Origin of the sequence: Pseudomonas sp. Fl4BN1 (genome assembly GCF_009908285.1) — a bacterium.
Classification (GTDB): domain Bacteria; phylum Pseudomonadota; class Gammaproteobacteria; order Pseudomonadales; family Pseudomonadaceae; genus Aquipseudomonas.
This window is the reverse complement of sequence record NZ_JAAARM010000021.1, coordinates 57,531-114,810: the sequence shown is the minus strand read 5'-3', so window position 1 is coordinate 114,810 and position 57,280 is coordinate 57,531. Positions and strand designations below refer to the sequence as shown.

Sequence of the window (57,280 nt, the reverse complement as noted above, 5' to 3'; positions counted from 1 at the left end):
TGTGGCCGCCGACCCGGGTGTAGACCGGGCAGTGGTTCATGCAGGCACCGCAGCGGATGCAGTTCAGGGTCTGGCGCAGCTCGCTGTCGGCAAAGGCCTGGCTGCGGCCGTTGTCCAGCAGCACCAGGTGCACCTCCCGAGGGCCGTCCAACTCATGTTCCTTGCGCGGGCCGGAGATCATGTTGACGTAGGTGGTGATGGGCTGGCCCAGGGCTGAGCGGGTCAGCAGCGACAGCAAGGGGACCACGTCCCGCAGGTTCTCGACGACTTTCTCGATCCCGGTGACGGCGATGTGCACCGGCGGCACGGTGGTGGACATGCGCCCGTTGCCTTCGTTTTCCACCAGCAGCAGGGTGCCGGTCTCGGCCACGGCGAAGTTGACGCCGGAGACGCCGATGTCGGCTTCGAAGAATTTCTGCCGCAAGACCTTGCGACCGATCTGAATGAGTTGGTCAACGTCCTTGGTGTACTCCACGCCGAGTTTGTCGTGGAACAAGGACGCGACCTGACCGGCATTCTTGTGGATCGCCGGCATAATGATGTGTGAAGGCTTCTCGTGGTCGAGCTGGACGATGAACTCGCCCATGTCCGACTCAAGGCATTCAATGCCTTGTTCAGCGAGGACATGGTTCATTTCCATCTCTTCGCTGACCATCGATTTGCCCTTGATCACTTGCCGCGCCTCGTGAGCGCGGATGATCGAGAGGACGATGCCATTGGCCTCGTCCACCGTTTCCGCCCAGTGCACTGTCACACCGTTGCGGGTCAGGTTCTGTTCCAGGCGCTCGAGCAAGTCGGGCAGCTTGGACAACGCCCGGGCGCGAATCGCGTTGCCCATGGCGCGCAGGTGTTCTCTTTCGTGGGCATCGCTGAACGAAGCCGCACGCTTGGCCATGAGTGAATCCATGGCGCTGCGAAAGTTGTTTCGCAGCTGTTGGTCACCTAGGGCCTGGTGGGCTCGGGTGCGAAAATCGTCCGCCACCGTGGTGGTCGGAATCAGCTCTGGGGTGCTCATTGCGCACCTCCAGTACGTTGCCAGAGGAAGCTCGCCAAGTGCTGGCCGCGCAACGCCTCTTGCTGTTTCTCCAGGGCGCCGTTGATGTTCATCAGGCAGCCGCAGTCGGCACTCAGTACCTGGTGGGCGCCGGATTCCTTCAGCGCACGGGTCTTGTCCGCGACCATGGCGCCGGAGATGTCCGGCATTCGGACGCTGAAAGTCCCGCCAAAGCCACAGCATTCGCTTTCGTGGCTGTGTTCTACCCGTTCCACGTTGCTCAGCTGTGACAGCAGCTCACGGCCGTGCAGGTGGGTGTTCATTTCCCGACGTGCCGAGCAGGAGGTGTGCAGCGCCACCTTGACCGGCGCGCCGCTGTCCTTGAGCTGCACCTTGCACACGTGCAGCAGGAACTCGGCTAGCTCAAAGGTGCGGGCGGCCAGGGCCTGCACCTGTTGCAGCGTTTCGGGCTCGTCCTTGAACAAGTCCGCGTAGTGCTCGCGCAGCATGCCTGCGCAGGAACCCGACGGCACCACCACCGGATAGTCACCGGCAAACAGCGCCAGTTGCGAGCGGGCCACGGTGCGCGCCTGCTCGGTGTAACCCGAGGTGTAGGCCGGTTGTCCGCAGCAGCTTTGCCCTTGCGGGTAGTCCACGCGAATGCCTTCGCGTTCCAGCAGGTGAATCGCATCCATCCCGGCTTCGGGATAGAACAGGTCGACCACGCAGGTGCCGAACAGGTAGACCCGCGACGGCTTCGCGCTGGGGTACTGCCGGGGTTCGGCCAGCGGCGGCGCGACACGGGTCGCATTGGGCACGGCGTTGTAGAAAAGCTCGCTCATCAGGCGTGTCTCCGGGTGGTCCCGGTTATTCGTCCGTTGCGGCGGCTGAAAGATAAACCAGCAAGCTTTCAGCAGCCTTGCAGACCGGGTGGTGAATGACTGACGCCGCGGGTGAGGGCGGCGTCGGTTCCATCGGTGTCGCAGGTGTTGCTTAGTGCACCAGCATGCCGGTGAACCAGTAGGCCTGGGCCAGGGTGATCAGACCGACAATAGTGGCAAAGAACAGACTGTGCTTGAGGGTGAAGCGGAACAGGTCCGATTCCTTGCCCACCAGGCCGGTGGCGGCGCAGGCCACGGCGATCGATTGCGGCGAGATCATCTTGCCGGTCACGCCGCCGCTGGTGTTGGCCGCGACCAGCAAGGTGTCATTGACCCCGATCTGGTGCGCGGTGGTGGCCTGCAGCGAGCTGAACAGGGCGTTGGACGAGGTATCGGAACCGGTGAGGAACACTCCGAGCCAGCCCAGGAACGGCGAGAAGAACGGGAACGCCGCGCCGGTGGCGGCCAGTACCAGGGCCATGGTCGAAGACATGCCCGAGTAGTTGGTGACGAAGGCGAACGCCAGCACCATGCCGATGGACAGGATCGGCCAGCGCAGCTCGTAGAAGGTCTCTTTCAAAGTGGTCAGACCAGTTTTGAAATTGATCTTCAGCACCAGCATGGAGATCAGCGCCGAGAAGAAGATCGCCGTGCCGGTGGCCGAGATCGGGTCGAGCTTGAACACCGCCGGGATCGCGGTCGGGGTGGTGACGATCGGCGCCATCTTGATCACCATCTGGTCCAGGTGCGGGATGGCGAAGTTGAATACCCAGGCGTACATCGAACCGCCGGCGGCGAACATTGCCTTGAAGGGTTTGAGGGTCCAGATGGTCACCAGCACGGTGAGGATCAGGAACGGCGACCAGGCCTTGAAGATCTGGCCCAGGCTGTAGGGCGAGGCCTGGGTCTGGCGTGGCTGGCCGAAGCCCCCGGCGCTGGCGGTGATGGCTACGCCGGAGGTGGCGCCGGCAATCTGCGCACCGGCGGTGCGCTTGGGCTGCCAGATCTTCAGGAACAGAGTCAGGGAGATCAGGCTGGCCAGGGCCGAGGTGATGTCCGGCAGTTCCGGGCCGATGAAGTTCGAGGTGAAGTACTGGGTGACGGCGAAGCTCAGGCCGGCTACCAGCGCGGCTGGCCAGGTTTCTTTGACACCGCGCATGCCGTCCATCATGAACACCAGCCAGAACGGCACGAACAGCGACAGCAGCGGTAGCTGGCGGCCGGTCATGGCGCCGATCTTGAAGGCGTCGATGCCGGTTACCTGGCCGGCGACGATGATCGGAATCCCCAGGGCGCCGAAGGCCACGGGCGCGGTGTTGGCGATCAGGCACAGGCCGGCGGCGTACAGCGGGTTGAAGCCCAGGCCCACCAGCAGGGCGGCGGTGATCGCCACCGGTGCGCCAAAGCCTGCCGCACCTTCGAGGAAGGCGCCGAAGCAGAAGCCGATCAGCAGCACCTGCAGGCGTTGGTCGTCGGTGATCGACAGCACCGAGCTGCGGATGATTTCGAACTGGCCGCTCTTCACGGTCAGCTTGTAAAGGAAAACGGCGGCGACAATGATCCAGGCGATGGGCCACAGACCGTAGGCAAATCCATAGCCAGCGGCAGCGAAGGCCATGTCGACGGGCATCTGGAAGGCGAAGATCGCCACCAGGATCGATAAGGCCAGGGTGATACTCCCGGCGACGTGTCCTTTGAGGCGGAACACGGCCAGAGCCAGGAAGAAGAACACGATCGGAATGACGGCGGCGAGGGCGGACAAGCCGAGGCTGCCAAGCGGGCTATAGAGCTGTTGCCAGGTTTGCATAATGGGGTGGCCCCTAATTGTTGTTGGTCAGGCACTGCTAGCGTATTGGTTAATTGGTAAGACCAATTTACAATCACTGTTGGCTAGGGTAAAAGCCTTGTGCTCGGTGTGTCAATTTGCCGCCCTAAAACTTTTGTCGAATGCGCTATGGCGCGGGCATCTGATCGGTGCAAATGGCCGCGTTCTGCTAGGTGTTGGCGCACGGTGAATAGGCCAGAATAGAGCCCCCCGGCGAAGGGTCGGGAGGGTGGAGAGTGAGTTATGGGGTTTGATCAGATACGCCAGCGCCGTTTGTCCGACGATATCGTCGAGCGTCTGGAAGGGATGATTCTCGAAGGCACTTTGACGGCCGGCGAACGGCTGCCCGCTGAGCGCGCCTTGGCCGAGCAATTTGGTGTCTCCCGGCCCTCATTGCGCGAGGCGATCCAGAAACTCACGGCCAAGGGGCTGCTGATCAGCCGCCAGGGCGGTGGCAACTATGTGGTGGAGTCCCTGGGCTCGACTTTCAGTGATCCGTTGCTGCACCTGTTGGAAAACAACACCGATGCCCAGCGCGATCTGCTGGAGTTCCGCCATACCCTGGAGGCGTCTTGCGCTTATTACGCGGCGTTGCGGGCGACGGCGGTGGACCGTGAGCGGTTGACTCAAGCCTTCGAGGAACTGCAGGACTGCTACTCCCGCTCGGACGATGCCAGCCGCAGTGAAGAGGGTGCAGCGGATGCCAAGTTTCACCTGGCGATTGCCGAGGCCAGCCACAACGCTGTGCTGCTGCACACCATTCGCGGGCTGTTCGACCTGCTCAAGCGCAACGTGGTGACCAACATCGGCGGCATGTACAAGCAGCGCACGGAAACCCGCGACATGCTGATCAGCCAGCACCGCGACCTGTACCAGGCGATCATCGAAGGACGAGCCGAAGAGGCGCGGGAAATCTCCAGCCGCCACATTCTCTATGTGCAGGAAGTGCTCGAAGAAGTGCGTCAGGAAGTGCAGCGAGTGGCCCGGGCTGAACGGCGCAAGGGCATGTAATGCAAATCGCCGGCAAGCCGGCTCCTACTTGGGTGTTGTAGGAGCCGGTTTGCCGGCGAAAGCGACCTCAAGGCAGGAAGATCAGTCTTCCTTGCCCTTGGTTCGCACCGCACGCTGCAGTTCGCGATCGGAATCGCGCTCGCGTTCGGTATGGCGCTTGTCGTATTCCTTCTTGCCCTTGCCCAGTGCGATTTCACACTTGATCAGGTGCTTGCTCCAGTAGAGCGAAAGGCACACGCAGGCGTAACCCTTCTGCTGCACGGCGGCAAACAGCTTCTCCAGCTCACGCTGGTTGAGCAGCAGCTTGCGCGAGCGCGTCGGGTCGGCGATGACGTGGGTGCTGGCGGTGGTCAATGGCGTGAAGTGGCTGCCGAGCAACCAGGCTTCGCCGTCCTTGAGCAGCACATAACTGTCGACCAGTTGTGCCTTGCCTGCACGCAGACTCTTTACTTCCCAGCCGGCCAGGACCATGCCAGCCTCGAACCGATGTTCGATGAAGTAATCGTGCCGCGCCTTTTTATTTTGCGCGATGGTCCCTGTTGGGTGTTTCTTCTGTTTAGCCATAGGGGCGGCATTATAGGGAGTTGCGAGCGCGTCGGCTACGGTGAAGCAGCGTGCTTGAGCAGGTTGATTGAATCCCGGACAATGCGCGCTCTTTTTTTCGGTTGGGCGTGTTAACGATGTCGACAGACAGGGTCTCTGTCCACGGCGGCTGGGCAAGCCGCTGGGTCTTTATACTCGCTGCAACTGGTTCGGCCGTGGGCCTGGGGAGCATCTGGAAATTCCCCTACATGGTCGGCGTCTATGGTGGTGGTGCCTTTGTCCTGGTGTTTCTGGCGTGCATTGCGCTGATCGGGTTGCCGGTGATGCTGGCAGAAACCCTGATCGGACGGCGTGCGCGGCAAAGTCCGGCGAATGCCTTGAAGGTGCTGGCACTGGAGGCTGGGCATTCGGCCAAGTGGTCCTGGGGTGCCTTTGCCGGAATGATCACGGCGCTGCTGATTCTCTCCTTCTATAGCGTGGTGGGTGGCTGGTCCCTGGACTACATCATCGATATGGGGCGGGGCGACTTTCAGGGTGTCTCGGCGGATCAGGTAGGGGCTTACTTTTCTGCGGTGACTTCAGATCCCTGGCGCCTGACTCTATGGCACACGCTATTCATGCTGTTGTCGGCACTGGTAATTGCCAAGGGTGTGGTCGCCGGGCTTGAGCGCAGCCTGCGGATCATGATGCCACTGCTGTTCGTGATGTTGCTGGTGCTGCTGGGATACAGCATGACCACCGGCCACTTCGTGCAGGGGCTGCACTTCATGTTCGATTTCAGCCAGGAGCAATTGCTGGATGGGTTGTTGCCGGCCATGGGGCATGCGTTCTTTTCCCTTAGCGTGGGTGTCGGCTCGATCATGATCTACGGCGCTTATATGCCCAAGCACGCATCTCTGTCCGGTACGGTGGTGGCGGTAGCACTGCTGGATACCTTCGTGTCCCTGGTGGCGGGGATGGCGTTGTTTCCTATTGTGTTTGCGGCAGGCTTGAGTCCCAGCGAAGGGCCGGGGCTGATGTTTATCAGCTTGCCATTTGCCTTCGGGAATATGGCGTTCGGCCAGCTTATGGGCGTAGTGTTCTTTATCCTGGTGGCGATTGCTGCATGGAGCTCGGCTATCTCGCTGTTGGAACCGATGGTGGCTTATCTCGTCGAGAGGACTAAAATCCGCCGCGGCTGGGTAACTTTCTGGCTGGCATTCAGTTGCTGGTTCGTGGGGTTGGGAACGGTTTTTTCCTTCAATATCTGGCAGCAGGCCAAGTTTTTCGTGAACGATGGCGGCGTTTTCCACCTCTACCAGTGGGGCGCGGCGGGCGGTCTGGATTTCTTTGGTGTGATCGACTTTTTCACCTCGCGGATCATGTTGCCTCTTGGCGGTTTGTGCTTCGTGGTATTTGCAGGTTGGGTGATGGGCCGTGAGGCGGTTCGTGATGAGCTGTCGTTGCGTCGTCCGCTGATATTCGCCCTGACCATGTTTTTGATGCGCTATGTGGCGCCCGTCGGCATTCTTGTGGTGTTTGCCGCCCAGTTGTGGAAATAAAGCTCACATGACGACCCATATTCAACGCTCGGCCCTTCTGCCCTATCCGGCGCAGTTCCTCTATGACCTGGTCAACGATGTGGCCCGGTATCCGGAGTTTCTTCCTTGGTGTTCTTCTGCGCAGGTGCTGGAAAGCAGCGAAGAGCAGATGCGCGCGAGCCTGGCAGTGGCCAAGGGTGGAATGAGCCAGCGTTTTGTTACCCGCAATATCCTGGTGCCAGGGCATTCGATCGAGATGAATCTGGAAGAGGGGCCGTTCAATCAATTGCACGGTGTGTGGGTGTTCAAGCCATTGGGGGAGAAGGCCTGCAAGATCAGTCTTGATCTGTCCTTCGATTACGCTGGGCCTTTGGTGCGTGCCACATTGGGGCCGCTGTTCAATCAGGCGGCGAATACCCTGATGGACGCATTCTGCCAGAGGGCCAAGCAACTGCATGGCTGAGTCCCTGATAACGATCGAAGTGGTTTACGCTGCGGTTGATCGTCAGTTGCTGCTCAAGGTGGATGTGCCTGATGGTGTAACTCTGCGCACGGCGTTGCTGGCTTCTTCTATAGAGGAGCAGTTCCCGGAGTTGGATCTGGCGAGTTGTCCGGTAGGGATCTTCGGCAAGCAGATCATTGATCCTGAGCGGCATGTGATTCAGGCGGGGGATCGGATCGAAATCTATCGTCCGCTGTTGGCTGATCCAAAAGAGGTACGACGTTTGCGGGCACTTAAGGCTGCTGAGGCGCGTAAGCGAGAACAGTGATTTTTTGTGACAAACAATAAAAAACCCGGGCATGCCCGGGCTTTTTTATGTCGGCAGAAATTATTCTGGCGAAGTGTCCAGTGGTTCAGGTGTTGGTACCGGAACGGTTTTGACGCCGTCCACATCCTTCTGAATCTGGTCGAGCAGAGAGCCTGGTTTGGCTGGCTTCTCGGCTTTTGGTTTTTCGACGTTCTGGGCAGGCGCGGTGACGGTGTTGGCGCTGTCCTTGCCTAGCAAGGCTTCGTCGCGACTTACACCCGGCATGAAGTCGCCGGCCAGGCTGACCAATTGGTCGTTGCCGTTGAAGATCACGCTGACGCGTTCCTGTTGGCGTTCACCGCCACCAGGTTGCAGGCTGTACAGATAATCCCAGCGATCGGCGTGGAACGTGTCGGTCAACAGGGGGTTGCCCATGATAAACCTTACTTGTCGTCGGGTCATTCCCGGACGCAACTGGTCTATCATGTCCTGCGTGACGACATTGCCCTGCTGGATGTCGATTTTGTAAACCCCGGGGAATGAACAACCGGCGAGTGCGAGCAGTCCCACGAAGGTGAAACTGGTTAGCAAGAGCTTGGTGTTTTGCATCGGTGGGCGACTTCCACTATCTTGGCTGGGACAACGTAAACCCCGATCATACCCGCATTAAGAGAAGCTGCGAAGCAGCATCGGCGAGAAAGCTGACCATGGTTGAAAATAGCGAACTACGTAAAGCCGGCCTTAAAGTGACTCTGCCACGGGTCAAAATTCTACAAATGCTCGATTCCACTGAGCAGCGGCACATGAGCGCTGAAGATGTTTACAAGGCGCTGATGGAAGCTGGCGAGGATGTGGGTCTGGCCACGGTTTACCGTGTACTGACTCAATTCGAGGCTGCCGGTTTAGTGGTGCGCCATAACTTTGATGGCGGTCACGCGGTATTCGAGCTGGCGGATGGCGGTCACCACGACCATATGGTCAACGTGGAGTCTGGTGAAGTGATCGAGTTCTTCGACGAAGAAATCGAAAAGCTTCAGAAGGCGATTGTCGAAAAGCACGGTTTCGAGTTGGTGGATCACAATCTTGTACTGTATGTGCGCAAGAAGAAGTAAGCCTCTCAAGCGACTTTCCTGGTCGTGAAACGATCGAAGGCGACCTCAGGGTCGCCTTCGTGTTTTCTATATAAAAGAAGCGCTCAAGATTCAGGCCTTGGTGGTCACCACCATTTTTTTGGCGTGGGCCAGCGACTCCTTGGTCAAGTCGATACCGCCGAGCATTCGGGCAACTTCCTCGACTCTTTCGTTCTTGCCCAGCTTGGAAACCGCGGTATGTGTCGCATTGCTGCCGCGCACCTTGTGTACGAACAGGTGCTGGTGTCCCTGGGCGGCGACTTGGGGCAGGTGAGTGACGGTCAGTACTTGGCCGCGCTCTCCCAGGCGGCGCAACAGTTGGCCGACGATCTCCGCGGTAGGGCCGCCAATCCCTACATCGACTTCGTCGAATACCAGGGTTGGAACCCTAGAGGTCTGTGCGGTGATGACCTGGATCGCCAGGCTGATACGTGACAGTTCGCCACCCGAGGCAACTTTGGCCAGGGCCTTGAGGGGTTGGCCAGGGTTGGCGCTGACCAGTAATTCGACTTGCTCCAGGCCGTTGGGCAGCAACTCATCGCTGGTGTTGGCATGTAACTCGATGGTGAAACGGCCACCAGGCATGCCCAGGCGCTGAATTTCCAGCTCGACCAGGTTGGCCAGGCTAGTTGCCGCCTGTTGGCGCAGTAGGCTCAGGTCCTTGGCTTTCTCGTGGTAATGCCGGGCGAACGACTGCAGTTCCTCGCCGAGACGCTCGATGGATTCGTCGTTGGCGTCCAGGCTCTCGATCTCGTCCAGCAGGGTTTGCTGCATTGCAGCCAGTTCGAAGGGTTGGATGCGATGTTTGCGCGCCAGTGTGTAGATGGAGTCCAGGCGCTCTTCGAGTTGCTGCAGGCGTGCCGGGTCGGCGTCAAAGTGATCAAGGAAGCGGTTCAATTCGCCGACTGCTTCCTCCACCTGGATTTGCGCGCTGGCCAGTAGGTTGGTGGCTTCGCCCAGCGAGCCCGATGAGTTGCCGATACTGGATAAACGGTTGAGGCTGACGGTCAGGGCGTTGAGGACATTGCCTGAATCACTTTCACTGCATTGCTCCACCACTTGGCGGCAGATGCCCAGCAAGGCCTCGGCATTGGTCAGGTTCTTGTGTTCCTGCTCCAGCTCCTCAAGTTCGTTTTCCCCCAGTCCGAGGTTTTCCAGTTCCTCCAGCTGATAGCTGAGCAACTGATGCCTGGCCCTCTGCTCATCGCCGGAATTGGACAAGCGCTCGAGTTCCAGGCGGGTCTGGCGCCAGCGTTGGGCGGCTAGCTGTACCTGGCGGGCAAGATCGGTGGCGCCGGCATACTCATCCAGCAGGCGCCGATGGGTATCGGTCTTCAGCAGTGACTGGTGCTCGTGCTGGCTGTGGATATCGATCAGTAGTTCGCCCAGCGCTTTGAGGTCTCCAAGCGGGCAGGGCGTACCGTTGATATAACCGCGCGAGCGACCTTCGGTAGTGATGAGCCGGCGCAGGATGCAGGGGCCGTCGTTGTCCAGGTCGCGCTCGGCTAGCCAGGCACGAGCTTCCGGAATATCCGCCAGATCGAATGTGGCGAGGATGTCGGCCTTGTCCGCTCCTGGCCGTACCACGCCGCTGTCGGCGCGATCGCCCAGGGTCAGGCCGAGCGCGTCGAGCATGATCGACTTGCCGGCGCCGGTCTCACCGGTAATAACGCTCATCCCTCGATCCAGTTCCAGATCCAGGTGTTCGACGATGGCGTAATTGTGTACGGACAGGTGCACCAGCATTAAGGCCGCTCCCAAACTGAATGTCTGGTTATTTATACAGTGTTTTGTTTCGGGCTGACAATGCTTTCCCTTAGCTCGATTGGCTTGGTCATTTTGATTGTTTAGTGCGTTCGGGAATGGCCGTGGGCGGGTTTTCTTGGGTCGGAATGACTTTTGCGGCGGCTTCGGACTTGAACCGTGAAAATGCGACCCCATATAGCTGGACAGAAGAGTGAGCCTGGCTCACAGACGTTATTGAAAGGAGAATTTCATGGCTGACGAACAGACGCTGGATACGCAAAATCTAGACGCCAATCAGGCTCCCGACGCTTCGGGTGAAGACCTGGTGGCTCGTGTACAAGTGCTCGAAGAGCAACTGGCTGGTGCGCAGGATCAGGCTTTGCGTGTTGCGGCTGATCTGCAGAACGTCCGCCGTCGCGCCGAGCAGGATGTAGAAAAGGCTCACAAGTTTGCTCTCGAGAAGTTTGCCGGTGACCTGTTGCCGGTGATCGATAGCCTGGAGCGTGGTCTGGAGTTGTCCAATCCGGATGACGAGAGCATCCGTCCGATGCGTGAAGGTATCGAGCTGACCTTGAAGATGTTCCACGACACGCTCAAGCGTTATCAATTGGAAAGCATTGATCCTCACGGTGAACCCTTCAACGCTGAACAGCATCAGGCCATGGCCATGCAGGAAAGCGCGGATGTGGAGCCGAATAGTGTTCTTAAGGTGTTCCAGAAGGGCTACCAGCTCAATGGTCGCCTGCTGCGCCCGGCCATGGTCGTGGTCAGCAAGGTTCCTGCACCGGTTTCGCCTTCGATTGACGAAAAGGCTTGAAAACGGCTGTAGAGCCCCCATTTATCAGTCAAGCGTTTAAGTGCTACCGCAGTTTGCCACCACAACTGCGGCATCCAAATCCAAAGTTTCGGGAGAGCTAACATGGGCAAGATTATCGGTATTGACTTGGGGACCACCAACTCGTGCGTCTCCATTCTTGAAAACGGCAACGTAAAAGTCATCGAAAACGCCGAAGGCACTCGTACCACCCCGTCGATCATTGCGTACGCCAACGATGGCGAGATTCTGGTAGGTCAGTCGGCCAAGCGTCAGGCTGTCACCAACCCGCACAACACCCTGTACGCGGTAAAGCGTCTGATCGGTCGTCGTTTTGACGAAGAAGTTGTGCAGAAAGATATCCAGATGGTCCCTTACAAGATCGTCAAGGCTGACAACAGCGACGCCTGGGTAGAAGTGAACGGCCAGAAAATGTCGCCGCCACAAATCTCGGCTGAAATTCTGAAGAAGATGAAGAAGACCGCCGAAGACTACCTCGGCGAGCCAGTGACTGAAGCGGTGATCACCGTTCCGGCCTACTTCAACGACAGCCAGCGCCAAGCGACCAAGGACGCCGGCCGCATTGCTGGTCTGGACGTGAAACGTATCATCAACGAGCCAACCGCGGCTGCTCTGGCTTACGGCATGGACAAGGCCAAGGGCGATCACACCGTGATCGTTTATGACCTGGGCGGCGGTACTTTCGACGTTTCCGTGATCGAGATTGCTGAAGTGGACGGCGAGCACCAGTTCGAAGTGCTGGCTACCAACGGTGACACCTTCCTGGGTGGTGAAGACTTCGATATTCGTCTGATCGACTACCTCGTGGAAGAGTTCAAGAAAGAAAGCGGCATGAACCTCAAGGGTGACCCGCTGGCGATGCAGCGCCTGAAAGAAGCTGCTGAGAAAGCCAAGATCGAGCTGTCCTCCAGCTTGCAGACCGACGTGAACCTGCCGTACATCACTGCAGACGCCACTGGTCCTAAGCACTTGAACGTGAAAATTTCTCGCGCCAAGTTGGAAGCTCTGGTTGAAGATCTGGTTCAGCGCACCATCGAGCCTTGCCGCATCGCTCTGAAAGACTCCGGTATCGACGTTGGCGCGATCAACGATGTGATCCTGGTCGGCGGTCAGACCCGTATGCCACTGGTTCAGAAGTTGGTGACCGAGTTCTTCGGTAAAGAAGCACGCAAAGACGTTAACCCGGATGAGGCAGTTGCCATGGGCGCTGCTATCCAAGGCGCGGTTCTGGCAGGTGACGTGAAAGACGTTCTGCTGCTGGACGTTAGCCCGCTGACCCTCGGTATCGAAACCATGGGTGGCGTGATGACCGCGCTGATCGAGAAAAACACCACGATTCCTACCAAGAAATCGCAAGTGTTCTCGACTGCCGATGACAATCAGGGCGCTGTAACCATTCACGTGCTGCAAGGTGAGCGTAAGCAAGCCGGTCAGAACAAGTCCTTGGGCAAGTTCGACCTGGCTGAGATCCCACCAGCTCCACGTGGCGTGCCACAAATCGAAGTGACCTTTGATATCGACGCCAACGGCATTCTGCACGTAGGTGCCAAAGACAAGGCCACCGGCAAGACTCAGTCCATTGTGATCAAGGCCAACTCCGGTCTGTCCGAGGAAGAGATTCAGCAGATGATTCGTGATGCTGAAACCAACGCTGACGAAGACCGCAAGTTCGAAGAGCTGGCCACTGCCCGTAACCAGGGTGATGCGCTGGTGCACTCGACTCGCAAGATGGTGGCTGACGCCGGTGACAAAGTGACCGCCGAAGAGAAGACCGCTATCGAGGCTGCTGTAGTTGCCCTGGAAGCTGCCATCAAAGGCGACGACAAGGCTGCCATCGAAGCCAAGGTCGAAGAGCTGTCGAAAGTTTCGGCTCCGGTTGCCCAGAAGATGTACGCCGAACAGGCTCAGCCTGCAGAAGGCGCGGCGCCTCACGCCGAGTCTGCTGAAAAAGCCGACGACGTTGTCGACGCCGAGTTCGAAGAAGTAAAAGACCACAAGTAATGGCTTGTTGGTCGGCCGGTTGACTGCCTTAAGGCGGTGACTGGTAGGATGTCGCCGCGCGGGAGCTTGCTCCCGCGTTGGCGTGTCTGGCGTCAGCGAATTTATGACGGCGTACAAGCTTCGTTTGTGCGCAGGCGGTCGGGTCGGAGAAGCTCCTGCTTTTCGACTGTGATGATCGCAATTGTCGGCCTGTAACCGGGTTGGCTATCCAAGACCAGGATCGTTGAATTGACGTGAGTTGGGTCCGGGCCTGTATTGGGGCTCAGCGAGTTTGGCAGAGCTCAGGAGGGTTTGCCGGACGTCCTTAAGAGTGCAAAGACTTATGGCAAAGCGTGACTATTACGAAATATTGGGTGTGGAGCGTGGTACCAGCGAGGCGGAGCTGAAAAAGGCTTATCGTCGCCTGGCGATGAAGCACCACCCGGATCGTAATCCCGGCGACAAAGCGTCGGAAGATATGTTTAAAGAGGCCAACGAGGCCTACGAAGTGCTGTCCGATTCCAGTAAGCGTGCAGCTTATGACCAGTACGGTCATGCCGGTGTCGATCCGAGCATGGGTGGTGGCGGTGCCGGTTTTGGTGGTCAGAATTTCTCCGATATCTTCGGCGATGTATTCAGTGATTTCTTTGGTGGTGGTCGCGGTGGTTCCCGTGGCGGCGCGCAGCGCGGCAGCGATCTGCGTTACACCCTGGAGCTGAATCTGGAAGAGGCGGTACGTGGCACCACGGTGAATATCCGTGTGCCGACACTGGTCAATTGCAAGCCGTGCGATGGTTCGGGTGCCAAGAAGGGCTCGTCGCCTGTCACTTGCCCGACCTGTGGCGGTATTGGTCAGGTTCGTATGCAGCAAGGCTTCTTCTCGGTGCAGCAGACCTGTCCGCGTTGCCATGGCCAGGGCAAGATCATTTCCGATCCGTGCGAGTCGTGCAACGGCGAAGGTCGGGTCGAAGAGTACAAGACACTATCGGTAAAAGTGCCGGCGGGTGTTGATACCGGTGACCGCATTCGTCTGTCCGGTGAAGGTGAGGCAGGGGCCCAGGGCGGTCCGACTGGCGACCTGTATGTAGTGATCAACGTACGTGAACACTCGATCTTCCAGCGTGATGGCAAGCATCTGTTCTGTGAAGTGCCTATCAGCTTCGTCGATGCTGCCTTGGGTGGTGAGTTGGAGATTCCGACCCTGGATGGTCGGGTCAAGCTGAAGATTCCCGAGGGGACGCAGACTGGCAAGCAGTTCCGGGTCCGTGGCAAGGGTGTTGCGCCGGTGCGTGGCGGTGGTGCCGGCGACCTGATGTGCCGTGTAGCGGTGGAGACGCCAGTGAATCTGAGTCGTCGTCAGCGCGAGCTGCTGGAAGAGTTGCGTGGTTCGCTGGAAGGTGACAATTCGCACTCGCCGAAAACCACTGGCTGGTTCGAGGGCGTCAAGCGCTTCTTTGGCGACCTGTAAGGAGTAGTGCATGCGACGTATAGCTGTGATGGGTGCCGCAGGGCGCATGGGCAAGACCTTGGTCGAGGCCGTGCAGCTGCGTTCGCCGCTCTCCGGGTTGACGGCGGCAATCGTACGGCCCGGCAGTTCGCTGGTGGGTGCGGATGCAGGCGAGCTGGCATCCCTGGGTCGTCTTGGCGTGTCGATGTCCGATAGCCTGGAAAAGGTCGTCGATGAATTCGATGTGCTGATCGACTTTACCTTGCCGGAAGTGATGCTCAAGAACTTGACGTTCTGCCGCAAGGCGGGCAAGGCCATGGTGATTGGCACTACGGGGCTGGGCACCAAGGAAAAGCAGTTGCTGGAAGAGGCGGGCAAGGAGATTCCAATCGTCTTCGCTGCCAATTTCAGTGTTGGGGTCAACCTGTCGCTGAAGCTGCTGGATATGGCTGCACGGGTGTTGGGTGATGATGCGGATATTGAAATCATCGAGGCCCATCACCGGCACAAGATCGATGCGCCGTCGGGTACCGCTCTGCGCATGGGCGAGGTGATTGCCAGTGCTCTGGGGCGTGACCTGCAGCAGGTTGCAGTCTACGGTCGTGAAGGTCATACCGGGGCGCGCGAGCGTGAAACCATTGGTTTCGCCACTGTGCGTGGTGGCGATGTGGTGGGCGATCACACGGTGCTGTTCGCCACTGAGGGTGAGCGTCTGGAGATTACCCACAAGGCCTCCAGTCGCATGACCTTTGCCAAGGGGGCGGTACGTGCCGCCCTGTGGCTGGACGGTCGTGAGGCAGGTCTTTACGACATGCAGGATGTGCTTGACCTGCGTTGAGATGCATCTGAAGTGGGGTTGAGGTTGTACTTCGGCCCTGCTTCAAGCCGCTAAGCGATGTTCTGTCGCATTCCTCTGCCTTTAAGGCTCATTAGCGGTGGACCGAAAAAGCCTTTTTCTGTAAGCTACAGCTTTAGTGTGTCCACTAAAAGCGCGCAGATAATTCGATGAAGAAGCGGGGTGACGTGTCTATACGTCATTCCGCTTTTTTGCAACCTGCGATCGCCCTTTCAGGCTCTATTTACGGGAGGTCTTCTTGACTAAGCCAGCCATACTCGCCCTTGCTGATGGCAGCATCTTTCGCGGCGAAGCCATTGGAGCCGACGGTCAAACCGTTGGTGAGGTGGTGTTTAACACCGCAATGACCGGCTATCAGGAAATCCTTACTGATCCTTCCTACGCCCAGCAGATCGTTACCCTGACTTATCCACACATCGGCAACACCGGCACCACGCCGGAAGATGCCGAGTCCGACCGCGTCTGGTCGGCTGGCCTGGTCATTCGTGATCTGCCCCTGGTGGCCAGTAACTGGCGTAACACGATGTCCCTGTCCGATTACCTGAAAGCCAACAATGTGGTGGCGATCGCCGGTATCGATACTCGCCGCCTGACCCGCATTCTGCGAGAGAAAGGTGCTCAGAACGGCTGCATCATGGCCGGTGACAACATTTCCGAAGAAGCAGCGATTGCCGCGGCACGCGCCTTCCCGGGCTTGAAAGGCATGGACCTGGCGAAAGTCGTCAGCACCCAGAAAAGCTACGAATGGCGTTCGACGGTTTGGGACTTGAAGACCGATAGCCATGCGACGATCGAGGCTTCGGAGCTGCCGTACCACGTTGTCGCTTATGACTACGGGGTCAAACTGAACATCCTGCGAATGCTGGTAGAGCGTGGCTGCCGTGTCACTGTGGTGCCTGCCCAGACGCCGGCGAGCGATGTCCTGGCGCTCAATCCTGATGGTGTGTTCCTGTCCAACGGTCCTGGTGATCCGGAGCCTTGCGACTACGCGATCAAGGCGATCAAGGAAGTCCTGGAAACCGAGATTCCGGTATTCGGCATCTGCCTGGGTCACCAACTGCTGGCCCTCGCTTCGGGCGCCAAGACCCTGAAAATGGGGCACGGCCACCACGGTGCCAACCACCCGGTCCAGGATCTGGATACCGGCGTGGTCATGATCACCAGTCAGAACCACGGTTTTGCGGTGGATGAAGCCACGCTGCCAGGCAATGTCCGGGCGATCCACAAGTCGCTGTTCGACGGCACCTTGCAAGGTATCGAGCGTACCGACAAGAGCGCGTTCAGCTTCCAGGGCCACCCTGAAGCCAGCCCGGGCCCGAACGATGTGGCGCCGCTGTTCGACCGCTTCATCAACGAGATGGCCAAGCGACGCTAAGCGTTCGCCTTGAAAGTGTAGCGAGCAGCGCTTGAGGGCGACCCCGGAAATCCGGTGGAGTCCCCTCAGGCGCCTCAGAGAATGTTCAAGACGGCTTGCCGACTGACCTGCGGATTTGAGTGACAACCCATGCCAAAACGTACAGACATTAAAAGCATCCTGATTCTTGGCGCTGGCCCGATCGTGATCGGCCAGGCCTGTGAATTCGACTACTCCGGCGCCCAGGCCTGCAAGGCTCTGCGCGAAGAGGGTTACCGGGTCATCCTGGTGAACTCCAACCCAGCTACCATCATGACCGACCCGGCCATGGCTGACGCCACCTACATCGAGCCGATCAAGTGGCAGACTGTTGCCAAGATCATCGAGAAAGAGCGTCCGGATGCGCTGCTGCCAACCATGGGTGGCCAGACTGCACTGAACTGCGCCCTGGACCTGGAGCGTGAAGGCGTTCTAGAGAAGTTTGGCGTAGAGATGATCGGTGCCAACGCCGACACCATCGACAAGGCTGAAGACCGTTCGCGTTTCGACAAGGCCATGAAGTCCATCGGCCTGGCGTGCCCGCGCTCCGGTATCGCCCACAGCATGGAAGAGGCCAATGCGGTCCTCGACAAGCTCGGCTTCCCTTGCATCATTCGTCCATCCTTCACCATGGGCGGCACCGGTGGCGGTATCGCTTACAACCGTGAAGAATTCGAGGAAATCTGCGCCCGTGGTCTGGACCTATCGCCGACCAAGGAACTGCTGATCGACGAATCCTTGATCGGCTGGAAAGAGTACGAGATGGAGGTTGTCCGCGATAAGAAGGACAACTGCATCATCGTTTGCTCGATCGAAAACTTTGACCCGATGGGTGTGCACACCGGTGACTCAATCACCGTTGCTCCGGCACAGACCCTGACCGACAAGGAATATCAGATCCTGCGTAACGCCTCTCTGGCGGTGCTGCGTGAGATCGGTGTGGAAACCGGCGGTTCCAACGTTCAGTTCGGCATCTGCCCGACCACTGGCCGTATGGTCGTGATCGAGATGAACCCGCGGGTCTCCCGCTCCTCGGCATTGGCCTCGAAAGCCACAGGCTTCCCGATCGCCAAGGTCGCCGCCAAGCTGGCCGTCGGTTACACCCTGGACGAGCTGTCGAACGACATCACCGGCGGCAAGACTCCGGCGTCCTTCGAACCCTCCATCGACTACGTCGTCACCAAGCTGCCACGCTTTGCTTTCGAGAAGTTCCCGAAAGCCGATGCCCGTCTGACGACTCAGATGAAGTCGGTTGGTGAGGTCATGGCCATCGGCCGTACCTTCCAGGAGTCCCTGCAGAAAGCTCTGCGCGGCCTGGAAGTGGGCGTGTGTGGCCTGGATGAGAAGCTCGATCTGAGCAACCCGGAAAGCATGGGCGTGCTCAAGCGCGAACTGACTGTGCCGGGTGCCGAGCGTATCTGGTACGTGGCGGACGCCTTCCGTGCCGGCCTGACGGTCGAAGACATCTTCGGCATGAACATGATCGACCCTTGGTTCCTGGTGCAGATCGAAGACCTGATCAAGGAAGAAGAGAAGGTCAAGACCCTGGGTCTGGCCAGCATCGACCGTGACATGATGTTCCGCCTCAAGCGCAAGGGTTTCTCCGATCAGCGTCTGGCCAAGCTGCTGGGCGTCACCGAGAAAAACCTGCGTCGTCACCGTCACAAGCTGGAAGTGTTTCCGGTCTACAAGCGCGTTGATACCTGCGCTGCCGAGTTTGCTACCGATACCGCCTACCTGTACTCGACTTATGAAGAAGAGTGCGAGGCTGCACCGTCCGGTCGCGACAAGATCATGATCCTGGGCGGCGGTCCTAACCGTATCGGCCAGGGCATCGAGTTCGACTACTGCTGCGTACACGCGGCATTGGCACTGCGTGACGACGGTTACGAGACCATCATGGTCAACTGCAACCCGGAAACCGTTTCCACCGACTACGACACTTCGGATCGTCTGTACTTCGAGCCAGTGACTCTGGAAGACGTGCTGGAAATCGTGCGTGTCGAGAAGCCCAAGGGCGTGATCGTCCAGTACGGCGGGCAAACCCCGTTGAAGCTGGCTCGTGCCCTGGAAGAGGCTGGCGTGCCGATCATCGGTACCAGCCCGGACGCGATCGACCGTGCCGAAGACCGTGAGCGCTTCCAGCAGATGGTTGAACGCCTGAATCTGCGTCAGCCGCCTAACGCCACCGTGCGTAGTGAAGATGAGGCCATTCGCGCTGCCAGCAAGATCGGTTATCCGCTGGTGGTGCGCCCGTCCTATGTGCTGGGCGGCCGGGCGATGGAAATCGTCTACGAAGAAGAAGAGCTCAAGCGCTATCTGCGTGATGCAGTGAAAGTGTCCAACGACAGCCCCGTGCTGCTGGACCACTTCCTCAACTGCGCGATTGAAATGGACGTGGATGCGGTCTGCGACGGCACCGACGTGGTGATTGGCGCGATCATGCAGCACATCGAACAGGCCGGTGTTCACTCCGGTGACTCTGCGTGCTCGCTGCCGCCGTACTCGCTGCCGGCGCACATCCAGGACGAAATGCGTGACCAGGTCAAGAAAATGGCCCTGGAACTGGGTGTTGTTGGCCTGATGAACGTTCAGTTGGCGCTTCAAGGCGAAGACATCTACGTGATTGAAGTCAATCCGCGTGCTTCGCGTACCGTGCCGTTCGTGTCCAAGTGCATCGGTGTCTCCCTGGCGATGATCGCGGCTCGTGTCATGGCCGGCAAGACTCTGAAAGAGCTGGGCTTCACCAAGGAAATCATTCCGAACTTCTACAGCGTCAAGGAAGCGGTATTCCCGTTTGCCAAGTTCCCGGGTGTTGACCCGATCCTTGGCCCAGAGATGAAGTCCACCGGTGAGGTCATGGGGGTTGGCGACACCTTCGGTGAAGCCTTCGCCAAGGCCCAGATGGGCGCTAGCGAAGTGCTGCCGACTGGCGGTACCGCATTCATCAGTGTGCGTGATGATGACAAGCCTCTGGTTGCAGGCGTGGCTCGTGATCTGATCAACTTGGGTTTCGAAGTGGTCGCTACTGCGGGCACCGCCAAGCTGATCGAGGCGGCAGGCCTGAAAGTACGTCGTGTGAACAAAGTGACCGAAGGTCGTCCGCACGTGGTCGACATGATCAAGAACGACGAAGTCACCTTGATCATCAACACTACTGAGGGTCGTCAGTCGATTGCTGACTCTTATTCCATTCGTCGTAACGCTTTGCAGCACAAGATCTACTGCACCACTACCATTGCTGCTGGCGAAGCTATCTGCGAAGCGCTGAAGTTCGGTCCTGAAAAAACCGTGCGTCGCTTGCAGGATCTACATGCAGGATTGAAGGCATGAATAAATACCCGATGACTGTCCAGGGCGCTCGCGCCCTGGAAGAAGAACATGCTCACCTGACCAAGGTCGTGCGTCCGAAGCTCAGCCAGGACATTGGCACGGCCCGCGAACTGGGTGACCTGAAGGAAAACGCCGAATACCATGCTGCCCGTGAGCAGCAAGGGATGGTTGAGGCGCGGGTTCGTGATATCGAAGGACGATTGCAGAATTCGGTAGTCATCGATGTCACGACCATTCCTCATACCGGTAAAGTGATCTTTGGTACCACGGTTGAGATCGCCAACGTCGAAACTGACGAAAGCGTTACTTACCAGATCGTTGGTGAGGACGAGGCTGATATCAAGCTCGGTAAAATCTCTGTCGGTTCGCCTATCGCTCGTGCCTTGATTGCCAAGGAAGAGGGTGATGTGGTGGCGGTCAAAACGCCTGGTGGCGTTATCGAGTACGAGATTGTCGAAGTCCGTCACATATGAAAGAAGGCGCCCGCTCAATGCGGGCGCCATGCTTTGGCAGCTGACCCAGATGTTTTGGGTCGGCGGCTTATGGTTATTGCATCTTGGCTTGCTACCCGCTCTGGGGCAGATCGGCCTCGCGCCTTTGCTGATCGAAGAAATTTCGCTATGGCTTAGTGCGCTGTTGGTGGGTTTGTCGGCGGCGTGTGTTGTCCTGCAGGCGCTGGTATTGATCCGGTCCGAGGGGCTGAGAAGTTTGTGGCGGGATGTTCGGGGGCAACTGCTGTTGATGGCGATGTATGCGTGTGGAATGTATTTCACTGTACGCATGCTGTTGCCGGAAGCTCAGCGCTGGCAGTTGTTCAGCTATCTGATACTGGGCTTTTCGGGCCTGGTACTGGTGTTGCAGCCGGCACCTGGATGGGATCGCAGGGTGCGCCAGGCACACCCTTGACCCGAGTCGACGTCAGTGGAAACGATGGACGTTCGACAATTGCTTGTTTACCTTGGCGTTCTTGCGGTAGATCAACGCCATCTTGCCGATGACTTGCACCAGATCCGCTTTACCGGCCTTGCACAGTTCGGCAATGGCTTCCAGGCGCGATTCGCGCTCGAGGATGTTGAGCTTGATCTTGATCAGCTCGTGATCGCTCAAGGCGCGTTCAAGTTCGGCTAGCACACCTTCGGTCAAACCATTGTCAGCCACAGTCAATACTGGTTTCAGATGGTGGCCAATGGATTTGTACTGTTTCTTCTGCTCTTGAGTGAGCGGCATAATCTGACCCCTGCGTCTGATCTTGTAAAAAGCGGCGGCCAGTTTACCCGAGCGAGTCCGGGACCGCCCAGTTAATCACGACCCGTTTTATTTTTGAGGTGGCCCGTGGCCCGTTCCAAGACAAGCCTTAACTGGCTGAAAGAGCACTTCAACGACCCATTCGTCAAAATGGCGCAAAAAGATGGGTACCGTTCCCGTGCCAGCTACAAACTGCTGGAGATCCAGGAGAAGGACCGCCTTATCCGTCCTGGAATGAGTGTTGTCGACCTGGGTGCTGCACCGGGTGGCTGGTCGCAGGTGACCAGTCGTCTGATTGGTGGTCAGGGCCGACTGATTGCCTCCGATATTCTGGAAATGGACAGCATCCCCGATGTGACCTTTATTCAAGGGGACTTCACCGAGGATGCGGTGTTGGCGAAAATTCTCGAAGCTGTCGGAAATTCTGAGGTCGACCTTGTGATTTCCGATATGGCCCCCAATATGAGTGGGTTACCAGCGGTGGATATGCCGCGGGCGATGTTTCTGTGCGAGTTAGCGCTGGATCTTGCCGGCCGAGTACTGCGTCCAGGTGGTGATTTCTTGATCAAGATTTTCCAAGGGGAAGGTTTTGATGAATACCACAAGAGCGTTCGGCAGATGTTCGACAAGGTGCAGATGCGCAAACCGACATCTTCCCGTGACCGTTCTCGGGAGCAATACCTGCTGGGGCGCGGCTTCCGTGGTCGTAGTGAGTAAGTAAGAATTTTGACTGGTGCGATAGGATTTTCGTATTTCGCCCCGTCGGATTAAGCGCATATTGTGTAGTCTAAGTTTCACATAGGGTTACAGACAGCGCCTGCCAGAGCTGTAGGTAATGTAGTAAGTTAGGCCGGTGAATATCATGCGAAGCGCGCGCCAGTAGCGGAGCTTGCTTCAGAGGGTAGTTAATTGAACGACATGGCAAAGAATCTGATCCTTTGGTTGATCATCGCGGCCGTCCTCGTGACGGTGATGAACAACTTCTCCAGCCCTAACGAGCCGCAGACCCTCAACTATTCCGACTTCATCCAGCAAGTTAAGGATGGCAAGGTCGAGCGCGTAGCCGTCGACGGTTATGTGATTACCGGCAAGCGTAACGATGGCGACAGCTTCAAGACTATCCGTCCGGCGATTCAGGACAATGGCCTGATTGGCGACCTCGTGGATAACCACGTTGTGGTCGAAGGCAAGCAGCCTGAGCAGCAAAGCATCTGGACTCAACTGTTGGTTGCCAGCTTCCCGATTCTGGTGATTATTGCGGTCTTCATGTTCTTCATGCGGCAGATGCAAGGCGGCGCTGGTGGTAAAGGCGGGCCAATGAGCTTTGGCAAGAGCAAGGCGCGACTGTTGTCTGAAGATCAGGTGAAAACCACCTTGGCTGACGTTGCCGGTTGCGATGAGGCCAAGGAAGAAGTCGGTGAGCTGGTTGAGTTCCTCCGTGATCCGGGCAAGTTTCAACGCCTGGGCGGTCGTATTCCTCGCGGTGTACTGATGGTGGGGCCACCAGGTACCGGTAAAACCCTGCTGGCCAAGGCCATTGCTGGCGAAGCCAAGGTGCCGTTCTTCACTATTTCCGGTTCCGACTTTGTCGAGATGTTTGTCGGTGTCGGCGCCAGCCGTGTTCGCGATATGTTCGAACAGGCCAAGAAGCATGCGCCTTGCATCATCTTTATCGACGAGATCGATGCGGTCGGTCGTCACCGTGGTGCCGGTATGGGCGGCGGTCATGATGAGCGCGAGCAGACGCTCAACCAATTGCTGGTAGAGATGGATGGCTTCGAGATGAACGATGGCATCATCGTTATCGCCGCCACCAACCGTCCAGACGTGTTGGACCCGGCTTTGCTGCGTCCTGGTCGCTTCGACCGTCAGGTCGTGGTGGGGCTGCCAGACATCCGCGGCCGTGAGCAGATTCTCAAAGTGCACATGCGTAAAGTACCAATGGGCGACGACGTTGCACCTGCGGTGATTGCACGTGGTACCCCGGGTTTCTCCGGTGCGGACCTGGCGAACCTGGTGAACGAAGCCTCGCTGTTTGCCGCTCGTACTGGCAAGCGCATTGTTGAGATGAAGGAATTTGAACTGGCCAAAGACAAGATCATGATGGGCGCCGAGCGCAAGTCCATGGTCATGTCCGAGAAAGAAAAGCAGAACACGGCTTATCACGAAGCGGGTCACGCGATTGTTGGTCGTGTCGTGCCTGAGCATGATCCGGTCTACAAAGTGTCGATCATTCCTCGGGGGCGGGCATTGGGTGTCACCATGTTCCTGCCGGAAGAGGATCGTTACAGCCTGTCCAAGCGCGCGTTGATCAGCCAGATCTGTTCGCTCTATGGTGGTCGTATCGCGGAAGAGATGACCCTGGGTTTTGACGGTGTCACCACCGGTGCATCCAACGACATCATGCGTGCCAGCCAGATTGCCCGGAACATGGTGACCAAGTGGGGCCTTTCCGAGAAGCTTGGTCCGCTGATGTACGCCGAAGAAGAGGGTGAGGTATTCCTGGGTCGCAGTGCCGGCAGTCAGCACACGAGCGTGTCCGCTGAGACGGCGAAGCTGATCGACTCCGAGGTGCGCAGCATCATCGATCAGTGCTACAGCACTGCCAAGCAGATCCTGACTGATAACCGCGACAAGCTGGACGCTATGGCGGACGCCTTGATGAAGTACGAAACCATCGATGCCGATCAGATTGACGACATCATGGCCGGGCGTCCTCCGCGTGAACCTCGTGATTGGGAGGGCGGCTCGGGTACTACTCCTCCAGTAGTGCAAAACGAGCGTCCGGAAACACCTATTGGCGGCCCTGCTGCCGACCACTAAGGTTTTAAATGACTTCTGTTCCTTCCTCCACCCGGTTGCCTTGCGGCAACCGGGTTCTTGATCTGGCCCATGTGCATGTCATGGGTATCTTGAATGTAACTCCCGATTCCTTCTCCGATGGTGGTCGCTTCAGTCAGCTCGATCTGGCCTTGCGGCATGCCGAAGCCATGGTTGTGGCGGGTGCTACGCTGATCGATATTGGTGGTGAGTCAACTCGGCCGGGGGCTCGTGCGGTATCGCCCCTTGAAGAGTTGGAGCGCGTGGCGCCGGTTGTCGAGCGGATTCATCGCGAGCTGGATGTGATTATTTCCGTTGATACTTCTACGCCGGCGGTGATGCGTGAAACAGCTCGCCTTGGTGCCGGATTGATCAATGATGTGCGCTCGCTACGCCGTGATGGTGCCCTGGATGCTGCGGCCGCTACCGGTTTGCCGGTCTGTCTGATGCATATGCTCGGTGAGCCGGGAGATATGCAAGACAGCCCGCATTACGAGGATGTTACCCGGGAGGTGGGGGCGTTTCTGAGTGAGCGTATGGCTGCGTGTGCGGCGGTAGGTATCGGTGCTGAGCGGATTGTTCTCGATCCCGGTTTTGGCTTTGCCAAGACTTTGCAGCACAACTTGAGCCTGTTCAAGCATATGCAGGCACTGCATGCCCTCGGGCGCCCTCTACTGGTTGGGGTGTCGCGCAAAAGTATGATTGGCCAAGCCTTGAATCGCCCAGTAGCCGAGCGATTGCACGGTAGTTTGGCGCTCGCGGCCTTGGCTGTGAGCAAGGGTGCGAAGATTATCCGTGTCCATGATGTCGCCGAGACAGTGGATGTGGTGCGAATGATCGCGGCTGTGGAATCCGCCGAATAAGAATGATGGAGTACTTATGACTAAGAAATATTTTGGCACCGACGGTATTCGTGGTCGTGTGGGCGAATTCCCGATTACTCCTGACTTCATGCTCAAGCTCGGCTGGGCGGCTGGTATGGCCTTCCGCAGCATGGGCGCCTGTCGTGTGCTGGTGGGCAAGGACACGCGTATTTCTGGATACATGTTCGAGTCTGCGTTAGAGGCCGGGTTGTCCGCCGCTGGCGCTGACGTGCTGCTGCTGGGGCCGATGCCGACACCGGCGATCGCCTACCTGACGCGCACCTTTCACGCTGAGGCTGGCATTGTCATCAGCGCCTCGCACAATCCCCACCATGACAATGGCATCAAGTTCTTTTCTGGCGAGGGCACCAAGCTGCCTGACGAAGTTGAGCTGATGATCGAAGAGCTGCTGGATGCGCCGATGACCGTGGTGGAGTCGAGCAAGCTCGGCAAGGTATCGCGGATCAACGACGCCTCGGGGCGTTATATCGAGTTTTGCAAGAGCAGCGTGCCTTCAAGCACCAGTTTTGCGGGATTGAAGGTCGTTCTCGACTGTGCTCATGGCGCAACCTACAAGGTGGCGCCGAGCGTGTTCCGTGAGTTGGGCGCACAAGTCACTGTGCTGTCTGCGCAGCCTGACGGCTTGAATATCAACGAAAACTGCGGCTCGACCCACATGGGGCAGTTGCAGGCTGCTGTTCTGGCTGAGCATGCAGACCTGGGGATCGCCTTCGATGGGGATGGTGACCGGGTGCTGATGGTTGATCAGACAGGTGCGATTGTTGATGGCGACGAGTTGTTGTTCATCATCGCCCGTGACCTGCACGAGCGTGACAAGCTGCAAGGCGGCGTGGTCGGCACTCTCATGAGCAATCTCGGCCTGGAGTTGGCACTGGCGGACCTTGGCATTCCCTTTGTCCGGGCCAATGTCGGCGACCGTTATGTGATCGCTGAGTTGCTGGAGCGTAACTGGCTGGTGGGCGGTGAAAACTCCGGGCACATCGTATGCTTCCGTCATGCCACCACCGGGGATGCGATCATTGCCGCTCTGCAGGTGCTGATGGCGCTGAAGGCTCGTGGTGAAAGTCTGGCTCAGTCACGTCAGGGGCTGCGCAAGTGTCCTCAGGTGCTGGTCAATGTACGTTTTGCCGGGGGGGATAACCCGGTTGAGCATCCTGCAGTGAAAAAGGCGTGTGAGCGAGTCACTACCGCCATGGCGGGGCGTGGTCGGGTTCTGTTGCGTAAGTCTGGTACCGAGCCGTTGGTGCGTGTCATGGTCGAAGGTGACGATGAAGCACTGGTTCGTGCTTATGCCGATGAGCTGGCAAAACTGGTTGCTGAAGTTTCTGCCTGAATTCGGCTTGCCAGTGTTGTTTTGGTTGGGTAACATCTGCGCCCACTTTGACCGACGAGGTACAGCATGCGTCGCCCTATGGTAGCTGGTAACTGGAAGATGCACGGTACCCGCGCCAGCGTCGCTGAGCTGATCAATGGCCTTCGTCATCTGGCCTTGCCAAGCGGTGTTGATGTCGCGGTTTTCCCGCCTTGCTTGCATATCAATCAAGTGATTGATGGCTTGAAAGGCAAGTCGATTCAGGTCGGCGCGCAGAACTCTGCGGTGGAATCCATGCAAGGTGCGTTGACGGGCGAGATTGCCCCGAGTCAGTTGGTGGATGCAGGTTGTTCCCTGGTGCTGGTTGGGCACTCCGAACGCCGCCTGATCATGGGCGAGCGTGACGCGACCCTCAACCGCAAGTTCGCAGCGGCACAGGCCTGTGGTTTGAAACCGGTGCTGTGTGTAGGGGAAACCCTTGAGCAGCGCGAAGCCGGGAAGACTCTTGAGGTTGTCGGGCGTCAGCTGGGCAGCATCATTGAAGAGTTGGGTGTTGGTGCTTTCGCCAATGCTGTTATCGCATACGAGCCGGTCTGGGCCATTGGCACCGGGCTGACTGCAACACCGCAACAAGCGCAGGATGTGCACGCCGCCATTCGCGCGCAGTTGGCGGCAGAGAATTCTGAAGTGGCACGAGGAGTGCGGCTTCTATACGGCGGCAGCGTGAAGGCGGCCAATGCGGTCGAACTGTTCGGCATGCCGGATATCGATGGGGGGCTCATTGGTGGAGCTTCCCTGAATGCAGATGAGTTCGGTGCGATTTGTCGCGCCGCGGGAAACTGAAAAAATGCTGGAAACAGTCGTAGTCGTTTTTCATCTGCTGGGTGCCCTGGGCGTAGTTGCTCTGGTTTTGCTGCAGCAGGGTAAAGGTGCGGATGCTGGCGCGTCTTTCGGTGCAGGTGCTTCAAATACTGTGTTCGGAAGCCAAGGTTCCTCTACCTTTCTTAGTAAGTTTACTGCTATACTTGCCGCCGGTTTCTTCATAACCAGCTTGGGGTTAGGTTACTTTGCTAAAGAGAAAGCTCATCAGCTGACTCAAGTAGGTTTGCCAGATCCAGCAGTGCTTGAAGTACCAAAGCAAAAACCGGCTTCTGATGATGTCCCGGTGCTCCAAGAGCAAAAGTCGGCCAACAGTGCGACTGACGTACCTCCGGCTCAAGAGCAGAAGTAAGAAGAGTTTCATGCAGTAACGTAGTCTATGCCGAGGTGGTGGAATTGGTAGACACGCAACCTTGAGGTGGTTGTGCCCATAGGGTGTAGGGGTTCGAGTCCCCTTCTCGGTACCAATTATCAGGAGAGCCCGCTGTTGCGGGCTTTCTTGTAGGTGGAAGGTTACATTGACCCAAAAAGGGATCAGTCGTATACTTCCGCCCCAGCTTTGTCGCGGGGTGGAGCAGTCTGGTAGCTCGTCGGGCTCATAACCCGAAGGTCGTCGGTTCAAATCCGGCCCCCGCAACCAGTTTTAGCGGAGCCCCTTTTCAGGGGCTTTTTGTTAGCTGGACACTTTATAACGCCGCTATTCGACGGCGTTTCCGGGATGGGCGTTTCGCCCATTTTTTATTTGCATAAGCATGCACGAGGGGGTTCAGGTGTCGAGCAAGCTAGAACAGTTGCAGGCCTTGTTGGCCCCGGTGGTCGTGGCCCTTGGCTATGAATGCTGGGGTATCGAGTTTTCGGCTCAGGGCCGCCACTCAATGTTGCGCGTTTACATTGATAAAGAAGGCGGCGTGCTGGTGGACGATTGTGCCATCGTCAGCCGTCAGATCAGCGGTGTTCTCGACGTAGAAGATCCGATCGCCGTTGAGTACACCCTTGAAGTTTCCTCTCCAGGCATGGAACGCCCGCTGTTCACTCTTGAACAGTTTGCCAAGTATGTCGGTGAGCAAGTGAAGATCAAGCTGCGCTCGCCCTTCGAAGGTCGGCGTAACTTTCAGGGCCTTCTCCGCGGGGTGGAGGAGCAGGATGTCGTGGTGCAAGTGGATGACCACGAATTCTTGTTGCCGATCGATATGGTCGACAAGGCCAACATAATTCCCAGTTTTGACTGAGACGCGGATCCCGCGGATCCAATGGCTTGCGAAAGGCGAGGCGTACGATGAGCAAAGAAGTACTGCTGGTTGTTGAGTCGGTATCCAATGAAAAGGGTGTACCGGCAAGCGTGATTTTTGAAGCGCTGGAGCTGGCTTTGGCCACGGCTACCAAAAAGCGTTTTGAAGACGAAGTGGACCTGCGTGTGGAAATCAATCGCCACACCGGTTCCTACGAGACTTTCCGTCGCTGGACAGTGGTCGAAGAGGCCGATCTGGATGATCCAGCGGTTGAGACCTGGTTGAGCAAAGCTCACGAGACTCATCCCGATGCCAAAGTCGGTGATGTGATCGAAGAGAAAATCGAGTCCATCGAATTCGGCCGTATCGCTGCCCAGACCGCCAAGCAGGTCATCGTGCAGAAGGTTCGCGAAGCCGAGCGCGCACAGGTGGTTGATGCCTATCGCGAGCGCCTGGGGGAAATTATCTCCGGCACCGTGAAAAAAGTGACACGTGACAACGTGATCGTCGACTTGGGTAACAACGCTGAAGCGTTGCTGGCCCGTGAAGACATCATCTCCCGTGAGACTTTCCGTGTCGGTGTGCGTCTGCGTGCGCTGCTCAAGGAAATCCGCACCGAGAACCGCGGCCCGCAGCTGATCCTGTCGCGTACTGCGCCGGAAATGCTGATCGAGCTGTTCCGTATCGAAGTGCCGGAAATTGCCGAAGGCCTGATCGAAGTAATGGCCGCTTCCCGTGATCCGGGTTCGCGGGCCAAGATCGCGGTCCGCTCCAAAGACAAACGCATCGACCCGCAAGGCGCGTGCATTGGTATGCGCGGTTCGCGCGTCCAGGCCGTATCCGGTGAGTTGGGCGGTGAGCGTGTGGATATCGTCCTGTGGGATGAGAACCCGGCGCAGTTCGTGATCAACGCCATGTCGCCGGCGGAAGTCGCGGCAATTATCGTTGACGAAGATGCCCATGCCATGGACATCGCCGTTGGCGCAGACAATCTGGCTCAGGCCATCGGTCGCGGTGGTCAGAACGTGCGTCTGGCTAGCCAGTTGACTGGCTGGACCCTGAACGTGATGACCGAATCGGACATCCAGGCTAAGCAGCAAGCAGAAACCGGCGACATCCTGCGCAACTTCATCGACGAGTTGGAAGTCGACGAAGACCTGGCACAGGTGCTGGTAGATGAAGGCTTCACCAGCCTGGAAGAGATTGCCTACGTACCGCTGGAAGAAATGCTCAACATCGACGGCTTTGACGAAGACACTGTCAACGAGCTTCGCGCTCGGGCCAAGGATCGTTTGTTGACTAAAGCCATCGCTACTGAGGAAAAGCTGGCAGACGCCCATCCGGCCGAAGACCTGCTCTCGCTTGAGGGTATGGACAAGGATTTGGCGATGGAACTGGCGGTGCGCGGCGTAATTACCCGCGAAGACCTGGCCGAGCAGTCTATTGACGACCTGCTCGACATCGACGGCATTGACGATGATCGTGCCGGCAAGTTGATCATGGCCGCCCGAGCCCATTGGTTCGAGTAATTAGGCGCGGCCTGAGGAGAGAAGTGCATGACGCAAGTCACGGTGAAACAACTGGCCGATGAGGTCAAAACACCGGTAGAGCGCCTGCTGCAGCAGATGCGTGAGGCAGGTCTGCCGCACACCGCCGCCGAGGAACATGTGAGCGATAGTGAGAAGCAATCGTTGCTGACTCACTTGAAAAGCAGCCACAAGGCGAAAGTGGAAGAACCACGCAAGATCACTTTGCAGCGCAAGACCACCAGCACCCTACGTGTCGCTGGCAGCAAGAGCATCAGCGTTGAAGTGCGCAAGAAGAAAGTCTTCGTGCAGCGCAGCCCGGAAGAAATCGAAGCCGAGCGTCAACGCGAACTGGAAGAGCGTCGCGCAGTAGACAATGCTGCTCGTCAGAAGGCTGAAGAAGAAGCCAAGCGTCGCGCCGAAGAAGAAGCCCGTCGCCAGCCTGCTACTGCGCAACCTGCAGTGGCAGAAGCAGTTGCGGCTCCTGCTCCTGCTCCCGTAGCTGCGGCAGCCGTGCAAGACGCACCGGCTGCGGCCCCTGCTCCGGCAGCGGATGCTCGCAAGCGCGAAGAGCCACGTCGTCCCGACAAACCTCGCAGCGACGATAGCAGTCGTCGTGGCAACAGTGACGGCGAGCGCAAAAACGCTCCGCACCGTGCTTCGGTCAAGGAAAAGGCGCCTGCGCCGCGCGTGGCTCCACGTACTACCGACGAAGAAAGCGACGGTTTCCGTCGTGGTGGTCGCGGCAAGGCCAAGCTGAAGAAGCGCAATGCTCACGGTTTCCAGAGCCCTACCGGGCCTGTCGTGCGCGAAGTGAAGATCGGCGAGACCATCACTGTGGGCGATCTCGCCCAGCAGATGTCGGTCAAGGCTGCTGAAATCATCAAGTTCATGTTCAAGCTGGGTACTCCAGCCACCATCAACCAGGTACTGGACCAGGAAACTGCCCAGTTGGTTGCTGAAGAGCTGGGCCACAAAGTGACCCTGGTCAGCGACACGGCCCTGGAAGACTCCCTGGCCGAGTCCCTGAAGTTTGAAGGTGAAGCGGTTTCCCGTGCGCCAGTCGTGACCGTAATGGGCCACGTTGACCATGGTAAAACCTCGCTGCTGGACTACATCCGTCGTGCCAAAGTGGCCGCGGGCGAAGCCGGTGGTATTACCCAGCACATTGGTGCCTACCACGTTGAAACCGAACGCGGCATGGTCACCTTCCTTGACACCCCGGGACACGCCGCGTTTACCGCAATGCGTGCTCGTGGGGCCAAGGCGACTGACATCGTGATTCTGGTCGTGGCAGCAGATGACGGCGTAATGCCGCAGACCATCGAAGCCGTTCAGCATGCCAAGGCTGCTGGCGTACCGCTGGTTGTTGCTGTGAACAAGATCGACAAGCCAGGTGCCGACCTCGATCGCATCCGCAGTGAACTGTCGGTTCACGGCGTGACCTCCGAAGAGTGGGGCGGTGATACGCCGTTCGTGCCTGTATCCGCAAAAATGGGTACCGGTGTCGACGACCTGCTGGAAGCCGTCCTGCTGCAAGCTGAGGTTCTTGAGCTGAAAGCAACGCCTTCGGCTCCAGGTCGCGGTGTTGTGGTTGAGTCCCGTCTCGACAAGGGCCGTGGCCCAGTGGCGACCGTGCTGGTTCAAGACGGTACCCTGCGTCAAGGCGACATGGTGCTGGTCGGTTCGAACTACGGCCGCGTTCGTGCCATGCTCGACGAGAACGGCAAGCCAATCAAGGAAGCCGGTCCTTCCATCCCTGTCGAGATCCTCGGCCTGGACGGTACTCCGGACGCTGGCGACGAGATGAGCGTGGTTGCCGACGAGAAGAAAGCCCGTGAAGTGGCTCTGTTCCGTCAAGGCAAGTTCCGTGAAGTCAAGCTGGCCCGTGCTCACGCCGGCAAGCTGGAAAACATCTTCGAAAACATGGGCCAGGAAGAGAAGAAGACGCTTAACATCGTCCTCAAATCTGACGTTCGTGGTTCGTTGGAAGCTCTGCAAGGCGCTCTGAATGGCCTGGGCAACGACGAAGTGCAAGTGCGCGTAGTCGGCGGCGGCGTCGGTGGTATCACCGAAAGCGACGCCAACCTGGCACTGGCTTCCAATGCTGTACTGTTCGGCTTCAACGTGCGTGCCGATGCTGGCGCACGGAAGATCGTCGAGCAGGAAGGTCTGGATATGCGTTACTACAACGTGATCTACGACATCATCGAAGACGTCAAGAAAGCCCTGACCGGTATGCTGGGCAGCGACGTTCGCGAGAACATCCTGGGCATTGCCGAAGTTCGCGACGTATTCCGTTCGCCGAAGTTTGGTGCGATCGCAGGTTGCATGGTCATCGAAGGTGTTGTTCACCGTAACCGTCCAATCCGCGTACTGCGTGAAGACATCGTTATCTTCGAAGGCGAGCTGGAATCCCTGCGCCGCTTCAAGGATGACGCTTCCGAAGTACGTGCCGGCATGGAATGCGGTATCGGCGTGAAGAGCTACAACGACGTCAAAGTCGGTGACAAGATCGAAGTCTTCGAGAAGGTTCAGGTTGCTCGCAGCCTCTAACTCGCGCACTTCAAGAGCCGCCATGGTCAGCCGCATGCAATTGCACGGCGCCACTGGCGGACTCTAAACGCAACGCCCGGTCTGGCTTCTGTCAGGCCGGGCGTTTGCCGCTTTCAGACCACACGGGTTTCACCGTGAGGCAGTAACAGGTAACAAGACATGGCAAAAGAATACAGCCGTACCCAACGTATCGGTGATCAGATGCAGCGCGAACTGGCGCAGCTGATCCGTCGTGAAGTCAAAGATCCACGCGTCGGCCTGGTGACTATCACCGCCGTGGAAGTCAGTCGCGACGTTGGTCACGCGAAGATTTTCATCACCGTGATGGGCCAGGAAAACGCTGAAGAAATCACCCAGAGCATCAAGGTGCTGAACTCGGCGGCAGGCTTCCTGCGCATGCAGTTGGCGCGTGAAATGAAGCTGCGCAGCGTGCCGCAACTGCACTTCCATTACGATGAAAGCGTGGTTCGCGGAGCGCATTTGTCGGCCCTGATCGAGCGTGCCGTGGCAGAAGACAGCCAGCACGCCGCGCCTGCCCCTGACGACGCCAAGGAGTAAGCGGTGGCTCAGGTCAAGCGTATCCGTCGTAACGTCAGCGGCATCATCCTCCTGGACAAGCCGCTGGGTTTTACCTCCAACGCGGCTTTGCAGAAGGTCCGTTGGTTGCTCAATGCCGAGAAGGCCGGTCATACCGGCAGTCTCGACCCCCTGGCCACCGGCGTCTTGCCGTTGTGCTTTGGTGAAGCCACCAAGTTCTCGCAGTATCTGCTCGATTCCGACAAGGGTTATGAAACCCTGATGCAATTGGGCAAGACCACCACCACCGCGGACGCTGAAGGCGAGGTTTTGCTGGAGCGCGAGGTGACCGTTGGTCGTACCGATATCGAAGCGGTATTGCCCGGGTTTCGTGGTCAAATCAAACAGATACCGCCGATGTACTCTGCCCTCAAGCGCGATGGCCAGCCGCTTTACAAACTGGCTCGTGCAGGGGAAGTGGTGGAGCGCGAACCGCGTTCTGTTACTATTGCGCGCTTGGAATTACTCGCCTGTGAAGGCGACACTGCCCGCCTGGCGGTGGACTGCAGCAAAGGCACCTATATCCGTACCCTGGTGGAAGATATTGGTGAAAAACTGGGTTGTGGTGCTTATGTCGCGGCACTGCGGCGGACCCAGGCCGGACCTTTCAGCCTGGCCCAGACGGTCACCCTGGAAGAGCTGGAAGCAGTGCACGCCGAAGGCGGCAACGAAGCGGTAGACCGTTTCCTGATGCCATCGGACAGTGGCCTGCTGGATTGGCCGTTGTTGCAGTTCTCGGAGCACAGTGCGTTCTATTGGCTCAATGGCCAGCCAGTACGTGCCCCCGATGCACCGAAGTTCGGCATGGTGCGGGTACAGGATCACAATGGTCGCTTCATCGGTATCGGTGAAGTGAGCGAAGACGGGCGCATCGCGCCGCGTCGCTTGATTCGGTCAGAATGACCGAAACCAGCCTGTGTAACAGCAGGCTGGAGAGGGTGGCTGTTAACAGGCACGGTCACTACTCATTTTTAGATACAGGGATTTGTCCCTGGCCTGTTGAAACTGCCCTTTGGGTGGTTTCCTGAAAAAAGGATTGCCTCATGGCTCTCGACGTTCAAGAAAAAGCACAAATCGTAGCTGACTACCAGCAAGCTGTTGGTGACACTGGTTCGCCAGAAGTGCAAGTTGCACTGCTGACCCACAACATCAACAAACTGCAAGGTCACTTCAAGGCCAACGGTAAAGATCACCACTCCCGTCGTGGTCTGATCCGCATGGTAAACCAGCGTCGTAAGCTGCTGGACTACCTGAAAGGCAAGGATCTGGGTCGTTATCAGACTCTGATCGGTCGCCTGGGTCTGCGTCGCTAATCAGCGATTGCGCTAGAGGTTGGTTGTCTGCCGTGTGTCAGTGGGTTCCCGCTGGCCCATGGCAGGCCCCAGCCTCAAGTTTTATCTGGATACACGTTTTACCCTGGACAGGCGTTGGGCCGATTCCCGACATTGCCCAAGAATTTCGCAAGAACCCAGTTTCCCCAAGAGCCACAAAGAAGGTAGGACACCGTGAACCCGGTAATCAAAAAATTCCAGTTCGGTCAGTCGACCGTCACCCTCGAGACTGGCCGTATCGCCCGTCAGGCCTCCGGCGCAGTATTGGTCACCGTTGACGACGACGTCAGCGTATTGGTGACCGTGGTTGGCGCCAAGCAAGCGGATCCAGGCAAGGGCTTCTTCCCTCTGTCCGTTCACTACCAGGAAAAGACTTACGCTGCCGGTAAGATCCCTGGTGGTTTCTTCAAGCGTGAAGGCCGTCCTTCCGAGAAAGAAACCCTGACCTCGCGTCTGATCGACCGTCCAATCCGCCCTCTGTTCCCAGAAGGCTTCATGAACGAAGTGCAGGTTGTCTGCACCGTGGTTTCCACCAGCAAGAAAACCGATCCGGACATCGCTGCGATGATCGGTACCTCGGCGGCCCTGGCGATCTCCGGCATTCCTTTCGACGGCCCGATTGGCGCCGCTCGCGTGGCTTTCCACGAAAGCACCGGCTACCTGCTGAACCCGACTTACGAGCAACAGCAAGCTTCGAGCCTGGACATGGTCGTTGCCGGTACCTCTGACGCCGTGCTGATGGTTGAGTCGGAAGCCAAAGAACTGACCGAAGACCAGATGCTGGGCGCGGTACTGTTTGCTCACGACGAGTTCCAGGTTGTGATCAATGCCGTTAAAGAACTGGCTGCCGAAGCTGCCAAGCCGACCTGGAACTGGGCTCCACAGCCAGAAGCCACCGCACTGCTGGGCGCTATCCGTGCCGAGTTCGGCGAGGCGATCTCCCAGGCTTACACCATCACCGTCAAGGCTGATCGCTATGCCCGCCTGGGCGAGCTGAAAGACCAAGTGGTTGCCAAGCTGTCCGGTGAAGAAGGCCAGCCTTCCTCCAGCGAAGTCAAAGCCGCTTTCGGTGAGATCGAATACCGCACCGTTCGCGAAAACATCGTTAACGGCAAGCCACGTATCGACGGCCGTGACACCAAGACCGTACGTCCTTTGAACATCGAAGTCGGTGTTCTGCCAAAGACCCACGGTTCGGCCCTGTTCACCCGTGGCGAAACTCAGGCCCTGGTTGTTGCAACTCTGGGCACCGCCCGTGACGCGCAACTGCTGGACACCCTGGAAGGCGAGAAAAAAGACCCGTTCATGCTGCACTACAACTTCCCTCCGTTCTCGGTGGGCGAGTGTGGTCGCATGGGTGGCGCTGGTCGTCGTGAAATCGGTCACGGCCGTCTGGCCCGTCGTTCGGTTTCGGCCATGCTGCCAGCTGCCGACGTGTTCCCGTACACCATCCGTGTTGTTTCGGAAATCACCGAGTCCAACGGTTCCAGCTCCATGGCTTCGGTCTGCGGCGCTTCCCTGGCACTGATGGACGCTGGTGTACCGATGAAGGCACCGGTCGCCGGTATCGCCATGGGTCTGGTTAAAGAAGGCGAGAAGTTCGCCGTCCTGACCGACATCCTGGGTGACGAAGACCACCTGGGCGACATGGACTTCAAGGTAGCCGGTACCGCCAAAGGTGTTACCGCGCTGCAGATGGACATCAAGATCAAGGGCATCACCGAAGAAATCATGGAGATCGCCCTGGGCCAGGCCCTGGAAGCTCGCCTGAACATCCTCGGTCAGATGAACCAGATCATCGGTCAGTCGCGTACCGAGCTGTCGGCCAACGCTCCGACCATGATCGCGATGAAGATCGACACCGACAAAATCCGTGATGTCATCGGTAAAGGCGGCGCCACCATTCGTGCGATCTGCGAAGAGACCAAGGCTTCGATCGACATCGAAGACGACGGCTCGATCAAGATCTTCGGCGAAACCAAGGAAGCTGCAGAGGCCGCGCGTCAGCGCGTCCTGGGCATCACCGCGGAAGCCGAGATCGGCAAGATCTACGTCGGTAAGGTTGAGCGCATCGTCGACTTCGGCGCCTTCGTCAACATCCTGCCGGGCAAGGACGGTCTGGTGCACATCTCGATGCTGAGCGACGCTCGCGTTGAGAAAGTCACCGACATCCTCAAAGAAGGCCAGGAAGTGGAAGTGCTGGTACTGGACGTGGACAACCGCGGTCGTATCAAGCTGTCCATCAAAGACGTGGCAGCAGCCAAGGCTTCGGGCGTTTAATCTCCCTTTAGCCTTACGCTGAACAAGCAAACGCCCCGACTGGTTCGGGGCGTTTTGCTATCTACGACAAAATACTCACTGCCAGCTCCTCATGCTTGATTGTGTTGGCTGCTGCCGCAGGCGATGGAGCAGGCGGGTCCTTGAGGCTCGTGAAGGGGACACAGGCCTTCTTGTCCAAGTGTGCCCTGTGGCTATAGTTGCCGGCCCCAGGTGCCGGTGCTAGGTTTTAATCCACGCCGGTGTAGCTCAGTCGGTAGAGCAGCGCACTCGTAACGCGAAGGTCGCAGGTTCGATTCCTGTCTCCGGCACCAGTTGTACAAAGCAAAGCCCGCGTGATGCGGGCTTTGTCATATCTATCGTTGGCTTATTTCACCTTTCTACTCAGGTCATCCACGCTGCGTTTGAGTTTGTCCAGTTCGTTGTCCTGGTTGCTCACCTCACGTTTCAGGTTGGATAGCTCGCTGGAGCTTGAACTGGAGCTGGAGCCGGCATTGCGCTTGAGATCTTCCAACTGGCTGCCGAGCTTGTTGAGTTCATTGCCTTGACTGCTGACATCGCGTTTGAGGTTGGAAAGTTCACTAGAGCTGGAGCCCGAGCTGGATCCAGCGTTGCGTTTGAGGTCTTCCAACTGACGTTCAAGCTTGCCTAGCTCACTGGCCTGATTGCCGATGTCACGCTTGAGGTTGGTCAGTTCGCTGCTATTTGAGTTCGAGCTGCCGCTCGTGCTGCGCTTGAGCTCCTCTACTTGTTTCTCCAGTTTATCAAGGCTGCTGCCCTGGTCACCGAGGGTGCGCTTGAGGCTGGTCAGTTCGCTGCTATTTGAGTTCGAGCTGCCGCTTGCACTGCGCTTGAGCTCTTCTACTTGCTTCTCCAGCTTGCTCAAGCTGTTGCCCTGATCGCTGACAGTGCGCTTTAGAGTGGAGAGTTCGTTGGCATTGCTGCTGGAGCTGGAACCGCTATTGCGCTTGAACTCGTCGAATGTTCGAGCCTGGTCACTGACGGTTCTCTGCAGTTTCTCCAGCTCGGCCTTGGTGCTTTTCAGGCTGTCCTGCAGGTTCTTCAGGTCATCGCTGCTGAAGTCCGAACTGTGCAGTGTGTAATTTCCGCGAGCGTCGCGGTGGATGGTGCCGAGTTTGTCGTAGGAAGAAGGGCTGTCGGTCTGGTACTCGATAGCGGCCCGAGCCTGTTGCGGGAGAGTCAAACTGCCGAACAACAGCGCCGCCATACTGATCGAGAACAGTGCAGGCGCAGACTTTGAACAACTGGACATCACTGAGATTCCTTGTGAAGTGCCGATGTGGCACAACGCTATGACTGCGTTCCTGAAAACTTGTTCCCGTAGGCAGGATCGTGGGCGCAGCCTTTACGATGCGTGGGATGGCCGGTTTTTACCCAATTGATGCATTGGGTCATATAAATCGTCGCCCAAAGGTCCTATATTCGGTTTCTGTCTGAGTACCAGCATGCTGTTTTCAGATGATCCCGAATGGTTCTGAAGGCCAGATAAATCGACGATTGAAACGGTTTTTTGCGGCAGAGAGATCCCAACGATCCAGATCCATCTTCCATTCCCACGATCAGAGAGAACGAGATGATTCCTAAAGAGGCAAGAATCGACGTAGCGCTTGAAAGGTACCTGGCTGCCACGCCTTCCTTGCAAGAAGAAATCAGCGCCCTGAGCCCGGAAGAACAGAAGCAACAGGCGCAATGGGCCTTTGAGGACGAGGCGGAGTCTCGCGGCATCGAGCCGTGGGAACTGGTGCTCGATCTGGTGGCCGAGACACCGGAAGAGTTGAAGGCCATGCGCCTGGAAGTGCATCAGGAGGTTGCTGAAGCGCTGGGCATGGACCTCGAGGATTACTTGCAGCTCAACGAGATCGACAGTTGAACCCGACGCCAGCCTGAACCAGGCTGGCGTTTTTCATGGCTCAGAGGCTCAGCCGCATGGACAGGTCCAGGGCTTTCACATCCTTGGTCATGGCGCCGATGGAGATGTAGTCCACCCCGGTTTCGGCAATCGGGCGCAAGGTGCTTTCGTTGATTCCCCCGCTGGCTTCCAGCTTGGCCTTGCCGGCATTCAGGCGCACGGCCTCGCGCATGTCGTCCAGGCTCAGTTCGTCGAGCATGATGATGTCGGCACCTGCAGCCAGGGCCTCTTTCAATTCCGCAAGACTTTCCACTTCCACTTCCACCGGCTTACCCGGGGCGATCCGGTGGGCGGCGCTGATGGCCTGGGCGATTCCCCCGCAGGCGGCGATGTGGTTTTCCTTGATCAGGAACGCGTCGTACAGACCGATGCGGTGGTTATGGCAGCCACCGCAGGTGACCGCGTACTTTTGTGCCAGGCGCAGGCCAGGGAGCGTTTTGCGGGTATCCAGCAGCTTGACCTGGGTATCGCTGACAAAGTCGGCCAGATAACGCGCCCGAGTAGCCACGCCGGAGAGCATTTGCAGGAAGTTCAGCGCGCTGCGTTCGCCAGTGAGCAACGAACGGGCCGGGCCTTCGAGGTGAAACAGCGCCTGGTTGGGCACAACCTGCTCACCGTCAGCCACCTGCCAGTGCACGGCAACTCGCGGATCCAGTTGGCGGAACACCGCATCCACCCAGGCGGTACCGCTGATCACTGCGGCCTCGCGGGTAATGATGGTGGCTTTGGCCAGACGTTCGGCCGGGATCAATTGCGCAGTGATGTCGCCGCTGCCGATGTCTTCCAGCAATGCGCGGCGCACGTTGGCTTCGATTTCGGCGGTCAGGTCGGCGAGGCGTAGATTCGGCATAACGGGCTCCACAAACAAAGTGTGCCGATTATAGGGGCAGGGGATCGGCTAACCCAAGGCAGCAAATCTCGGCAGTCTTTAGCGAACCTGTCTTTCGTAGCTTTGTCCGATGAATGAGAGTGAATTTTCTTAACGAAACGAGGGTTTTTTCAGAAGAGGCGGCAGAGTCTGCTGGCGCAAGAGGGGGTTTTTACAAGATAATATGACTTGTAATTGACGTCATAGCTTTGACGTATCTTTGGCTCCCCCCTTAACTAAAGAGCAGTAGAGTGCACTTGCCTCCGCTGAGAGCCGGCTGTGAGCGTCGCCGGCTTGACTGAACCTTGAAATCGAACCGAAGAAACACCTTTTCCAGGAGGCTTGGATGCACAACGACGGGAATGTAGTGCCTTTGCACAAGGCGGCTACAGATCAGGCGACCGCGTCGCCGCTTGCCCGCCTGCCGGTGATTCTGCTTCAGGTTCGTGACAAGGCTGCCCAGCAACTGCGCCACGGCTTGCAGGAGCTGTTCGATAATGCTGACGATACCCTGTTTGAAATGGCTGACCGGGCGCAGAACAACGTCGAGCAGAACACGCTGTTTGAAGCCATGCGCGACCTGCGCCTGAAGCGCAAAAGTATCGAGCGTGGTTTTCTCGAGAAGTTTTTCGAAGCCTTTGCCGGTCTGGTCCAATACGATCCGGCCTTGGTCATTCCTCATACGGTGGCCTATGACCCATCGTTGGCCCCTACTCACGATGACCTGGAAAAGAGCGTGGCAGTGGATGCCATGGTGGCCAAGGTACTCAATCGTGATGGTTTCGCCCTGGGGCAATTGACGGCGCGTCTGGGAGTACTGCTGGGCCAGCGCCTGGCGGATTCAGGAAACCCCCTGGGACCGGCGTTGCTGTGCGAGTATTTCCTGCAGTCCGGGCGCAGCCTGGGGGTCGAGATCAAGGTCAAGCTGATCATCCTCAAGCTCTTCGAGCGTTATGTGCTCAGCGACGCGGAGCAGCTTTATGCCGAGGCCAACCAGTTGCTGATCGCCACTGGCATTCTGCCGGAGTTGATGCCCGCTCCGGCGCGACGGGCCTCGGATCGAGCCCAGGCCGACGTGCAGGGCGCGGCAGGCGAAGACGGTACCGTCAAGCCCAGCCAGGGGCAGCTCGACGAGAGCGTCCAGGAGGTTTTCGCAGCGTTGCAGACGCTGCTCTTCCATGTGCGCGGCAGTGTCGCACCGACCCTGGAAGCCAGCGCTGAAACCCAACCGATCTCGACCCGCGATCTGCTGCGCCTGCTGTCGCACTTGCAGCAGTACGTGCCGGCGCCCAGCGCCCAGGAAGACTTCGACCTGCGCAACCAGTTGGAGCAGTTGCTGACCCGGGTCAGCGTCAAGAGCGGCAAGTCCCGTGTGGTGGGGGTCGCCGATGAAGACGTGATCAACCTGATCGCCATGCTCTTCGAGTGCATCCTCGATGACCGCAACCTGCCGGACTCCCTCAAGGCGTTGATCGGGCGCCTGCAGATCCCCATGCTCAAGGTGGCGGTGCTGGACAAGAGCTTCTTCAGCCGCGGCAGTCATCCGGCCCGGCGCCTGATGAATGAAATTGCTGCGGCCGCCATGGGCTGGGGTGGCTGCGATGACCATCAGCGCGACAGCCTGTACCTGCGTATCGAGCAAGTGGTACAGCGCTTGCTGAGCGAATTCACCGACGACCCGGCGATCTTTTCCGAGCTGCTGGCGGACTTTCTCGCCTTTACCGCCGACGAGCGACGCCGGGCCGAGTTGCTGGAGCAGCGTACCCGCGACGCCGAGGAAGGCCGGGCCAAGGCGGAGATGGCCCGACGCCGGGTCGAGCAAGCGTTGAATGAGGCGCTGCTGGGCAAGGTGCTGCCGCACAAAGTAGTGGACTTTGTCCGTGACGCCTGGAGCCAGGTCCTGCTGCTCAGTTTCCTCAAGCATGGCGATGACTCCACCCAATGGCAGATTGCCGAGCAGACCCTGACCGAACTGATCTGGAGCGTGCAGCGCCACGAGCAGCCGGACACCGCGATGCGCTTGCTGGCGCTGGTGCCGGGGTTGCTCAAGGGCCTGCGTGACGGTTTGAGCGGTGCGGCTTTCGATCCCTTCGCCACCAGCGAATTTTTCAGCCAGCTTGAACTCCTGCACCTGCAGGCGTTCGAGCGCGAAGCCCAGGTCCCTCAGCCGCGAGTGGTGGCTCTGGAGGCGGAGCGCGTCGAGATGATCGTGGTGGCTCAAGAGATCCTCCTGCCCTCCGCGGAGGAGGGCCCTCTGGAGGCCGCGCCGCTGGCGTTGCCCGCCAATGACGCCAGTGTGCTGCAAGTCGACCAACTGCGACTGGGGGCCTGGGTCGAGTTCCAGGAGGACGAGGACAACACCTTGCGCTGCAAGCTGGCGGCGATTGTGTCCCATCCAGTGGCCAAGTACGTGTTCGTCAACCGCACCGGGATGAAGGTCCTGGAACGCACGCGCATGGGCTTGGCCCTGGAGTTTCACCGAGGCGCAGTGCGCGCCCTGGACGATACCTTGCTGTTCGACCGAGCCCTGGAATCGGTGATCGGCAATCTGCAGCGGCTCAATCACGGCAAGTGATCGCAACCCGAGGGCGTAACGCGGCATACTGGGCCATTCAAGGCTTTAGCTGAAGGAACTGGTATGCGGCTGGACCCTGCCACGGGGTGGTGTCATGGCGTACGTCACTGCCCATCACCCAATTTCAATGAGCGCCCGGGGGGCGAAATCTCCCTGCTGGTGATCCATAACATCAGCCTGCCGCCGGGGCAGTTCGGCACCGGCAAGGTGCAGGAATTCTTCCAGAATCGCCTTGATGTCACAGAGCATCCGTATTTTGCCGGGATCGCCGACTTGCGCGTGTCCGCGCATTTCCTGATCGAGCGTGACGGCGCCGTGACGCAGTTTGTCTCTTGTCTGGACCGGGCCTGGCACGCCGGGGTGTCGAGCTTCGAGGGGCGCGAGACCTGCAACGATTTTTCCTTGGGCATTGAACTGGAAGGCACCGATGAGCTGCCCTTCAGCAACGCCCAGTATCAGTCCTTGGGTGTCCTGACCGATCAATTGCAGGCAGTTTATTGCGCTATAACACCACAGCGAATTTGTGGGCATAGCGACATCGCGCCCGGGCGCAAGACCGACCCGGGCCCGGCTTTCGACTGGGCACGCTATCGTGCCGCCGTGGAGAAGGGGGAAAGACAATGAGTTTTCTGGTGTTGCTGCTGGCGGTATGGATCGAGAAATTCTCGGCCTTGCGCCAGCGGGTACAGCGCGACGGTTGGTGGCTGCGGCAATTGGCACGACTGGAGTCGAGCCCGCGCATGGCCGGGCATCCGTGGTGGCTGTTGATGGTTTTGATACTGCTGCCAGTGATCTTGCTCGGCGTGTTGCTGTGGGTCCTGCAGCCGGTGGCTTATGGCTTGCTGGCTCTGCCGGTGCATCTGTGGGTGGTGATCTATGCCCTGGGAAGGGGGGACCTGTTGGGCGGCCTGGGGCCGTTCCGCGATGCCTGGCGACGCGAGGACCTGCAAGCGGCAGTCCACGTTGCCAAGCGTGACCTGGACATCTGTGCCGACAATGGTGAGCAACTGCTGGAAAGCGTTCAGGCCCACCTGTTGTGGCAGGCCTTCCAGAGCTTCTTTGCGGTAATTTTCTGGTATTTCCTGTTGGGCCCGGTGGCGGCCCTGAGTTATCGCCTGCTGGCCCTGGCGGCCGAACACGGCAAGAACCCGGCCCTGATAGAGCGGGCAGAGCAGTTGCGGCACGCCTTCGACTGGTTGCCGGTACGCTTGCTGGCGGTGAGTTTTGCCTTGGTGGGTAACTTCGTCGCTGTCAGCCGGGTCATGCTCCACGAACTGCTCAACTGGCACATCAGCGCCGCGCAACTGGTGGAAAAGGTCGGCTTGGTGGCCGGTGAAATTCCGCCACCGGTGGCGGGGCCGGAAGGTATCAACAGCCTGGACCGTATCTGGGAACTGCTGCTGCGTGCGGCAGTGCTCTGGTACGCCGGTTTTGCCCTGTGGACTGTTCTAGCCTGACTGACGGTTGCTGGGCACGGTTTTTTGTGGCGAGGAACGCTTGCTTCCTCGCCATATCAGCCTTGCTCAGCCTTCTGAGGAAACCCTGCTCTGGGCGCCTCTCTAGCGGTTAACTTTAAGTTACAAAACCTCCCCCGAAATTGAGCTATACAGAGGCAGCGCCGAATAGTGGCTATCTGCTGCTTTCGCCTGCCTGCCAATAACAATAAAAGAAAAGGGAGACTTCTTTGTGAAGAGCTTGCTCTATCCCGCTGTCGCGCTGATGAACCGCCTGAGCTTCGGCATGAAGTTCAGCCTGATCAGCGTGCTGTTCTTTCTACCCATGCTGGTGACCAACTTCTATCTGGTGCGCGACTCTTATCGTGAATTCCAGGGCACCCAGGTCGAGTTGCAGAGTCTTGATCTGCTGGGCAGCAGCCTGGCCCTGCGTCGGGACCTGGAGACCCTCAACAATCAGGTGCAGATCAACGCCAGCCTCGGCCAGTCCGGCAAGGCCGGGGACCTGGAAGGCAAGATCGTCGCCCTGGAGAAAACCGTGCTCGAACGCCTGCAAGCCATGCAGGCGGTGACTGTGGATCCCCAGCAAGTCGAGGCGTTCAACGCCAAGCGCGATGAGCTGGTCGCGGCCTTCAAGGCCCAGCAGGGGGAAAGCTCACTGCTGAACAAGAGCGGGTTGATCGGCAAACTGTTGGGCAGTGCACAGTTGTTCAGCCAGATCATCGCCAGCCAGTCGGGCCTCAGCCGTGACGGCCAGGGCGATATCCGCCAGCTCAGCGAGCTGATCACCAGCGTCACCCCGCAAATTACCCAGACCCTGGGTGAAGGCCGGGCCATCGGTGCCTCCTCCCTGGGCCAAGGGTTCCTCAACTCATCATCCAGCACCCGTTTCGACGAGTTGCTGGTGCAGATCGAAAAGCTCCAGGCCGAATACGCGCTCAAGTTGCAGGACGCCCTGGGCGCCAGCCGCGCCGCCCACGACAGCCTCGACAGCCTGGCCGGCGCGAGCAAAGGCAGCCTCAAGCAGGCCAGCGAACTGTTCGAGGAGCAGGTGATCGTGGCCGACACCCTGGACGCGCCCTGGCAGGGGTTTTACGACCAGGTCAGCGGCCTGATGGCACAGACCTATCAACTCAACGAAGGCACCTTGAAGTTTCTCGACGTCGAACTGCAAAAGCGCCTGGAGCAGAACCGCAGCCACATGGTGCTGCTGGTGGTGGCCCTGGCCCTGGTGTTCCTGTCGATCGTCTACCTGTATGGCGGTTTCTACGCCTCGACCCGCACCACCCTGCGGCGCCTTGGAGCGATGATGGACAAGGTCGCGGCCGGGGACATGACGGTCACCTTCAAGGCCCACAGTCGCGACGAGCTGGGAGAGCTGGGCAGCGTGTTCAACGGTACGGTGCTGAAGATCCACGATCTGATCGAGCGAGTCGGCCAAACCGTCAGCGAAGTCGAGCGCCAGGCCGGGCAGGTAGAAAGCGTCTCGGCCCAGAGCAACCAGGCAGTGGCCGGCCAGCGCAGCCAGATCGAACAGGTGGCCACTGCGATGAACCAAATGTCTGCCACCGCCCAGGAAGTCGCTCGCAGCGCCGCGGCGGCGGTCAGTAGCGCCCACAGCGTCAATGATGAAACCATCAGCGGTCGTGGTCTGGTGGAGTCCCAGCAGGGCAGCATCGCCCGGCTCGCCAGCGAGATCGACCAGTCGGTGCTGGTGATCAATCAGTTGGCCAGTGACAGCCAGTCCATCAGCCGGGTGCTGGAGGTGATCAAGAGCATTGCCGAGCAGACCAACCTCCTGGCCCTCAACGCCGCCATCGAAGCGGCGCGGGCCGGCGAGCAGGGGCGGGGCTTCGCGGTGGTGGCCGATGAGGTACGGACCCTGGCCAAGCGCACGCAGCAGTCCACCGAGGAAATCGAGCAGATGATCGATAAACTCCACGGCGGGGTCAGCGCGGCGGTTAAGGCGATGGGCAGTAGTCATGCCATGGCCAATGGCACCGTGGGGCAGTCTGAGAAAGTCCAGCAGGCCCTGGAAAACATCCTTGGGGCGGTGGGCATGATCGTCGACCAGAACCAGCAGATTGCCGCGGCGGTGGAGCAGCAGACCGCGGTGGCTCATGACATCGACCAGAACATTGTCGAGATCAACCGCGCCGGTGAACGCACTGCCGAAGGCGCACACCAGACCGAGGATGCCAGTCGCCAGTTGTCGGCCCAAGTGGTGCAGCTCAAGCAGTTGATTGGTGCCTTCAGGGTCTGACGCCTTGGCGGTCTTTCGCTCGCGGAGTGCTTTAGCGTAAAGGGCTCCGCCATCTTGCATACAACCAGTAGTAATTAAATTCTTTGTTTGTGGCGTATTTCCTGTTTTCCTGCGCGTCTGTTTTTTTGAGCGCCCCTCACCGGGTGACTCGACCAGTCGACCATGACGTACTCATGGCCCTGAGGAAATTCGCTGATGACCGCAACTTCTGGAGTCCTGGGCCGCTGCGCCCATTGCCAGACCTTTCTCGATCTCGAACCTTGGCAACTCAACGCCATGGCTATGCAGGAGTCCTTCAACTGCATTCACTGCCACAAGCCCCTGAGGCTTGATTGCCCTGAGCAGATCAAACGCCTCAAATCCCTGGGTTCGTTCGCCACCTTGCGCGCGATGATGATCGTGCTGTGCGCCACAGTACTGCTGGTGACTTTGGTGCTGGAGTGGGTGGGGCTGCTGAGCCTGAGGCAGCAACTGAGCATTTCGGCGTTGATGCTCGGCAGTTGCTTGCTGGTGCTGGTGGTTGCCCGTCGCCGGCAGCGTCGGCCCTTGTTGCTACAGGGCGCCTGAGGGCCAACCGAACAGCTCGCAGGTGTTGCGGGTGCTGGCTGCGGCCAGTTGCTCGGGGGCAATGTCGATGATCTGCGCCAGGGCGCTGCAGATTGCCGGCAGGTGCTGGGGGCTGTTGCGTTGGCCGGCAAACATGACGGGCGCCATGTCCGGCGAGTCGGTTTCCAGTACCAGCGATTCCAGCGGCAGGTCGGCGATCACCTTGCGCAGACGCAAGGCCTGGGGCCAGGTGGCGGCGCCACCCAACCCCAGCTTGAACCCCAGCTTGATGTATTCGCGGGCCTCCTCGCGGCTGCCGGCAAAGGCGTGGATGATCCCGGCGCGCTTGAGCTTGAAGCGCTTCAGGGTGGCGATCACCGCGGCGTGGCTGCGTCGCACATGCAGTAGGGCCGGTAACTGGAAATCCGCCGCCAGCTGTAGTTGGGCCTCGAACAGGTGCTGCTGGCGCTCACGGTCCAGTTGCTCGAGAAAGTAATCCAGGCCGATCTCGCCCACCCCGCACAGCTGCGGATGCCCCGCCAGCCGCGCCAGCCAATCTTCCAGATCCTTGAGATCCGCCGGTTGATGATCATCCAGGTACACCGGGTGCAAACCGAAGGCCGCGTATAACTGCGGGTCGCTCTGCACCAGATCCCATACCCGTTGCCAATTGTCCTGATAGACCCCCAGCACCACCATGCGCTTGACGCCTTGAGCGCGGCTGTCGGCCAGCAGCGCCTCACGGTCGGCGTCGAAGTCGGGAAAATCCAGGTGGGTGTGGCTGTCGATCAGCTCCACGGTTCAGCCCTGTTGGATGCGCTGTTTGAAGGTGCGCGCAATGGCCTGCACGCCCGGTTGGTAATGCGCCTCCTCAATGGCTGCCAGGGCCAGTTGCAAGGCTTTCTCGGCGATCAGCTGATGCTGCTGGGCCATGGCATTGACCGGCAGCGGCAAGAAATCCAGTAACTGGGTATCGCCAAAGGTGCCCAGGCGCAGCGGCCGGGATTTCAGCGGGAAGTCGTGCAAGGCATCGAACACTCCCTGCAGCAGTACGTAGGAAGTGGTCACCAGGGCGTCCGGCAGATGGCCCAGGCGCTGCAGCAATTCCTCCATCAGCTGGCGGCCGCAATCGCGGCTGAAGGCTTCGCCGTGCTCGATCAGCACCTCGCCGCCGAAGCCCTCCAGGGCCTGGCGGAAACCGGCGGCGCGCTCCTGGCTGATGCTCAGTTCCGGGCGCGCGCCGATCAGCACGATCTGCTTGGGCTCGGGCTCAAGCAGGCTCTGGGTCAGGTGCAGGCTGGCTTGCAGGTCGTCGCTGATCACCGAGCAGAACAGCTCGGGCGGCATCACCCGGTCGATGGCGATGATCGGCAGGCCCTGGGCCTGCAACTGCTGGTAGCTGTCATCTTCCGCCGGCAGGCAGCTGGCGACGAACAGCGCGTCGCAGCGTCGGGCGCGGAACAGCTGGAGCAGTTGCCGCTCGCTGTCCGGGGCGTCGTCGGAGCTGGCGATCAGCAACTGATACCCTCGGGCCCGGGCGCCTTGTTCCAGCAGCTTGGCGATGCGTGCGTAGCTGGGGTTCTCCAGGTCCGGGAGAATAAAGCCCAAGGTACGGGTGTGCCGGCTGCGCAAGCCGGCCGCCTGGGGATTGGGAGTAAAGCCGTGTTCTTCCACCACCGCCCGCACCCGTTCCACGGTGGCGTTGCTGATGCGTTGTTGTTCGGCCTTGCCGTTGATGACGTAACTGGCGGTGGTCACAGACACACCGGCCAGGCGAGCGATATCACTGAGTTTCAACCCGGGATTTCCTTGTTTTTGGTGCTTGCCCCGATATTTTCGCCAATCCTACCCGATCTGGGCAGGCGACCAACGTCGGAACCGGCAATCGACCAGAAGGACTTCAAGCGCTCGAGATTATGGAGTAACGTACCAAACTTGCTAGATTAAACGTTTCAGCAGGCGTATTTTCTAGGCCGAAGCACAAACGGAAAACGCCCCTGCCAGGCACCGAGTCCCGTTTGTGGCAGTAAAGACGCCTACGCTGCTGACTTAAAACAATACCTAGCGCCGCCCCCTGCCGCGCTAAATAGGAGAAGCCATGCTCGAGCTCACTGTAGAGCAGATATCCATGGGCCAGTCGGCTGTGGATAAGTCCGCGGCGCTGCACCTGCTGGCCGACAAACTGGTGGCGGACGGCCTGGTGGCCGAGGGCTACCTGGCCGGTCTCAAGGCCCGCGAAGCCCAGGGCTCGACCTTTCTTGGCCAAGGCATCGCCATTCCCCACGGCACCCCGGAAACCCGCGACCAGGTCTTTGCCACCGGCGTGCGCCTGCTGCAGTTTCCCGACGGCGTGGACTGGGGCGACGGGCAGATCGTCTACCTGGCCATCGGCATTGCGGCAAAATCCGACGAGCATTTGCGCCTCCTACAACTACTGACCCGTGCCCTGGGTGAAACCGACCTCGGCCAGGCGCTGCGTCGTGCCAGTTCCCCGGAGGCCCTACTCAAGCTGTTGCAGGGCGCGCCCCAGGAACTGGCGCTGGACGCCCAGATGATCAGCCTCGGGGTGGCGGCAGAAGATTTCGAAGAGCTGGTCTGGCGCGGCGCCCGTCTGCTGCGCCAGGCCGAATGCGTGAGCAACGGCTTTGCCGCGGTGCTGCAACAGGTGGAAGCGCTGCCCCTGGGCGACGGCCTGTGGTGGCTGCACAGCGAACAGACCGTGCTGCGCCCGGGGCTGGCCTTTGTCACCCCGGACAAACCCATCCGCTACCTGGGCCAGCCCCTGAGTGGCCTGTTCTGCCTGGCCAGCCTGGGGGAGGCCCACCAGGTCCTGCTGGAGCGCCTGTGCGCGCTGCTGATCGAAGGCCGTGGCCAGGAGCTGGGCCGCGCCACCAGCAGTCGCGCGGTGCTGGAAGTGCTCGGCGGCGAATTGCCGGCGGACTGGCCCAGTGCCCGTATCGCCCTGGCCAACGCCCACGGCCTGCATGCACGCCCGGCCAAGGTGCTGGCGCAGTTGGCGAAGAATTTTGACGGCGAGATCCGCATCCGCCTCGCCGATGGCAAGGAGTCTGCGGTCTCGGTAAAAAGCCTGAGCAAGCTGCTGAGCCTCGGTGCCCGGCGTGGTCAGGTGCTGGAGCTGATCGCTGAACCGAGCGTCGCCGCCGACGCTTTGCCCGCGTTGCTGGCCGCTATCGAGGAAGGCCTGGGTGAAGAGGTCGAGCCCTTGCCGGCTGTCAGCGCCCCTCGGCAGGAGCCACAAGAAGTCGTCGAGCCGATCAGCGCCCCGGCTTCCGGCAGCCTGATCCAGGCCATCGCTGCCGCGCCCGGCATCGCCATCGGCCCGGCCCATATCCAGGTTCAGCAAAGCATCGATTACCCACTGCGCGGCGAGTCCTCCGCCATCGAGCGCCAGCGCTTGCAGCAGGCCCTGGCCGAGGTCCGCGAAGACATTCAGGGGCTGATCCAGCGCAGCCAGGCCAAGGCCATCCGCGAGATTTTCATCACCCACCAGGAAATGCTCGACGACCCCGAGCTGAGCGACGAAGTGGACACCCGCCTCAAGCAGGGCGAAAGCGCCGAAGCGGCCTGGATGAGCGTGATCGAAAGCGCCGCCCGACAGCAGGAAGCCCTGCAGGACGCCCTGCTTGCCGAGCGCGCCGCCGACCTGCGGGACATCGGCCGTCGGGTGCTGGCCCAGTTGTGCGGCATCGAAACCCCGGCCGAGCCGGAGCAGCCGTACATTCTGGTGATGGACGAAGTCGGCCCTTCGGATGTGGCGCGCCTGGACCCGCACCGCGTGGCCGGGATTCTCACCGCCCGTGGCGGCGCCACGGCCCACAGCGCCATCGTCGCCCGGGCCCTGGGCATTCCAGCCCTGGTGGGGGCGGGGGCCAGTGTGCTGCTGATCAAGCCCGGTACGCCTTTGCTACTGGACGGCCAGCGCGGCCGCCTGCATGTGGACGCCGACCCGGCGTCCCTGCAATGCGCCGTTGAGGAGCGCGACAACCGCGAGCAACGGCTCAAGGCCGCCGCCGAACAACGCCATCAGCCGGCCCACACCACGGATGGTCACGCGGTCGAGGTGTTCGCCAATATCGGTGAAAGCGCCGGTGTCGCCGCCGCCGTTGAAAACGGCGCCGAAGGCATCGGCCTGCTGCGCACCGAACTGATTTTCATGGCCCATCCCCAGGCCCCGGACGAAGCCACCCAGGAAGCCGAATACCGTCGTGTGCTCGACGGCCTCGCCGGGCGTCCGCTGGTGGTGCGCACCCTGGATGTGGGCGGCGACAAACCGCTGCCTTACTGGCCCATCGCCAAGGAGGAAAACCCCTTCCTCGGCGTGCGCGGCATCCGCCTGACCTTGCAACGGCCGCTGATCATGGAAGCGCAACTGCGTGCGCTGCTGCGCTCGGCGGACAACCGCCCGCTGCGGATCATGTTCCCCATGGTCGGCAGCGTCGAAGAGTGGCGCCAGGCCCGGGACATGACCGAGCGCCTGCGCCGGGAAATCCCCGTGGCCGACCTGCAGTTGGGGATCATGATCGAAGTGCCATCCGCCGCCCTGCTGGCGCCGGTGCTGGCCCGGGAAGTGGACTTCTTCAGCGTCGGCACCAACGACCTGACCCAATACACCCTGGCCATCGACCGTGGCCACCCGACCCTTTCGGCCCAGGCCGACGGCCTGCACCCAGCGGTGCTGCAACTGATCGACATCACTGTGCGTGCTGCCCATGCCCACGGCAAGTGGGTCGGTGTGTGCGGTGAGCTGGCGGCCGACCCGTTGGCGGTGCCGGTGCTGGTGGGCCTGGGGGTGGATGAACTGAGTGTTTCCGGACGCAGCGTCGCCGAGGTCAAGGCGCGGATTCGCGAACTCAGCCTGACCCAGGCGCAAACCCTTGCTCAACAGGCCCTGGCCGTCGGCAGCGCCAACCAGGTGCGCGCCCTAGTGGAGGCCATGTAATGGCAGCAATACTCACCCTGACCCTCAACCCGGCGCTGGACCTCACCGTGCAGATGGCGCGCCTGGACGCAGGGCAGGTCAACCGCGGCGACGCCATGCACACCCATGCTGCCGGCAAGGGCTTGAACGTGGCCCAGGTGCTGGCCGACCTCGGCCATCAACTCACCGTCAGCGGCTTTCTCGGGGAAAACAATCCACAGGCCTTCGACGCCTTGTTCGCCCAGCGCGGTTTTGTCGACGCCTTCATCCGCGTGCCCGGGGACACCCGCAGCAATATCAAGCTGGCCGAAGGCGATGGCCGCATTACCGATATCAACGGCCCCGGGCCCGAGGTCAGCGAAGCCGCGCAACAGGCCCTGCTCGAGCGCCTGGAGCAGATCGCTCCCGGGCATGACGCGGTGGTGGTGGCCGGCAGCCTGCCGCGCGGGGTCAGCCCCGAATGGTTCCAGGCCCTGCTGCTGCGCTTGAAAGCCTTGGGCCTGAAGGTCGCCCTCGACACCAGCGGCGCCGCCTTGCGTGCCGGCCTGGCAGCGGGCCCCTGGCTGGTCAAGCCCAACACCGAAGAACTGGCGGACGCCCTCGGCAGCCCGGTGGTTTCAGTGGCCGGGCAGGCCGAGGCCGCCCGCCAGCTGCACGCCCAAGGCGTCGAGCATGTGGTGATTTCCCACGGCGCCGAGGGGGTCAGTTGGTTCAGCGCCGCACCGTCCCTGCAGGCCCTGCCGCCCAAGGTCAGGGTGGTCAGCACCGTGGGCGCCGGCGACTCGTTGCTGGCGGGCATGCTCCACGGCCTGCTCAGTGCCCAGCCGTTCGAACAGACCCTGCGCACCGCCACGGCGATTGCCGCCATGGCCGTGACCCAGATCGGTTTCGGCATCAGCGACAGGGCGCAACTGGCCCGGCTGGAGCAGGGGGTGCGCGTGCATCCCCTCATAGAACAATAAGAGGGTTGCCCATGAAGTTAGCCATAGTTACCGCCTGCCCCAACGGCATGGTCACCAGCGTGCTCTGCGCCCGCCTGCTGGACGCCGCAGCCCAGCGCCAGGGCTGGAGCACCAGCGTTGAAGTGCACGATGAAGCGCACCCGGAACGCCAACTGTCGGCGGCCACCCTCGAAGCCGCCGAATGGGTGCTGGTGGTCAGCACCGGGCCTGTGGATATGTCGCGTTTTGTTGGCAAGCGGGTGTATCGCAGCAGCCCGTCCCAGGCCTTGCAGGATGTGGACGCGGTGCTGCGTCGCGGCGCCGAAGAGGCCCAGGTATATGCCGCGGCCGAGGCCAGTGCCGAGCCCGTGGTCGAGACCGGCAAGCGCGCCCCGCGGCTGGTGGCGATCACCGCCTGCCCGACCGGCGTGGCCCACACCTTCATGGCCGCCGAGGCCCTGCAGCAAACCGCCAAGCGCCTGGGCTACGACCTGCAAGTGGAAACCCAGGGCTCGGTGGGCGCGCGCAATCCGCTGAGCGCCCAAGCCATTGCCGAGGCCGATGTGGTGCTGCTGGCGGCGGACATCGAAGTGCCCACCGAGCGTTTTGCCGGCAAGCGCATTTATCGCTGCGGCACCGGCGTGGCCCTGAAACAGTCCGAGGCGACCCTGAACAAGGCCCTGGCCGAGGGCCAGCTGGAATCCACCGCCGCCGGCGCCCAGGCCCCGGCCAAGCAAGACAAGACCGGGGTCTACAAGCACCTGCTGACCGGCGTGTCGTTCATGCTGCCGATGGTGGTGGCGGGGGGGCTGATGATTGCCCTGTCCTTTGTCTTCGGCATCACCGCGTTCAAGGAAGAGGGCACCCTGGCCGCGGCACTGATGCAGATCGGCGGCGAAACCGCCTTCAAACTGATGGTGCCGTTGCTGGCGGGCTACATCGCCTATTCCATCGCCGACCGTCCGGGGCTGGCGCCGGGGATGATTGGCGGCATGCTCGCCAGCACCCTGGGCGCGGGCTTTATCGGCGGCATCGTCGCCGGCTTTCTGGCCGGCTATGCGGCGAAGGCGATCAGTAAATATGCGCGGCTGCCGCAAAGCCTGGAGGCCTTGAAACCAATCCTGATCATTCCGCTGCTGGCCAGCCTGTTCACCGGGCTGGTGATGATCTACGTGGTGGGCAAACCGGTGGCGGGCATGCTCGAAGCCCTGACCCACTTCCTCGACAGCATGGGCACCACCAACGCCATTCTGCTGGGGGTACTGCTGGGTGGGATGATGTGCGTCGACCTAGGCGGGCCGATCAACAAGGCCGCCTATGCGTTCTCGGTAGGGCTGCTGGCCTCCCAGAGCTATGCACCGATGGCTGCCACCATGGCCGCGGGCATGGTGCCGCCCATTGGCCTGGGCATCGCCACCTTCATTGCCCGACGCAAATTCGCCCAGACCGAACGCGAAGCCGGAAAGGCGGCGCTGGTGCTGGGGTTGTGCTTCATCTCCGAAGGCGCGATCCCGTTTGCTGCCAAAGACCCGCTGCGGGTGATCCCGGCGAGCATTGCCGGCGGCGCCCTGACTGGCGCGTTGTCGATGTACTTCGGCTGCAAATTGATGGCACCGCATGGTGGCCTGTTCGTCATGCTGATCCCCAACGCCATCAACCACGCCCTGCTGTACCTCCTGGCGATTGTTGCCGGCAGCCTGCTGACCGCCGTGGTGTATGCACTGGTAAAACGGCCTGAAACGGCGGAGCTCGCCCTGCAACCCGCCTCCTCGTAGGAGCCGGCTTGCCGGCGAAGAGGCCCCTGAGCCTTGCGCTGTTCTGGCCGACGCCTTCGCTGGCAAGCCAGCTCCTACGGAGGAGGGCGCGCCACCGCAACCTTGTAGGAGCCGGCTTGCCGGCGAAGAGGCCCCTGAGCCTTGCAATGTTCTGGCCGACGCCTTCGCTGGCAAGCCAGCTCCTACGGAGAAGGCGGCAGCACCGCAGCCCTGTAGGAGCCGGCTTGCTGGCGAAGAGGCGCCTGAGCCTTGCACTGTTCTGGCCGACGCCTTCGCTGGCAAGCCAGCTCCTACGGAGAAGGCGGCAGCACCGCAGCCCTGTAGGAGCCGGCTTGCCGGCGAAGAGGCCCCTGAGCCTTGCGCTGTTCTAGCCGACGCCTTCGCTGGCAAGCCAGCTCCTACGGAGGAGGGGGCGCCACTGCCGCGCAAACGGCTCGTTGATCTCGGCTCTGCACCCCACCGCTGCAGGCCCTGCGGGCACCGACTCGCCCTTCACCGTCCGCCCTGGCATCAGCGCCGAAGAAGCCTTGCTCCACGTTTCCATGCTGCTCAAAGCCGCCGAGGAGGTGTCCGACGAGATCACCGAACATGCCAGCGGCATCGAGCGCGGCTTGATCTGGTCCCTGGTGCATTCAGTGGAAATGGCCCGTGGTGTGGTGGATGCTTTGCTCGATGGCAATCGTCGTTCTCCCAGCTGAGTCGCCGTTCGCTCGTACAGGTTTTCACCGCCGGAGAGCGCCTCAGGGCGCCTTCGGCTTCAACTGTTGTGGGCTTGCTCTACCTCTTCGTGTAAGACGCGTCTAAACCGTTCTGACTGGCTTGAATCTGGAGTAGCAGTTGATTAGTTTCGGATCGTCAGGGCGGCTCTGCGCGGAGCATCTACGGATGCGCCGGTTGCCTGAGGCCGGTTCTGCTAGTCCGCGTCGAGCTGCCACCCTGCATTGCGGCCGTATGTCCTTGCTGTCACACCCCCTTCATCCCCGCTGTCTAAGGTGGTTTTTTTGACCATTGTCAGGGAGTCACCATGAGCGAGTTCAACCTCGGCCGTCGTCGGATCATGCAAATCGCCGGGGCGGGGCTGTTGATGCCGAGCCTGGCGCCGGCGGTGATCGCCTCGGTCAAGGATCGGCCGCAGCTCACCGATGGGGTGCAGTCCGGGGACCTGCTGGGGGACCGGGCGATGATCTGGAGCCGCAGCGACCGCCCGGCGCGGATGGTGGTGGAGTGGGACACGCGAAGCATGTTCAGCAACCCCCGGCGCTGCGTTTCGCCCCTGGCCGATGCCCGCACCGACTTCACGGCGCGGGTGGAGTTGACCGGGCTGCCGGCCAACCAGGCAATCTTCTATCGGGTGACCTTCGAGGATGCCCAGTCCGGCGTGGCCAGCGAACCCTGGTTCGGCCATTTGCGCAGTGCACCGTCGCAACGCCGGGATATCCGTTTCGTCTGGAGCGGCGACACGGTGGGCCAGGGTTTCGGCATCAACCTGGACATCGGCGGCATGCGCATCTATGAAGCGATGCGCCTGCGCCTTCCGGACTTCTTTATCCACAGCGGCGACACCATCTACGCCGACGGCCCGGTGCCGGCGCAGTTGACCGTGGAGGACGGGCGCATCTGGCGCAACCTCACCACCGAAGCCAAGAGCAAGGTGGCCGAGACCCTCGACGAATACCGGGGCAACTACCGCTACAACCTGATGGACGAGAACCTGCGCCGCTTCAATGCCCAGGTGCCGCAGATCTGGCAGTGGGACGACCACGAGGTGGTCAACAACTGGTCGCCGAGCAAGCAGCTGGACGAGCGCTACGTGGTCAAGGACATCCAGACCCTGGTGGGCCGCGCGCGCCAGGCCTGGCTGGAGTATTCGCCCATGCGCCGGCAGAGCGCCGATGGCGGCGGGCGCATCTATCGCAAGCTCAGCTATGGGCCGTTGCTGGATGTGTTCGTGCTGGACATGCGCAGCTATCGAGGCCCCAACGACGACAACCTCGGTGGCGAGAAACCCTTCCTCGGCCGTGAGCAGTTGGACTGGCTGAAGCGCGAGCTCAAGGATTCCTCGGCCCAGTGGAAGGTGGTGGCGGCAGACATGCCCATTGGCCTGGGAGTGCCCGATGGCGAAGTCAGCCCCGGGGTGGCGCGCTGGGAGGCGATCGCCAACGGCGACCCGGGCCCGGCCCAGGGCCGCGAGCTGGAGATTGCCGAACTGCTGGCGTATTTGCGCAAGCATCAGGTGCGCAACCATGTGTGGCTGACGGCGGATGTGCACTACTGCGCGGCCCACCACTACCACCCGGACCGGGCGGCATTCCAGGATTTCGAACCGTTCTGGGAGTTTGTCGCTGGCCCGCTGAATGCGGGGAGTTTCGGACCCAATGTGTTGGACAAGACCTTCGGCCCGGAAGTGGTGTTCCAGAAGGCGCCGCCGACCCAGAACAGCTCGCCCTTTGCCGGCTTCCAGTTCTTTGGCGAAGTGCAGATCGACGGGCAAAGCGCCGAGCTGAGTGTGATTCTGCGGGACCTGGATGGCGTGTCGGTGTACGAGCACAAATTGCAGCCGGTGTAACCCTTGTAGGAGCCGGCTTGCCGGCGAAGAGGCCCTTGAACCTTGCGCCGTGCTGGCGGGCGCCTTCGCTGGCAAGCCAGCTCCTACGGGGTGCAATACGAGCGTTGTAGGAGCCGGCTTGCCGGCGAAGAGGCCCTTGAACCTTGCGCCGTGCTGGCGGGCGCCTTCGCTGGCAAGCCAGCTCCTACGGGGTGCAATACGAGCGTTGTAGGAGCCGGCTTGCCGGCGAAGAGGCCCTTGAGCCTTGCGCCGTGCTGGTGAGCGCCTTCGCTGGCAAGCCAGCTCCTACGGGGTGCAATACGAGCGGTGTAGGAGCCGGCTTGCTGGCGAAGCGTTCGGCAGCTCAGTAAACGTCGCGGCGGTAGCGGCCCTGTTCGATCAGGCGTTCTACCTGCTGCGCGCCGAGAATGTCGTTGAGCACCTGGTCCACCCCCGAAGCCATGCCCTGCAAGCTGCCGCAGATGTAAATCGCGGCGCCATTATCCAGCCATTTCTTCAGCTCATCGGCCGCTTGGCGCAAGCGGTCCTGGACGTAGATCTTCTCT

49 protein-coding genes, 3 tRNA genes and 1 pseudogene (2 of these 53 only partly in view) are annotated in these 57,280 nt (G+C 59.9%); 41 read left to right on the top strand and 12 right to left on the bottom strand.

All coding sequences use genetic code 11. The features are described 5' to 3' along the window. The 3 genes from GV818_RS22365 to GV818_RS22355 form a co-directional block, all read right to left on the bottom strand. Positions 1-1,015 carry the 5' portion of a LutB/LldF family L-lactate oxidation iron-sulfur protein gene (locus tag GV818_RS22365; RefSeq protein ID WP_161777531.1) on the bottom strand. 440 nt of this gene lie to the left of the window's left edge, so only the first 1,015 of its 1,455 coding nucleotides appear in the window; its start codon is at positions 1,013-1,015; its stop codon lies beyond the left edge, outside the window. Next, on the bottom strand, positions 1,012-1,836 hold the full coding sequence (locus tag GV818_RS22360; RefSeq protein WP_161777530.1) for a (Fe-S)-binding protein: 825 nt from the start codon (positions 1,834-1,836) through the stop codon (positions 1,012-1,014). Before GV818_RS22360 ends, GV818_RS22365 begins: the two co-directional genes overlap by 4 nt. A 151-nt stretch (positions 1,837-1,987) precedes the next feature. Then, positions 1,988-3,682, bottom strand: a complete 1,695-nt coding sequence (locus GV818_RS22355; protein ID WP_161777529.1) for a lactate permease LctP family transporter — start codon at positions 3,680-3,682, stop codon at positions 1,988-1,990. A gap of 261 nt (positions 3,683-3,943) precedes the next feature. On the opposite strand from GV818_RS22355, the gene GV818_RS22350 reads away from it, so the two are divergent. Beyond that, complete coding sequence (locus tag GV818_RS22350) at positions 3,944-4,711, top strand: FCD domain-containing protein (RefSeq protein ID WP_161755768.1); 768 nt, start codon at positions 3,944-3,946, stop codon at positions 4,709-4,711. 81 nt (positions 4,712-4,792) lie between these two features. Here the strand turns inward: GV818_RS22350 and smpB are convergent, their stop codons facing one another. Continuing rightward, on the bottom strand, positions 4,793-5,275 hold the full coding sequence (gene smpB, locus GV818_RS22345; RefSeq protein WP_025131431.1) for an SsrA-binding protein SmpB: 483 nt from the start codon (positions 5,273-5,275) through the stop codon (positions 4,793-4,795). Between the two features lie 116 nt (positions 5,276-5,391). On the opposite strand from smpB, the gene GV818_RS22340 reads away from it, so the two are divergent. The 3 genes from GV818_RS22340 to GV818_RS22330 are packed head-to-tail and all read left to right on the top strand — an operon-like array spanning position 5,392 to position 7,544. Beyond that, positions 5,392-6,795, top strand: coding sequence for a sodium-dependent transporter (locus GV818_RS22340; protein WP_161777540.1), 1,404 nt, complete (start codon positions 5,392-5,394; stop codon positions 6,793-6,795). A gap of 7 nt (positions 6,796-6,802) precedes the next feature. Further along, entirely contained in the window at positions 6,803-7,237 is a 435-nt protein-coding gene (locus GV818_RS22335) for a type II toxin-antitoxin system RatA family toxin (protein WP_178125061.1), read from the top strand. Next, a complete protein-coding gene (locus GV818_RS22330) occupies positions 7,230-7,544 on the top strand; it encodes an RnfH family protein (RefSeq protein ID WP_161755766.1) in 315 nt (104 codons plus the stop codon). The genes GV818_RS22335 and GV818_RS22330 overlap by 8 nt, the downstream gene beginning before the upstream one ends. Positions 7,545-7,604: 60 nt before the next feature. On the opposite strand, the gene GV818_RS22325 is transcribed toward GV818_RS22330, so the two are convergent. Next, on the bottom strand, positions 7,605-8,132 hold the full coding sequence (locus GV818_RS22325; RefSeq protein WP_161755763.1) for an outer membrane protein assembly factor BamE: 528 nt from the start codon (positions 8,130-8,132) through the stop codon (positions 7,605-7,607). Between the two features lie 98 nt (positions 8,133-8,230). On the opposite strand from GV818_RS22325, the gene fur reads away from it, so the two are divergent. Further along, positions 8,231-8,635 carry a ferric iron uptake transcriptional regulator gene (gene fur, locus GV818_RS22320; RefSeq protein ID WP_011059185.1) on the top strand — a complete coding sequence of 135 codons (405 nt, stop codon included), beginning with the start codon at positions 8,231-8,233 and terminating at the stop codon, positions 8,633-8,635. Positions 8,636-8,725: 90 nt separating this feature from the next. Here fur and recN read toward each other — a convergent pair whose 3' ends face one another. Next, entirely contained in the window at positions 8,726-10,399 is a 1,674-nt protein-coding gene (recN, locus tag GV818_RS22315; RefSeq protein WP_161777528.1) for a DNA repair protein RecN, read from the bottom strand. Between the two features lie 250 nt (positions 10,400-10,649). Here recN and grpE point away from each other — a divergent pair, with 250 nt between their 5' ends. The 8 genes from grpE to GV818_RS22275 all read left to right on the top strand — a co-directional run bounded on the left by grpE (position 10,650) and on the right by GV818_RS22275 (position 21,149). Beyond that, the gene (gene grpE / locus GV818_RS22310; RefSeq protein WP_161755759.1) at positions 10,650-11,216 is read left to right on the top strand and encodes a nucleotide exchange factor GrpE; all 567 of its coding nucleotides are present in this window, start codon (positions 10,650-10,652) and stop codon (positions 11,214-11,216) included. 102 nt (positions 11,217-11,318) lie between these two features. Beyond that, the gene (dnaK, locus tag GV818_RS22305; RefSeq protein ID WP_161755757.1) at positions 11,319-13,235 is read left to right on the top strand and encodes a molecular chaperone DnaK; all 1,917 of its coding nucleotides are present in this window, start codon (positions 11,319-11,321) and stop codon (positions 13,233-13,235) included. Between the two features lie 322 nt (positions 13,236-13,557). Further along, a complete protein-coding gene (gene dnaJ / locus GV818_RS22300) occupies positions 13,558-14,682 on the top strand; it encodes a molecular chaperone DnaJ (RefSeq protein ID WP_161755755.1) in 1,125 nt (374 codons plus the stop codon). 10 nt (positions 14,683-14,692) lie between these two features. Beyond that, positions 14,693-15,499: a 4-hydroxy-tetrahydrodipicolinate reductase gene (gene dapB, locus GV818_RS22295; RefSeq protein ID WP_161755753.1), complete on the top strand. Its 807-nt coding sequence runs from the start codon at positions 14,693-14,695 to the stop codon at positions 15,497-15,499. A gap of 256 nt (positions 15,500-15,755) precedes the next feature. Continuing rightward, a complete protein-coding gene (carA, locus tag GV818_RS22290; protein ID WP_161755751.1) occupies positions 15,756-16,892 on the top strand; it encodes a glutamine-hydrolyzing carbamoyl-phosphate synthase small subunit in 1,137 nt (378 codons plus the stop codon). A gap of 129 nt (positions 16,893-17,021) precedes the next feature. Further along, positions 17,022-20,243, top strand: coding sequence for a carbamoyl-phosphate synthase large subunit (gene carB / locus GV818_RS22285; RefSeq protein ID WP_161755749.1), 3,222 nt, complete (start codon positions 17,022-17,024; stop codon positions 20,241-20,243). Then, positions 20,240-20,716: a transcription elongation factor GreA gene (gene greA, locus GV818_RS22280; protein WP_161755747.1), complete on the top strand. Its 477-nt coding sequence runs from the start codon at positions 20,240-20,242 to the stop codon at positions 20,714-20,716. The genes carB and greA overlap by 4 nt, the downstream gene beginning before the upstream one ends. 28 nt (positions 20,717-20,744) lie before the next feature. Beyond that, a complete protein-coding gene (locus tag GV818_RS22275) occupies positions 20,745-21,149 on the top strand; it encodes an MFS transporter (protein WP_161777527.1) in 405 nt (134 codons plus the stop codon). 12 nt (positions 21,150-21,161) lie between these two features. Here GV818_RS22275 and GV818_RS22270 read toward each other — a convergent pair whose 3' ends face one another. Next, positions 21,162-21,470 (bottom strand): YhbY family RNA-binding protein, encoded by a 309-nt coding sequence (locus GV818_RS22270; RefSeq protein ID WP_007920867.1) that lies wholly within the window; start codon positions 21,468-21,470, stop codon positions 21,162-21,164. Between the two features lie 105 nt (positions 21,471-21,575). On the opposite strand from GV818_RS22270, the gene rlmE reads away from it, so the two are divergent. The 16 genes from rlmE to GV818_RS22190 all read left to right on the top strand — a co-directional run bounded on the left by rlmE (position 21,576) and on the right by GV818_RS22190 (position 37,192). Continuing rightward, positions 21,576-22,205, top strand: a complete 630-nt coding sequence (rlmE, locus tag GV818_RS22265; RefSeq protein ID WP_161755743.1) for a 23S rRNA (uridine(2552)-2'-O)-methyltransferase RlmE — start codon at positions 21,576-21,578, stop codon at positions 22,203-22,205. A gap of 201 nt (positions 22,206-22,406) precedes the next feature. Continuing rightward, a complete protein-coding gene (gene ftsH / locus GV818_RS22260) occupies positions 22,407-24,311 on the top strand; it encodes an ATP-dependent zinc metalloprotease FtsH (protein WP_161755741.1) in 1,905 nt (634 codons plus the stop codon). Positions 24,312-24,319: 8 nt separating this feature from the next. Then, positions 24,320-25,171 (top strand): dihydropteroate synthase, encoded by an 852-nt coding sequence (folP, locus tag GV818_RS22255; RefSeq protein ID WP_161755739.1) that lies wholly within the window; start codon positions 24,320-24,322, stop codon positions 25,169-25,171. 16 nt (positions 25,172-25,187) lie between these two features. Then, positions 25,188-26,525, top strand: coding sequence for a phosphoglucosamine mutase (gene glmM / locus GV818_RS22250; protein WP_161755737.1), 1,338 nt, complete (start codon positions 25,188-25,190; stop codon positions 26,523-26,525). Positions 26,526-26,591: 66 nt separating this feature from the next. Next, positions 26,592-27,347: a triose-phosphate isomerase gene (tpiA, locus tag GV818_RS22245; RefSeq protein ID WP_015634119.1), complete on the top strand. Its 756-nt coding sequence runs from the start codon at positions 26,592-26,594 to the stop codon at positions 27,345-27,347. A gap of 4 nt (positions 27,348-27,351) precedes the next feature. Beyond that, on the top strand, positions 27,352-27,735 hold the full coding sequence (gene secG, locus GV818_RS22240; protein WP_161755876.1) for a preprotein translocase subunit SecG: 384 nt from the start codon (positions 27,352-27,354) through the stop codon (positions 27,733-27,735). Positions 27,736-27,764: 29 nt separating this feature from the next. Continuing rightward, positions 27,765-27,850, top strand: a tRNA-Leu gene (locus tag GV818_RS22235). A 96-nt stretch (positions 27,851-27,946) separates the two neighbouring features. Continuing rightward, a tRNA-Met gene (locus GV818_RS22230) sits at positions 27,947-28,023 on the top strand. A 130-nt stretch (positions 28,024-28,153) separates the two neighbouring features. Continuing rightward, positions 28,154-28,612: a ribosome maturation factor RimP gene (gene rimP / locus GV818_RS22225; protein ID WP_161755735.1), complete on the top strand. Its 459-nt coding sequence runs from the start codon at positions 28,154-28,156 to the stop codon at positions 28,610-28,612. A gap of 47 nt (positions 28,613-28,659) precedes the next feature. Continuing rightward, positions 28,660-30,141 (top strand): transcription termination factor NusA, encoded by a 1,482-nt coding sequence (nusA, locus tag GV818_RS22220; protein ID WP_161755733.1) that lies wholly within the window; start codon positions 28,660-28,662, stop codon positions 30,139-30,141. Between the two features lie 27 nt (positions 30,142-30,168). Beyond that, positions 30,169-32,694, top strand: coding sequence for a translation initiation factor IF-2 (gene infB / locus GV818_RS22215; RefSeq protein ID WP_161755731.1), 2,526 nt, complete (start codon positions 30,169-30,171; stop codon positions 32,692-32,694). Between the two features lie 159 nt (positions 32,695-32,853). Then, positions 32,854-33,252 (top strand): 30S ribosome-binding factor RbfA, encoded by a 399-nt coding sequence (gene rbfA, locus GV818_RS22210; protein ID WP_161777526.1) that lies wholly within the window; start codon positions 32,854-32,856, stop codon positions 33,250-33,252. A 3-nt stretch (positions 33,253-33,255) separates the two neighbouring features. Beyond that, complete coding sequence (truB, locus tag GV818_RS22205; RefSeq protein WP_161755727.1) at positions 33,256-34,173, top strand: tRNA pseudouridine(55) synthase TruB; 918 nt, start codon at positions 33,256-33,258, stop codon at positions 34,171-34,173. Positions 34,174-34,313: 140 nt separating this feature from the next. After that, a complete protein-coding gene (gene rpsO / locus GV818_RS22200; RefSeq protein WP_003177875.1) occupies positions 34,314-34,583 on the top strand; it encodes a 30S ribosomal protein S15 in 270 nt (89 codons plus the stop codon). 192 nt (positions 34,584-34,775) lie between these two features. Beyond that, positions 34,776-36,881 carry a polyribonucleotide nucleotidyltransferase gene (gene pnp, locus GV818_RS22195; RefSeq protein ID WP_161755725.1) on the top strand — a complete coding sequence of 702 codons (2,106 nt, stop codon included), beginning with the start codon at positions 34,776-34,778 and terminating at the stop codon, positions 36,879-36,881. Positions 36,882-37,116: 235 nt separating this feature from the next. Then, positions 37,117-37,192: transfer RNA gene (locus tag GV818_RS22190), tRNA-Thr, on the top strand. 53 nt (positions 37,193-37,245) lie between these two features. Here GV818_RS22190 and GV818_RS22185 read toward each other — a convergent pair. Continuing rightward, positions 37,246-38,151 carry a hypothetical protein gene (locus tag GV818_RS22185; RefSeq protein WP_161777525.1) on the bottom strand — a complete coding sequence of 302 codons (906 nt, stop codon included), beginning with the start codon at positions 38,149-38,151 and terminating at the stop codon, positions 37,246-37,248. A 321-nt stretch (positions 38,152-38,472) separates the two neighbouring features. On the opposite strand from GV818_RS22185, the gene GV818_RS22180 reads away from it, so the two are divergent. Further along, positions 38,473-38,769 (top strand): DUF6388 family protein, encoded by a 297-nt coding sequence (locus GV818_RS22180; protein WP_047283892.1) that lies wholly within the window; start codon positions 38,473-38,475, stop codon positions 38,767-38,769. A gap of 40 nt (positions 38,770-38,809) precedes the next feature. Here GV818_RS22180 and nadC read toward each other — a convergent pair whose 3' ends face one another. Beyond that, a complete protein-coding gene (gene nadC / locus GV818_RS22175) occupies positions 38,810-39,658 on the bottom strand; it encodes a carboxylating nicotinate-nucleotide diphosphorylase (RefSeq protein WP_161777524.1) in 849 nt (282 codons plus the stop codon). A 364-nt stretch (positions 39,659-40,022) separates the two neighbouring features. Between nadC and GV818_RS22170 the strand changes: the two genes are divergently transcribed. The 6 genes and pseudogenes from GV818_RS22170 to GV818_RS22150 all read left to right on the top strand — a co-directional run bounded on the left by GV818_RS22170 (position 40,023) and on the right by GV818_RS22150 (position 46,535). Then, positions 40,023-42,251 (top strand): DUF1631 domain-containing protein, encoded by a 2,229-nt coding sequence (locus tag GV818_RS22170; RefSeq protein ID WP_161777523.1) that lies wholly within the window; start codon positions 40,023-40,025, stop codon positions 42,249-42,251. A 63-nt stretch (positions 42,252-42,314) separates the two neighbouring features. After that, positions 42,315-42,875 carry a 1,6-anhydro-N-acetylmuramyl-L-alanine amidase AmpD gene (ampD, locus tag GV818_RS22165; RefSeq protein WP_161777522.1) on the top strand — a complete coding sequence of 187 codons (561 nt, stop codon included), beginning with the start codon at positions 42,315-42,317 and terminating at the stop codon, positions 42,873-42,875. Next, complete coding sequence (ampE, locus tag GV818_RS22160) at positions 42,872-43,708, top strand: regulatory signaling modulator protein AmpE (RefSeq protein ID WP_161755715.1); 837 nt, start codon at positions 42,872-42,874, stop codon at positions 43,706-43,708. The genes ampD and ampE overlap by 4 nt, the downstream gene beginning before the upstream one ends. A gap of 262 nt (positions 43,709-43,970) precedes the next feature. Further along, positions 43,971-45,110, top strand: a pseudogene (locus GV818_RS35090) (HAMP domain-containing protein); the annotation flags it as partial. Positions 45,111-45,254: 144 nt separating this feature from the next. Further along, positions 45,255-45,968 carry a methyl-accepting chemotaxis protein gene (locus tag GV818_RS35085; RefSeq protein WP_372242116.1) on the top strand — a complete coding sequence of 238 codons (714 nt, stop codon included), beginning with the start codon at positions 45,255-45,257 and terminating at the stop codon, positions 45,966-45,968. Positions 45,969-46,163: 195 nt separating this feature from the next. Beyond that, a complete protein-coding gene (locus GV818_RS22150) occupies positions 46,164-46,535 on the top strand; it encodes a hypothetical protein (RefSeq protein ID WP_161755711.1) in 372 nt (123 codons plus the stop codon). Here GV818_RS22150 and GV818_RS22145 read toward each other — a convergent pair. Together GV818_RS22145 and cra are read right to left on the bottom strand one after the other, a co-directional pair. After that, positions 46,521-47,312, bottom strand: coding sequence for a TatD family hydrolase (locus GV818_RS22145; RefSeq protein WP_161755709.1), 792 nt, complete (start codon positions 47,310-47,312; stop codon positions 46,521-46,523). The two genes, GV818_RS22150 and GV818_RS22145, sit on opposite strands and share 15 nt — an antisense overlap. 3 nt (positions 47,313-47,315) lie before the next feature. Then, positions 47,316-48,311 carry a catabolite repressor/activator gene (gene cra, locus GV818_RS22140; protein ID WP_161755707.1) on the bottom strand — a complete coding sequence of 332 codons (996 nt, stop codon included), beginning with the start codon at positions 48,309-48,311 and terminating at the stop codon, positions 47,316-47,318. Between the two features lie 301 nt (positions 48,312-48,612). Here cra and ptsP point away from each other — a divergent pair, with 301 nt between their 5' ends. The 5 genes from ptsP to GV818_RS22115 all read left to right on the top strand — a co-directional run bounded on the left by ptsP (position 48,613) and on the right by GV818_RS22115 (position 56,735). Then, positions 48,613-51,474 carry a phosphoenolpyruvate--protein phosphotransferase gene (ptsP, locus tag GV818_RS22135; protein WP_161777520.1) on the top strand — a complete coding sequence of 954 codons (2,862 nt, stop codon included), beginning with the start codon at positions 48,613-48,615 and terminating at the stop codon, positions 51,472-51,474. Beyond that, positions 51,474-52,415 (top strand): 1-phosphofructokinase, encoded by a 942-nt coding sequence (gene pfkB, locus GV818_RS22130; protein WP_161777519.1) that lies wholly within the window; start codon positions 51,474-51,476, stop codon positions 52,413-52,415. Before ptsP ends, pfkB begins: the two co-directional genes overlap by 1 nt. Positions 52,416-52,426: 11 nt before the next feature. Beyond that, positions 52,427-54,169, top strand: coding sequence for a PTS fructose-like transporter subunit IIB (locus GV818_RS22125; RefSeq protein WP_161777518.1), 1,743 nt, complete (start codon positions 52,427-52,429; stop codon positions 54,167-54,169). 383 nt (positions 54,170-54,552) lie between these two features. Next, the gene (locus tag GV818_RS22120) at positions 54,553-54,867 is read left to right on the top strand and encodes a DUF6124 family protein (protein ID WP_161777538.1); all 315 of its coding nucleotides are present in this window, start codon (positions 54,553-54,555) and stop codon (positions 54,865-54,867) included. Between the two features lie 326 nt (positions 54,868-55,193). Next, entirely contained in the window at positions 55,194-56,735 is a 1,542-nt protein-coding gene (locus GV818_RS22115; protein WP_161777517.1) for an alkaline phosphatase D family protein, read from the top strand. Positions 56,736-57,078: 343 nt separating this feature from the next. Here the strand turns inward: GV818_RS22115 and GV818_RS22110 are convergent, their stop codons facing one another. Continuing rightward, positions 57,079-57,280, bottom strand: partial view of a PepSY domain-containing protein gene (locus GV818_RS22110; protein WP_161777516.1) — the end only. Its footprint extends 2,330 nt past the window's final position; only the last 202 of its 2,532 coding nucleotides appear in the window; its start codon lies off the right edge, out of view; the stop codon is at positions 57,079-57,081.

Excerpts from the sequence above, each read along its gene's own strand:
- tpiA (WP_015634119.1), top strand. The coding sequence starts at position 26,592 with ATGCGTCGCCCTATGGTAGCTGGTAACTGGAAGATGCACGGTACCCGC.
- ampE (WP_161755715.1), top strand. The coding sequence starts at position 42,872 with ATGAGTTTTCTGGTGTTGCTGCTGGCGGTATGGATCGAGAAATTCTCG.
- GV818_RS35085 (WP_372242116.1), top strand. The coding sequence starts at position 45,255 with ATGAACCAAATGTCTGCCACCGCCCAGGAAGTCGCTCGCAGCGCCGCG.
- rbfA (WP_161777526.1), top strand. The coding sequence starts at position 32,854 with ATGGCAAAAGAATACAGCCGTACCCAACGTATCGGTGATCAGATGCAG.
- greA (WP_161755747.1), top strand. The coding sequence starts at position 20,240 with ATGAATAAATACCCGATGACTGTCCAGGGCGCTCGCGCCCTGGAAGAA.
- GV818_RS22350 (WP_161755768.1), top strand. The coding sequence starts at position 3,944 with ATGGGGTTTGATCAGATACGCCAGCGCCGTTTGTCCGACGATATCGTC.
- dnaJ (WP_161755755.1), top strand. The coding sequence starts at position 13,558 with ATGGCAAAGCGTGACTATTACGAAATATTGGGTGTGGAGCGTGGTACC.
- GV818_RS22150 (WP_161755711.1), top strand. The coding sequence starts at position 46,164 with ATGACCGCAACTTCTGGAGTCCTGGGCCGCTGCGCCCATTGCCAGACC.
- nusA (WP_161755733.1), top strand. The coding sequence starts at position 28,660 with ATGAGCAAAGAAGTACTGCTGGTTGTTGAGTCGGTATCCAATGAAAAG.
- ptsP (WP_161777520.1), top strand. The coding sequence starts at position 48,613 with ATGCTCGAGCTCACTGTAGAGCAGATATCCATGGGCCAGTCGGCTGTG.
- dnaK (WP_161755757.1), top strand. The coding sequence starts at position 11,319 with ATGGGCAAGATTATCGGTATTGACTTGGGGACCACCAACTCGTGCGTC.
- GV818_RS22340 (WP_161777540.1), top strand. The coding sequence starts at position 5,392 with ATGTCGACAGACAGGGTCTCTGTCCACGGCGGCTGGGCAAGCCGCTGG.
- pfkB (WP_161777519.1), top strand. The coding sequence starts at position 51,474 with ATGGCAGCAATACTCACCCTGACCCTCAACCCGGCGCTGGACCTCACC.
- GV818_RS22270 (WP_007920867.1), bottom strand. The coding sequence starts at position 21,470 with ATGCCGCTCACTCAAGAGCAGAAGAAACAGTACAAATCCATTGGCCAC.
- ampD (WP_161777522.1), top strand. The coding sequence starts at position 42,315 with ATGCGGCTGGACCCTGCCACGGGGTGGTGTCATGGCGTACGTCACTGC.
- nadC (WP_161777524.1), bottom strand. The coding sequence starts at position 39,658 with ATGCCGAATCTACGCCTCGCCGACCTGACCGCCGAAATCGAAGCCAAC.
- GV818_RS22170 (WP_161777523.1), top strand. The coding sequence starts at position 40,023 with ATGCACAACGACGGGAATGTAGTGCCTTTGCACAAGGCGGCTACAGAT.
- rpsO (WP_003177875.1), top strand. The coding sequence starts at position 34,314 with ATGGCTCTCGACGTTCAAGAAAAAGCACAAATCGTAGCTGACTACCAG.
- GV818_RS22355 (WP_161777529.1), bottom strand. The coding sequence starts at position 3,682 with ATGCAAACCTGGCAACAGCTCTATAGCCCGCTTGGCAGCCTCGGCTTG.
- dapB (WP_161755753.1), top strand. The coding sequence starts at position 14,693 with ATGCGACGTATAGCTGTGATGGGTGCCGCAGGGCGCATGGGCAAGACC.
- GV818_RS22125 (WP_161777518.1), top strand. The coding sequence starts at position 52,427 with ATGAAGTTAGCCATAGTTACCGCCTGCCCCAACGGCATGGTCACCAGC.
- GV818_RS22180 (WP_047283892.1), top strand. The coding sequence starts at position 38,473 with ATGATTCCTAAAGAGGCAAGAATCGACGTAGCGCTTGAAAGGTACCTG.
- carB (WP_161755749.1), top strand. The coding sequence starts at position 17,022 with ATGCCAAAACGTACAGACATTAAAAGCATCCTGATTCTTGGCGCTGGC.
- fur (WP_011059185.1), top strand. The coding sequence starts at position 8,231 with ATGGTTGAAAATAGCGAACTACGTAAAGCCGGCCTTAAAGTGACTCTG.
- infB (WP_161755731.1), top strand. The coding sequence starts at position 30,169 with ATGACGCAAGTCACGGTGAAACAACTGGCCGATGAGGTCAAAACACCG.
- GV818_RS22115 (WP_161777517.1), top strand. The coding sequence starts at position 55,194 with ATGAGCGAGTTCAACCTCGGCCGTCGTCGGATCATGCAAATCGCCGGG.
- ftsH (WP_161755741.1), top strand. The coding sequence starts at position 22,407 with ATGGCAAAGAATCTGATCCTTTGGTTGATCATCGCGGCCGTCCTCGTG.
- glmM (WP_161755737.1), top strand. The coding sequence starts at position 25,188 with ATGACTAAGAAATATTTTGGCACCGACGGTATTCGTGGTCGTGTGGGC.
- recN (WP_161777528.1), bottom strand. The coding sequence starts at position 10,399 with ATGCTGGTGCACCTGTCCGTACACAATTACGCCATCGTCGAACACCTG.
- GV818_RS22330 (WP_161755766.1), top strand. The coding sequence starts at position 7,230 with ATGGCTGAGTCCCTGATAACGATCGAAGTGGTTTACGCTGCGGTTGAT.
- GV818_RS22360 (WP_161777530.1), bottom strand. The coding sequence starts at position 1,836 with ATGAGCGAGCTTTTCTACAACGCCGTGCCCAATGCGACCCGTGTCGCG.
- GV818_RS22335 (WP_178125061.1), top strand. The coding sequence starts at position 6,803 with ATGACGACCCATATTCAACGCTCGGCCCTTCTGCCCTATCCGGCGCAG.
- GV818_RS22185 (WP_161777525.1), bottom strand. The coding sequence starts at position 38,151 with ATGTCCAGTTGTTCAAAGTCTGCGCCTGCACTGTTCTCGATCAGTATG.
- secG (WP_161755876.1), top strand. The coding sequence starts at position 27,352 with ATGCTGGAAACAGTCGTAGTCGTTTTTCATCTGCTGGGTGCCCTGGGC.
- folP (WP_161755739.1), top strand. The coding sequence starts at position 24,320 with ATGACTTCTGTTCCTTCCTCCACCCGGTTGCCTTGCGGCAACCGGGTT.
- GV818_RS22275 (WP_161777527.1), top strand. The coding sequence starts at position 20,745 with ATGCTTTGGCAGCTGACCCAGATGTTTTGGGTCGGCGGCTTATGGTTA.
- grpE (WP_161755759.1), top strand. The coding sequence starts at position 10,650 with ATGGCTGACGAACAGACGCTGGATACGCAAAATCTAGACGCCAATCAG.
- GV818_RS22325 (WP_161755763.1), bottom strand. The coding sequence starts at position 8,132 with ATGCAAAACACCAAGCTCTTGCTAACCAGTTTCACCTTCGTGGGACTG.
- smpB (WP_025131431.1), bottom strand. The coding sequence starts at position 5,275 with ATGGCTAAACAGAAGAAACACCCAACAGGGACCATCGCGCAAAATAAA.